Annotated in this window: 42 protein-coding genes (1 of these 42 cut by a window edge); 21 read left to right on the top strand and 21 right to left on the bottom strand. The window is 46.9% G+C overall.

Annotation, left to right across the window (positions count from 1 at the left end):
- From MHN31_RS18415 to MHN31_RS18515, 21 genes are all read left to right on the top strand, one after another.
- Positions 1 to 63: the end of a class I SAM-dependent methyltransferase gene (locus MHN31_RS18415; protein ID WP_239444997.1), read on the top strand. The gene continues 630 nt to the left of window position 1, outside the view; only the last 63 of its 693 coding nucleotides appear in the window; its start codon lies beyond the left edge, outside the window; it ends in the stop codon at positions 61 to 63.
- Between the two features lie 7 nt (positions 64 to 70).
- The gene (locus MHN31_RS18420) at positions 71 to 874 is read left to right on the top strand and encodes a transketolase (RefSeq protein ID WP_194866798.1); all 804 of its coding nucleotides are present in this window, start codon (positions 71 to 73) and stop codon (positions 872 to 874) included.
- Positions 871 to 1,791, top strand: a complete 921-nt coding sequence (locus tag MHN31_RS18425; protein ID WP_239444998.1) for a transketolase C-terminal domain-containing protein — start codon at positions 871 to 873, stop codon at positions 1,789 to 1,791. Before MHN31_RS18420 ends, MHN31_RS18425 begins: the two co-directional genes overlap by 4 nt.
- The gene (locus MHN31_RS18430; protein WP_239444999.1) at positions 1,788 to 2,378 is read left to right on the top strand and encodes an HAD family hydrolase; all 591 of its coding nucleotides are present in this window, start codon (positions 1,788 to 1,790) and stop codon (positions 2,376 to 2,378) included. Before MHN31_RS18425 ends, MHN31_RS18430 begins: the two co-directional genes overlap by 4 nt.
- Positions 2,375 to 3,370, top strand: a complete 996-nt coding sequence (locus tag MHN31_RS18435) for an aminoglycoside phosphotransferase family protein (protein ID WP_239445000.1) — start codon at positions 2,375 to 2,377, stop codon at positions 3,368 to 3,370. The genes MHN31_RS18430 and MHN31_RS18435 overlap by 4 nt, the downstream gene beginning before the upstream one ends.
- An 80-nt stretch (positions 3,371 to 3,450) precedes the next feature.
- Positions 3,451 to 5,274, top strand: coding sequence for a hypothetical protein (locus tag MHN31_RS18440; protein WP_239445001.1), 1,824 nt, complete (start codon positions 3,451 to 3,453; stop codon positions 5,272 to 5,274).
- The gene (locus MHN31_RS18445) at positions 5,271 to 6,302 is read left to right on the top strand and encodes a zinc-binding dehydrogenase (RefSeq protein ID WP_194866801.1); all 1,032 of its coding nucleotides are present in this window, start codon (positions 5,271 to 5,273) and stop codon (positions 6,300 to 6,302) included. The genes MHN31_RS18440 and MHN31_RS18445 overlap by 4 nt, the downstream gene beginning before the upstream one ends.
- Before the next feature lie 24 nt (positions 6,303 to 6,326).
- Positions 6,327 to 7,289 (top strand): radical SAM protein, encoded by a 963-nt coding sequence (locus MHN31_RS18450; protein WP_049863686.1) that lies wholly within the window; start codon positions 6,327 to 6,329, stop codon positions 7,287 to 7,289.
- A 6-nt stretch (positions 7,290 to 7,295) separates the two neighbouring features.
- The gene (locus tag MHN31_RS18455) at positions 7,296 to 8,438 is read left to right on the top strand and encodes an FkbM family methyltransferase (RefSeq protein ID WP_239445002.1); all 1,143 of its coding nucleotides are present in this window, start codon (positions 7,296 to 7,298) and stop codon (positions 8,436 to 8,438) included.
- 39 nt (positions 8,439 to 8,477) lie between these two features.
- Positions 8,478 to 9,761, top strand: a complete 1,284-nt coding sequence (locus MHN31_RS18460; protein WP_239445003.1) for a hypothetical protein — start codon at positions 8,478 to 8,480, stop codon at positions 9,759 to 9,761.
- Positions 9,751 to 10,530: an AAC(3) family N-acetyltransferase gene (locus MHN31_RS18465; RefSeq protein ID WP_239445004.1), complete on the top strand. Its 780-nt coding sequence runs from the start codon at positions 9,751 to 9,753 to the stop codon at positions 10,528 to 10,530. The genes MHN31_RS18460 and MHN31_RS18465 overlap by 11 nt, the downstream gene beginning before the upstream one ends.
- Positions 10,527 to 11,063: a WbuC family cupin fold metalloprotein gene (locus MHN31_RS18470; protein ID WP_125563871.1), complete on the top strand. Its 537-nt coding sequence runs from the start codon at positions 10,527 to 10,529 to the stop codon at positions 11,061 to 11,063. Before MHN31_RS18465 ends, MHN31_RS18470 begins: the two co-directional genes overlap by 4 nt.
- Entirely contained in the window at positions 11,047 to 11,991 is a 945-nt protein-coding gene (locus MHN31_RS18475) for a Gfo/Idh/MocA family oxidoreductase (RefSeq protein WP_239445005.1), read from the top strand. Before MHN31_RS18470 ends, MHN31_RS18475 begins: the two co-directional genes overlap by 17 nt.
- Positions 11,988 to 13,208 (top strand): DegT/DnrJ/EryC1/StrS family aminotransferase, encoded by a 1,221-nt coding sequence (locus MHN31_RS18480; protein WP_239445006.1) that lies wholly within the window; start codon positions 11,988 to 11,990, stop codon positions 13,206 to 13,208. The genes MHN31_RS18475 and MHN31_RS18480 overlap by 4 nt, the downstream gene beginning before the upstream one ends.
- 17 nt (positions 13,209 to 13,225) lie before the next feature.
- Complete coding sequence (locus MHN31_RS18485) at positions 13,226 to 14,500, top strand: class I SAM-dependent methyltransferase (RefSeq protein WP_239445007.1); 1,275 nt, start codon at positions 13,226 to 13,228, stop codon at positions 14,498 to 14,500.
- On the top strand, positions 14,481 to 15,542 hold the full coding sequence (locus MHN31_RS18490; protein ID WP_194866804.1) for a Gfo/Idh/MocA family oxidoreductase: 1,062 nt from the start codon (positions 14,481 to 14,483) through the stop codon (positions 15,540 to 15,542). Before MHN31_RS18485 ends, MHN31_RS18490 begins: the two co-directional genes overlap by 20 nt.
- Positions 15,521 to 16,405 carry a sugar nucleotide-binding protein gene (locus MHN31_RS18495; RefSeq protein WP_125563879.1) on the top strand — a complete coding sequence of 295 codons (885 nt, stop codon included), beginning with the start codon at positions 15,521 to 15,523 and terminating at the stop codon, positions 16,403 to 16,405. Before MHN31_RS18490 ends, MHN31_RS18495 begins: the two co-directional genes overlap by 22 nt.
- Positions 16,393 to 17,856, top strand: coding sequence for a PfkB family carbohydrate kinase (locus MHN31_RS18500; protein WP_125563881.1), 1,464 nt, complete (start codon positions 16,393 to 16,395; stop codon positions 17,854 to 17,856). The genes MHN31_RS18495 and MHN31_RS18500 overlap by 13 nt, the downstream gene beginning before the upstream one ends.
- A 1-nt stretch (position 17,857) precedes the next feature.
- Positions 17,858 to 18,568 (top strand): nucleotidyltransferase family protein, encoded by a 711-nt coding sequence (locus MHN31_RS18505; RefSeq protein ID WP_125563883.1) that lies wholly within the window; start codon positions 17,858 to 17,860, stop codon positions 18,566 to 18,568.
- 64 nt (positions 18,569 to 18,632) lie between these two features.
- On the top strand, positions 18,633 to 19,310 hold the full coding sequence (locus MHN31_RS18510; protein ID WP_125563885.1) for a class I SAM-dependent methyltransferase: 678 nt from the start codon (positions 18,633 to 18,635) through the stop codon (positions 19,308 to 19,310).
- Positions 19,300 to 20,289, top strand: a complete 990-nt coding sequence (locus tag MHN31_RS18515; RefSeq protein ID WP_194866806.1) for a GNAT family N-acetyltransferase — start codon at positions 19,300 to 19,302, stop codon at positions 20,287 to 20,289. The genes MHN31_RS18510 and MHN31_RS18515 overlap by 11 nt, the downstream gene beginning before the upstream one ends.
- On the opposite strand, the gene MHN31_RS18520 is transcribed toward MHN31_RS18515, so the two are convergent.
- The 21 genes from MHN31_RS18520 to flgB all read right to left on the bottom strand — a co-directional run bounded on the left by MHN31_RS18520 (position 20,286) and on the right by flgB (position 42,467).
- Positions 20,286 to 21,662 carry an NAD(P)-binding protein gene (locus tag MHN31_RS18520; RefSeq protein ID WP_239445008.1) on the bottom strand — a complete coding sequence of 459 codons (1,377 nt, stop codon included), beginning with the start codon at positions 21,660 to 21,662 and terminating at the stop codon, positions 20,286 to 20,288. The genes MHN31_RS18515 and MHN31_RS18520 overlap by 4 nt on opposite strands.
- A 2-nt stretch (positions 21,663 to 21,664) precedes the next feature.
- Complete coding sequence (locus MHN31_RS18525; RefSeq protein WP_239445009.1) at positions 21,665 to 22,993, bottom strand: DUF4910 domain-containing protein; 1,329 nt, start codon at positions 22,991 to 22,993, stop codon at positions 21,665 to 21,667.
- A 5-nt stretch (positions 22,994 to 22,998) separates the two neighbouring features.
- Positions 22,999 to 25,080 (bottom strand): 6-hydroxymethylpterin diphosphokinase MptE-like protein, encoded by a 2,082-nt coding sequence (locus MHN31_RS18530; protein ID WP_239445010.1) that lies wholly within the window; start codon positions 25,078 to 25,080, stop codon positions 22,999 to 23,001.
- An 18-nt stretch (positions 25,081 to 25,098) separates the two neighbouring features.
- The gene (locus MHN31_RS18535; RefSeq protein ID WP_239445011.1) at positions 25,099 to 25,410 is read right to left on the bottom strand and encodes a hypothetical protein; all 312 of its coding nucleotides are present in this window, start codon (positions 25,408 to 25,410) and stop codon (positions 25,099 to 25,101) included.
- Entirely contained in the window at positions 25,385 to 25,813 is a 429-nt protein-coding gene (gene fliS / locus MHN31_RS18540) for a flagellar export chaperone FliS (RefSeq protein WP_125563893.1), read from the bottom strand. Before fliS ends, MHN31_RS18535 begins: the two co-directional genes overlap by 26 nt.
- A gap of 9 nt (positions 25,814 to 25,822) precedes the next feature.
- Positions 25,823 to 27,229: a flagellar filament capping protein FliD gene (gene fliD / locus MHN31_RS18545; RefSeq protein ID WP_239445012.1), complete on the bottom strand. Its 1,407-nt coding sequence runs from the start codon at positions 27,227 to 27,229 to the stop codon at positions 25,823 to 25,825.
- 24 nt (positions 27,230 to 27,253) lie between these two features.
- Complete coding sequence (locus MHN31_RS18550; protein ID WP_010385619.1) at positions 27,254 to 27,685, bottom strand: flagellar protein FlaG; 432 nt, start codon at positions 27,683 to 27,685, stop codon at positions 27,254 to 27,256.
- 82 nt (positions 27,686 to 27,767) lie between these two features.
- Positions 27,768 to 28,730, bottom strand: a complete 963-nt coding sequence (locus tag MHN31_RS18555) for a flagellin (RefSeq protein WP_239445013.1) — start codon at positions 28,728 to 28,730, stop codon at positions 27,768 to 27,770.
- Between the two features lie 163 nt (positions 28,731 to 28,893).
- Positions 28,894 to 29,859 (bottom strand): flagellin, encoded by a 966-nt coding sequence (locus MHN31_RS18560; protein ID WP_125563897.1) that lies wholly within the window; start codon positions 29,857 to 29,859, stop codon positions 28,894 to 28,896.
- Positions 29,860 to 30,378: 519 nt separating this feature from the next.
- On the bottom strand, positions 30,379 to 31,341 hold the full coding sequence (locus MHN31_RS18565; protein WP_125563899.1) for a flagellin: 963 nt from the start codon (positions 31,339 to 31,341) through the stop codon (positions 30,379 to 30,381).
- A gap of 379 nt (positions 31,342 to 31,720) precedes the next feature.
- Positions 31,721 to 32,956, bottom strand: coding sequence for a flagellar hook-associated protein FlgL (gene flgL, locus MHN31_RS18570; RefSeq protein WP_058797716.1), 1,236 nt, complete (start codon positions 32,954 to 32,956; stop codon positions 31,721 to 31,723).
- A gap of 2 nt (positions 32,957 to 32,958) precedes the next feature.
- Positions 32,959 to 34,971 (bottom strand): flagellar hook-associated protein FlgK, encoded by a 2,013-nt coding sequence (gene flgK, locus MHN31_RS18575; RefSeq protein ID WP_239445014.1) that lies wholly within the window; start codon positions 34,969 to 34,971, stop codon positions 32,959 to 32,961.
- A gap of 1 nt (position 34,972) precedes the next feature.
- Positions 34,973 to 35,938 (bottom strand): flagellar assembly peptidoglycan hydrolase FlgJ, encoded by a 966-nt coding sequence (gene flgJ / locus MHN31_RS18580; RefSeq protein WP_138538129.1) that lies wholly within the window; start codon positions 35,936 to 35,938, stop codon positions 34,973 to 34,975.
- A gap of 102 nt (positions 35,939 to 36,040) precedes the next feature.
- Positions 36,041 to 37,135, bottom strand: coding sequence for a flagellar basal body P-ring protein FlgI (locus tag MHN31_RS18585; protein WP_239445015.1), 1,095 nt, complete (start codon positions 37,133 to 37,135; stop codon positions 36,041 to 36,043).
- Between the two features lie 11 nt (positions 37,136 to 37,146).
- Complete coding sequence (flgH, locus tag MHN31_RS18590; RefSeq protein ID WP_125563909.1) at positions 37,147 to 37,836, bottom strand: flagellar basal body L-ring protein FlgH; 690 nt, start codon at positions 37,834 to 37,836, stop codon at positions 37,147 to 37,149.
- Positions 37,837 to 37,851: 15 nt separating this feature from the next.
- A complete protein-coding gene (gene flgG / locus MHN31_RS18595; protein ID WP_010385605.1) occupies positions 37,852 to 38,640 on the bottom strand; it encodes a flagellar basal-body rod protein FlgG in 789 nt (262 codons plus the stop codon).
- 18 nt (positions 38,641 to 38,658) lie between these two features.
- Complete coding sequence (locus MHN31_RS18600) at positions 38,659 to 39,423, bottom strand: flagellar basal body rod protein FlgF (RefSeq protein WP_010385603.1); 765 nt, start codon at positions 39,421 to 39,423, stop codon at positions 38,659 to 38,661.
- Positions 39,424 to 39,539: 116 nt separating this feature from the next.
- The gene (gene flgE / locus MHN31_RS18605) at positions 39,540 to 40,892 is read right to left on the bottom strand and encodes a flagellar hook protein FlgE (protein WP_125563913.1); all 1,353 of its coding nucleotides are present in this window, start codon (positions 40,890 to 40,892) and stop codon (positions 39,540 to 39,542) included.
- Between the two features lie 37 nt (positions 40,893 to 40,929).
- Positions 40,930 to 41,607, bottom strand: a complete 678-nt coding sequence (locus MHN31_RS18610; protein WP_058797709.1) for a flagellar hook assembly protein FlgD — start codon at positions 41,605 to 41,607, stop codon at positions 40,930 to 40,932.
- Positions 41,608 to 41,622: 15 nt separating this feature from the next.
- Positions 41,623 to 42,054, bottom strand: coding sequence for a flagellar basal body rod protein FlgC (flgC, locus tag MHN31_RS18615; protein ID WP_054015564.1), 432 nt, complete (start codon positions 42,052 to 42,054; stop codon positions 41,623 to 41,625).
- Positions 42,055 to 42,056: 2 nt separating this feature from the next.
- A complete protein-coding gene (gene flgB / locus MHN31_RS18620; protein WP_125563915.1) occupies positions 42,057 to 42,467 on the bottom strand; it encodes a flagellar basal body rod protein FlgB in 411 nt (136 codons plus the stop codon).
- Positions 42,468 to 44,529: the final 2,062 nt, after the last annotated feature.

The following is a 44,529-nucleotide window of genomic DNA, read 5'->3' on the forward strand; positions in this document are numbered from 1 at the left end:
GACTGGAAACAGTTCTTCCGTGACAACGGTTACACTGGCGATTTTTATTGGTTTATTCCTTAGGCATATTATGACTTTGAACTCCATCGCAGCGCAGATACGTTACACCCTGTGTGACGTGTCCAGCCAGACTAAAACACCGCATCTGGGCAGTTGTTTGTCCTGCGTTGATATTCTGACAGTATTGTACTGGCGTACAATGCACATCACGCCCAACGAGCCAGACAACCCCGAAAGAGATTATTTTTTACTCGGTAAAGGGCATGCCGCCAGCGCACTTTACACCACCCTCGCCTATCGTGATTACTTTTCTCCCGCCGCTCTGTATGAACATGGCCAGACAGGTAGCCAGTTTGAAGAGCATCCGGGGATACATGCCCCCGCTGGTGTAGAAACAGTCTCAGGCTCTTTAGGTCATGCATTATCTCTGGCAACCGGAATGGCACTGAGCACCCAGCTCAAGGGCGCTAAAAACCGATTTTATGTACTTATGGGCGACGGTGAAATCAATGAGGGCACTGTCTGGGAAGCTGCGATGTTTGCAGCCGGCAAACGCTTAAGTAACCTGGTTGCCATTGTAGACTTTAACAAGTTACAAGGGACTGGTGAAAGTACCAAGATTATGCATCTGGAGCCGCTTGAAGAGAAATGGCGTTCATTCGGCTGGCATACAGTACGCGTCGACGGTCATGACCTCAGTGCGCTGGAACAGGCTTTAGAAGCCGCAAAATCCATCCAACAGCCTGTGTGCATTGTTGCTGATACTGTAAAAGGCAAAGGCGTGTCATTTATGGAAAATGACAACAACTGGCATTACCGCATTCCAACTACAGAAGAAGTAGCGCACGCAAAACAGGAGCTGGGAGTATCATGAGAAACGCGTTTGCACGAGTCCTGACTGAGCTTGCTAAAGACGACACATCGCTGTTGCTCTATTACGCTGATATCGGCAATCGATTGTTTAACCCCTTAAAGGAGTTTGCCGAAGATCGCACCATCAATGCTGGAATAGCCGAAGCCAATATGGCCTCAATGGCCGCAGGCAGCGCGATGATGGGCCACAAGCCTTTCATTTATACTATTACCCCGTTTACCACGTCACGAAACTTTGAACAGATCAAGATTGACATAGCCTATCAGAATCAGCCTGTGATCATCGTCGGTACCGGCTCTGGCTTATCGTATGCCAACCTGGGCCCGACTCATCACTCATTCGAAGATATTGCCCTGATGCGCGCCTTGCCAAATATGCACGTGATCTGTCCGGCTGATGCCTATGAACTTGAACAACTGATGCCACAGTTGATCGAGCTCAATGCACCCTGTTACTTCAGAATTGGTAAAAAGAATGAGCCGGCAGTCCACGAAGGTAAACCTGCACTTACCTTTGGCAAAGTGCATGTCATGCGCCCCGGTGAACGCATTGCGGTACTCAGTACCGGCACCATTATGCCACTGGCGCAAGATCTAGTAACTACATTGAACGAAAGTGGATTATCGCCTGAACTGGTGAGTTTCCACACAGTAAAACCGCTCGACGAAGATTACCTGAACGATGCCATGACACGGTTCGACCATGTGATCACACTCGAAGAGCACAATGTCAGTGGCGGCTTTGGTAGCGCCGTTTTGGAGTATTTTAGTGAGCAACCAAACTGGCCACGGGTTCACCGTTTCGGGATCCCGGACCGCTTTATTGATCAGGTGCATTCCACCACGGATGCCAGGGCTAAAGCAGGCCTGACTGTGACTGACATTATGAATACCTTATCAGAGCGAGGTGTGGTGTGATCATCGGTATTGATTTTGATAACACCATTGCCAACTACACCGGCGTGTTTTATCGCGTCGGCTGTGCGCTTGGCTGGCTACCTGAGTCGGTTGGCCAGAGTAAAAATGAAGTCAAGCAGCACTTTATCAGCCAGGATAACGAAACCAGATGGACTGAGTTACAAGGCATCGTTTACGGCAAAGAAATTTCTCAGGCACAACCTTATCCGGATTGCCTTGAGACACTCAGAAAATGGCGTAAACAAGGACATACTCTCAAGCTTATTTCGCATAAAACACGCTATCCCATCATAGGTGAACGCGTCGATTTTCATGTCGCTGCCACCCGGTGGTTAGAAGACAATGGTTTTGTGGGCACACTCGATGCCCCGCTTGAAAAGTCAGACTTGTTTTTCAACGAAACCAAAGAAGACAAGCTTTTATGTATTAGCACGCTTGGCTGTGAACTGTTTGTTGATGATCTGGAATCCATATTCAACCATGATTTATTCCCCGCTCACTGTAAAAAGGTGTTATTTAATACCAGGTCTGACGACCCGGCCTTAGCACCTGTTAAGTTCTGGTCTGATATTCCGGATAAGTTATGATAAATGATGCGGTGCGCCATTGGTTAGAAGACGTGCTGGGCACGGAAAACTTTACTATTGCCTCACTTAATGGCGGCGCAAATAATCGCGGTTATGAGATTGTGTCAAAAGGCACAAGTTGGTTTCTAAAGTCTTTCTCGCCCAACCACACGCAATCGGGTCATAAACTTGCCAACGAATTTGGTTTTTCGCAGTACTTATGGCAAAACGGCGTCACATCTGTACCAGAACCCATTGCTTGCAACGCACAAGCGTATGTCAGCCTTTTTAGCTTTATTCAGGGTGACCCCGTCACTGAGGCAAAACCCGGTTCAGTCAAAGAAGCTCTGCAATTTCTTGAGCACATTAATGCCATTTCTCAGCCCAGAGCACACTTGAATATCGCGTCGGAGAGCCCCGACTCCCTGTATGGGTTTTATAGCATCATTGAGAAACGACTGGCCAGATTTCAACCGCAACAAGATAACCGGGCCCTCAAGACTTTGCTGCAACAGATCCAGACTCGGGCGAACAAGCTGCTCTGTCACTTGCCCGCTGGTGCTAAGACCACGCAAACAAGAGAGGTGTTATCACCTTCCGACTTCGGCTTTCATAATGCGTTGCAAACGAGCCAGGGCGTAGTCTTCTTCGACTTTGAATATGCAGGCATAGATACCAGCTGGAAACTCTTGTGTGATTTTTTCTCACAGCCGGCGGTACCTGTTGACCTCACCTCCCTGGATATCTTCTTCGCCAGTCGTTTGTTTGAGCATGTCCCGAGCCAAAAGGATACTTTCCTGACAATATTAGAACTGACTCAGTTGAAATGGTGTTTAATCATGTTAAATGAGTTTATTGGCGATGTACAAAGTCGCCGTCAATTTTCATGGAACAAAAATTGCTTAAAACCTAGTGAACTAGAAGAAATAAAGGTCATGCAATTGATTAAAAGCCAAAAATACTTTGCATCAATTGCATCGAACATCGAGTCAGCAGCCAGCTTGTGTGACTGAAATGCATGAAGCTATGAATCCCAGTGCTGAGCGTGCACCAAGGCATTAATACTTGCCCTATCGAGAAAATGAGGAACACTATGTCTGAAATTACCACGAGATTTGAAATCGTTTATCGAGAAAACAATTTATCAGACAGAGACTATTATGTTTATGGTTCGGGCGGCGGCGGCTTGGATATCCTGCGTTATATCGAAGAAAAAGGCCTGAGAGCCCCGCTTGCAGTCCTCGACAGAGAGGCCAAAGCTGAACCACTAGAAGTACTTAGTGCTTATGAGTTAAAAGAAGTCGCACATCCTGTTGTGGTGTCTTCCATTTCTTTTTACGGCGAGATTAAACATGCCCTTGTTAAGCACAATGCGCAGTTTAAATCTCAGTTGATCCCACTCATGCCCTACAGCGAGAATGTGACGAACAGGCTCTATATCTCAGAATCTGCCTGGACTGAATATCAATCATTAGCAGAATCCTCATACAGAAAAAAGCATGGCTGGACAGGCTCTCATTTGCAGCAGCAGGGGTTTTATATCGGGGTGTCAGATGAAGCATTTGCCGACAACTTTCGCGTTTTATGTGACACATTGCCGCAGCAACATCATACCCTGGAGTCAAGCCGACAAGATTTTGACTACTTCTCTAACGCGTTAGGAGAGCAAAACTCGGATTTACAACGGCTTGAGATCACCACTGAAGCACAGACCTTGATCCAGCATTTTCTGGAACAACATTATGATGAAATCGCAGAGCAACTCGGAAGCCACTGGAAAGTCGTCAATAGCCGCATCACTAAACTTGCCAAAGTGTTAAATTCCAATGTCGGCTCAAACAAGCTGCACTTGGATAACATGCCAAAACCGGTGAAAAAGATTTTGCTTTATATTACCCCGCCATCTGCTAACACAGGCTCAACCATGATGGAGCTGGAGGATGGTAGTCAGGTGACGGTTGAAGGCCCACAAGGTACTTTTTTGCTCTTTCAAAACAGTCGCCTCAAGCATCGCGGGCTGTCTACAGACAAACTGAACAGACTGGTATGCGAACTCACTGTGGCGACCAATCAATACAAAGACACTCAGGTCCGTAAAGTCGGTTTAGTGTCTGAGTTTCCTTATAAACCCTGGCAACGATGTGGGGCATACAAAGTCAACCTGGGCGGCGGCGCTAACTTTAATGGTGAAAACTGGATATGCTACGACGAATGCGACGGAGCCAACATAGAGCCAATTAGCTTTACACCAGACACCCGTTTGCCCAACTCAGATCACAGTTGTAGCTTAGTCTACTCGTCTCACTTCTTTGAGCATATCAACCATGAAACACTGGCCAATTTGCTGACGGAAAGCTGGCGGATCCTGCAACACGATGGCGATCTGTTAGTTAAGATCCCGGACTTTGATTCAGCAAGGGAGGCAGGTCTCAATGGCGACATGGAATATTTTGATCAGTTCTCACAGTCGAAAGCGCTATTACAGTGCTGGCAAAAGTATGATGTCGATCCTGATTGCGCGCTCTCTCATGCCGCAAACGTTATTACCAGCTTCTGGGATGCAGACTACGGCCACCTATACAAAAATCAAACATCCAGCCGCGCAGGTTACTGCGGACCCGCTAAGCTTTCCAGTGCGCAATACGCTGAGATTCTTAAGATAGAATCGATAAACGAGATTTCAAAGATTCTGACGCAAAAAGTCCGAGCGACTGAGAGCGACTTTCAGTTCAATCATCAAAATGCCTGGACTAAACAAGAGTTTATAGATCTGGTATCCGATTTTGGCTTTGAGCTTGTTTCCACAGATTATGAACTGCTCGAATATGCCTTCCCGGATGTCCCAGACTTCGAGGCACACAAGCCAATCAGTAACTATTACTATTTTAAAAAAATTGCCAATAAGGGGAAGTCATGAAAGCCGCTGTTTTATTCAATACCGGTGAACCTCTGGAAATCATCAACGGCATTCAAATGCCCGCGCTGACGCGAGGGCAAGTGCAAGTGAAACTCTTGTACAGCGGACTGTGTCATTCACAGCTAATGGAAGTGCAAGGTGGCAGAGGTGAAGACAAATATTTGCCCCACTTGCTCGGCCATGAAGGAGTCGGCATTGTCGAAACCATAGGTGAAGGTGTCACTAAAGTATCGCCCGGCGATAAGGTCGTTATAGGCTGGATCAAAGGTGACGGGCTGGATGCACCTGGTGGGAAGTATCCTCATGAGGATTACCTGATTAACTCAGGCAGCGCGACCACGCTATGCGAAAAAACCATAGTTGCCGAAAACCGGCTGGTGACCTTACCTGACGACTTCCCGGAAAAGCTGGCTGTACTGCTGGGCTGTGCCTTGCCGACCGGATTAGGCTTAGTCTTTAATGAACTGCAGCCCCTGCCAAACAGTACTCTGGCCGTTTTTGGTCTCGGCGGGATAGGTATGAGCGCGTTGATCGCTGCAAAGCTGGGTCAGCCTCGTATGCTAATTGCCGTTGATGTAACGGAAGAAAAACTCGCGATGGCGAAGAAGCTTGGTGCAACACATACCATTAATGCGCTGGAGCAAGACCCCGTCGCGGCGATTCAGTCGCTTACCGATGGCCAGGGAGTCGAGTACAGTATCGAAGCATCTGGCCAAACTCGCACAATCGAGCAAGCATTTGAATCGGTCAAAGATGGTGGCGGGCAGTGTATTTTCGCTTCTCATCCACGTGATGATGAGAAGATTTCACTGGAGCCGCACGCATTCCATCGAGGGAAATCTATTCGTGGTAGTTGGGGCGGTGCCAGCAGACCGGATGTCGATATTCCCAAATTTATTGCGCTGTATAACGAAGGAAAGCTTGAGCTGGATGACCTGATAACGCGCACATACCCGCTAGAGGACGTCAATACTGCACTGGACGACTTACACAACAAAAAAATCATACGCGCGTTGATAGAGATTTAATCGTGATCCGTGTCGGAGGTAAAGATGAGCAAGTATAAGCTACCACTGAAACCCTACCCCAACAGAGTACTGATGGATTTGAGTTCAGACTGTAACTTAAAGTGCCCCATGTGTGTCGTTCATGGCAACACAGACGATCCAAAAGTGCTGGAAATCATCAAGAAAAATATGAAGGTAACGGACGCCAAGCAAATTCTCGATGAAATTGAGGGTCATACAGAAACAATAGGACCCGGACTGTGGAGTGAGCCCCTCATGGGCCGTGATATTTTGATGCACCTTAACAGCATGAAACGTAGGGGTTTCAAAATATCAATGAACTCAAATGGCCTGCTGCTCAATAAGAAAATGGCCGCTAACCTGGTTGAAATCGACGTTGATAGCATTACGGTCAGTGTCGACTCTACGACAAATGAAACGCTCAGCAAAATTCGTGGTGTCGAGAAACTGGAAAAAATTGAACAGCATGTTAAGCAGCTATTGGCTATTCGTGGAGATGCGCCTTCACCCAGGATCGGGGTGTCGTTTACAAAGCAAGCTGAGAATCTGCATGAAGAAGCAGAGTTCATTGAAAAGTGGACCCAGATCGTTGACTTCGTGAGAATTGGGGAAGTATTTGAGGAAGGTAAATTTCCGAATATAGAAATAGACCAAAGTAAACGCATTCCCTGTGCTGAACTATACGAAACAATGACAATCCACACGAACGGAGATGTCTCAATTTGCTGTCTTGATGGGTTTAAAGATGTGGTGGTCGGTAATGCGGTCCAGGAAGGCGTTAAAAACGTCTGGCAAGGCGAGAAGCTCAATGAAATTCGCAGACACCATGAGAATGGCGACTGGGACAAAGTGCCGTTTTGCAAAAATTGCGACCGTTGGGCTTCGAGCCAATATGAAGAGCGAACGGAAGGTAACCTCCTGATACGTAAGTCTGCCGAGTTTACTTTTTATAATCGCCTGGACAGATTAAATACGTGGAAGAAATAGATTACTATGGACAATACGAAATATTTAGAATCCTTACTATGTGAGCTTGATGGTAAGCATAGCGACACACTGCGTGAAACACTCAGAGCGCAGAATGTCACACTTGATGAACTCCTCTCTCAGCCTGTCACTATCGTAGGTGCGGCTGATGAAGGGGTCCGATTACTGAGTATCTTTCAGTCACTCAATGCACAAGATGTCCAGATTGTAGATATGAACCAGGCAAAGATAGGCCAGCTGGCGCATGAGCAGCATCGGGTTCAGCCATTTTGTAAAAGCAACATCGAATCGCGCCACGTGATCCTGGCAACACACAGAACCTGTAAAGCCTACAACACCTGTAAAGAGATGCATGCCAGCTCAGTGAACACCTTTATGCATCTTCAGTTGCTTTACCCACAAACCTTCGAGCCGCACTTTTTCCATGAAAACATGCTCGAAACCCTGCTGAACAATGTATCAGCACTCAAAGCGTTGCAAGGCAAACTGGCTGATGATTTATCTCTTGGCGTGCTGGCTTCTTGCCTGGATTATCGCCTGCATGGCGACCCCAGTGTCATGGACCCCCACATTGATTGGGAGTTGTATCTGCCAACGGGGATCGATCTGTCTCGTTTTGCCAGCCACTATGTAGATTGTGGTTCTTTCGACGGCGACAGTGTTGCCTTGCACATCAATCGCTATCCAGACATAGTGAAAGGCGCATATGCCTTTGAACCCGACCCCGCCACATTTGCACGGCTGAGCGAAAATATGGCCCACTTTGGCTTTGTTGAGTGTGTCAATAAGGGCGTCGGCAACAGCGTGACTAAACTGGGCTTCTCTGCAAATAAAGACAGGGCTTCACTGTTCTCAGAAACAGGCGAATTAAGCATTGATATCACTACGTTAGACAGTGAACTAACTCACTTCGCGCCAAGCATGATAAAAATGAACATCGAAGCATTCGAGCCCTTTGCTTTGGAAGGCGCCACACAAACTATACAGCGTAACTTGCCGCTGCTGGCCATTTCCGTTTACCACCAGCCTGAACATATTTTTTCATTACAAAAGCAGGTCGAAGACATCGCGCCAGGCCGCTACCAGTTTTATTTAAGGCAACATGATGGCGGTCTGGTAGAAACGGTGCTGTATGCAGTTCCGCTATAAACACAATCACTACAACGCATTTATTTAAGGCATTTGATTATGAACTCTCTACAGGTTGTCCTGTATGGCATCAATAGCGTAACTAACACGTTACTACAGTCCCACCCGGATGCTATTTTTGCAACCACTCAGGGTGGTGGCACTTATCACAACAAGCCTATCCTTAGCCTCGAAGAGCTCAGTGCACAGTACAACACCCCGGGCATTCAGATCATCATTTGCTCTATGTTTGTGGACGACATTGCCAATGCTCTGGTAGAGCATGGGTTTTCACTCTCAGCAATCTATTTTTATAATATTACTCACTGTAAAGTATTAAGCTGTGAAGACACCATTCGAAAGTCCGGAGGCACAGAGCAAACACTACATGTCGTGTATGATATGAAGGTGAACCTGCCCTGTTACGATGCGCTGAGCTTTGCCGCCGTCGCCGAGGCAGAAAGGATTAAACGAAAGCTCAAATATATTCACTTTTATATGCTTTCCGCTAATCCCGGCGGCAATAAGTTATCTTTCGATGCCAACTACACAGAGGACGACAGAAGTTGGCGTATCGCCAATATCGTCAAGCCCATTTTTGAGAGCCTGCCTTCGTATATTGGCTGCAGTGACATTATCAATCGAGCAGATCTTACACCTACAATGGCGGGTAAATTAAACCTATTTCCCGAGGATATTCTGACCACTCAAGCAGGTGTAGCCCATGGCTTGCTCAAGCTTGAAGAATATTATAACAATGGGATCCCAATGCCAGAGTTAAAGGTGCAACCCGCAGCGGCGAGTATGGTCCAAACACTGCTGGATCATTGTCATGCACAAAATAAAAAACTGGTCACCCTCACCTTAAGAAACACGCCAACACACCCCGAGCGAAATACCCCTGTAGGCCCCTGGATAGAATTCCTGCAATCGCTCGATACTGACACCTACTTTCCGGTGTTGCTAAGAGACACCTCTGAATGTCTTAATGCAACGCCACTGAGTCAGTTGGCTTTTGAAGTACCTGCAGCAACAATCAGCTTTGCATTGCGTATCGCTTTGTACGATGCAGCTTACATCAACCTGAGCTCGTCTGGTGGCCCCAGTTTTGCCTATTACTTTTTAAAAGGGTGTTCCTCAATACGTTACTCACCGATTGATGATAATCACTTTGCAACGGCCAGAAATACGCTGGAAACGGCAGGATTCAAAATCGGAGAAGAACAGTTTTTTGCACAAAATGGGCTTCACCAAATCCCCTTTGAAGTCGAAACATTCGAGTCGATACAGCAAGCCTTTAATCACCAATGCCAGATGTTGGAGTGCAACACCTATGAAGTTTGATCAGTGGTTAATGACAACTTTATTGCAACCTATGGGAGTCAAATCCACAAGTACACTCATGGTACACAGTGCATTCAGTGGCTTGAGTAAACAAGGTGTTCAGGCTGCTTCGTTGTGTGAGTTCTTGCTTAATTACGTACATCAGGGCAACGTCATTATGCCAACGATGACCTGGCGCACCGTCACGCAAGCACAAAACTGCTTCGACGTTAAAGCAACCCCGTCACATACGGGTATATTGTCAGAGCTATTCAGAACACAATTTGCGACCCACAGAAGTTTACACCCAACCCATTCGGTTGCAATTGCCGGACCTGATGCAGAGTATTTAACGCAGGGACACCACCTCAACCCGGGACCCTGCTCCGATTCAAGCCCTTATGGCTTGATAGAAAACTCAAAACTAAAAGACGACGCATATATTTTGCTGATTGGGGTAGCGCTTGAAAGCTGCACCTATATACATTACTTTGAAGAACACTTTAACTTTGATGCGTTTTTGCAAAGTAAGACAGAGCATTATCGACTGATACAAACTAACGAAGAGGTAGTTGAGTACAACGTGCATCGCCACACACGTAGCGTCAGGGACTTTCATCAATTTGGTAACGCACTGCATAACATGAACGCGTTAACAGTCGCCCTATTCGGCGACACGCCAATAACGTTGCTCAAAGTGCACGCCCTGTCTGAGGTTGTCCGGGCTGAGTTCGAACGCTCACCACTGGCAACGCTGCCCTGCCACTCATATATGCAAAATACACTATGAAACAGCCACACTCTGCGACCAGCGCCGGTGCTCAGTACATTCAGGCCCCCATTATACAACTCACAACAAAGCACCTGACGGAACTAAAAACGCTAGCAGCCAACGCGCACAATGGTCGCTTCAGATACTGTCTTCATGAGAGCCATGAAGCAGCCATTCAGGAGATGATCATCTGCCTGCATGGAATGAGTTACTTTCCTCCTCATCGTCACCCTACCGGGGTCGTAGAGTCCTATCACATGATTGAGGGGCAGATGGACGTATTTACGTTCGACGATGCGGGAAACATCATTGGTAAAACAGCCCTTGCACCGATACATGCTTCAGATGAAAATAAAGTGTTCTTTCATAAAGTTACCAGCCCTTGTTATCATACCGTGGTACCCAGGAGCGACTACGTTATTTATCATGAAGTACTGACAGGCCCATGGGTCCCCGACTATACAAGCCAGACAGCGCCTTTTTCACCTGCTCCGGAAGATAGTGCTGCCGTGGATAAATTTATCAGAGAGTTAAATGAGTTCCGAGTTTAAAACCGTTAGAGTGGCTGTTGTTGGGATTGGCAGCTGGGGAAAAGCAATCGTCAAAACACTGCGTAATGAAGTGTCTGATGTCCAACTTTCCCATGTTGTTACCAGTAATAGTGAAGTTGCCCCCCTGCTCCCGGAGCAGACTAAGATATTGGCCAGCTGGGATGAGCTGGTAACCCACAGTGATGAATTCGATTGTGTCGTCGCAGCACTGCCACCGCACCTTAATCTGCCGCTAGCGCAGTTGCTGTTGCCCCTGGGTATCCCACTATTTATGGAGAAGCCGCTCGCCTTGTCTGCACAGGATGCGCACACAGTTTTGTCGTTGGCGACACGCCATCAGAGCATTGTGCATATTGACCACATAGATTTGTATAATCCGGCCGTGGTTGAGATTGCGGCACGTCTGAACTCGCCGGTCACTTCTGTCAGCGGCAAGATAGGTGCAGCCTATCCTCGCCGTGCGATTATGCGCCCGCTTTGGGAGTACTCCCCACACTTTATTGCTGCCAGCCTTAAACTTGTCGCGTCTCGGCCGATAAGTATATCAGCCTGTTACGATAACATAGCGCCTGAGCTGCAAGACCAGACGCAAAGGGAGCTGGTTACTGTCACTATCCGCTTCGAAAATGGCGCACAAGCGACCATCCAGGCTGGCAACGGTATGATCAACAAAACGCGCATGCTAACAGTCTCTGCGACAAATCAGCAGTTCGAATTCGTTGACCGAGGTGCCGTGCCACTAAAAGAAAATAATAAAGAAATCGCGGTCGATCCGACATTGCCCCTGGCAAAATCTCTGGCCCACTTTGTCAACAAAGTACGCACAGGCGACAACAGCCTGACAGATTTTTCTGAGGGCGTCAGGGTCATTGAAATTCTGGAAGCCGCGGATCGCGCACTTGACGAACGAAGAGAGGTAAAATTGTGAGTCATAACCTCAATGAACTGGCTTTGTACGGTGGAAGCCCCGCTATTAGCGCCCCCTTTCCTGCGAGGAAAGCCTTTGGTCCAGGTGAAGAGCAAGCTGTCCTGGCGGTGCTTGACTATTATCGGGAGCGAGATGAAGACCCCTGTTACCGGGGCCCGTTTGAGACCCAATTGTGCAGCGCCTTCTCTGACTATATGGGTGGCGGCTACAGCGTCGCGGTAGCGACTGGCACTGCGTCCGTCTATGTTGCATTGGCAGCACTTGAACTGCCTGCAGGCAGTGAAGTCATTATTTCACCGGTGACTGACGCAGGCCCTCTCAATTCAATTATCATGCAGAATTTGGTGCCGGTTGTCGCAGATGCTGCGCCAGATAGCTTCAATACCAGCTGGCCACAAATCGAAAAAGAGCTAACAGAAAATACACGTTGTATCATGCTAGTACATTGTGGCGGTCTGCCTGTTGCTGACACTGAAGTTATTGTGGCAGAAGCGCGTGCTCGGGGCATTAAAGTACTGGAAGACTGTGCGCAAGCGCCCGGGGCCAGGTTAAATGGCCAGCTAGTCGGTACCTTTGGTGACATTATGGCCACATCCACTATGTACCGAAAAAATATCGCTTCGCCTGGCAGCGGAGGTCTGGTATTTTGTCGCGACCAGGATTTATACCATAGTGCACTTGCACATTCTGACCGTGGCAAACCGCTATGGTCTGATGAATATGTCGAGCGTAATCCGGCACAGCACTTATTCCCTGCTTTAAACTGGAACACGAATGATTTCAGCTGTGCGGTGACGCTGGCCTCTTTACAACGCCTGAACCAAACCATCACAGATAGAACCCGTGCCATGACGCAATTACGAGAGGCAATAAACAGTCATTCTGATATTTGCAGTATTACTGCCTGGCAAGGTGACCCTTCTCCGTTTTTCATCCAGGTGAAAATCGATACTTCAAGGTTAAATGTCGATAAATTTGAGTACTGTCAGGCTCTGGTTGCCGAGGGAGTACCGATGAATCCGGACTACAAATTCCTTGTTGCGGATTGGCACTGGTCACATGAACATTTTAAACAGCAACCGGTCACAACCCCCAATGCGACTCATGCCCGGGATACCTCATTTAATCTATACGTTAATGAAAACTATGACGCGTCGCACGTTAGCATGATTGTGGCTGCGATCACTAAAGTTGATCGCTACTTTCGCCACGCCTAAATCAAAGAGTACTGTACATGAATAAAATCACTCAACAATTAACTCAACTGCGCGATAACTGTCGTCTCTGCCTTAGCAAGGATGTTCAGGTTGCTATTCCCTTTAAGCCGACGCCGCTTGCAGAAAAGTATGCACAAAACAAAACTGACGCCTCTGCACCTGCATTACCCGTTGATTTGTACATTTGTAATGAATGTGGTCACGTGCAAATCCTTGATGTAGTCGACCCGGAATACCTGTGGGCTGATTATACCTACCATTCAGGCCAGACTCAGGGGATCATTGATCACTTTAAAGACGTGTCAGAGCTGATCCTCAATAAGTATGGGCCACTTCCGCAGCCCTTTGTGCTGGATGTAGGCAGTAATGACGGCACCTTCCTAAAGTGCTTTAAAGAAAAAGGCTTCAAAGTGTTGGGGATTGATCCTGCCAGCGATATTGCCGCTCAGGCGACCCGCAACGGTATCGAAACTATCGCGGATTTAATGACAGCCGAAAACGGACAAAAAATCGTTGCACAACACGGTCAGGCCTCTTTGGTGACGGCATTTAACGTATTTGCACATGCCGATGAAATGCGAGATCTACTCAAAGGTATTGCAACAACCCTGGCGGATGATGGTTTATTTGTATTTGAAGTATCCTACCTCAAAGACATCATAGACAAGATGCTCATTGGTACCATCTTTCATGAACATTTGTGTAATCACTCTCTCAAACCTATGATTAATTTCCTCGCGACGGAAGGGCTGGAAGTGATCCACGTCGAACATGTCTCGATTCAGGGAGGCTCCATCATAGGATTTGCGCAGCATAAATCAGGTCCTCGCCCGATTCAGCCATCAGTTGCACAGATGATTGAGCAAGAAGACGCCAGCGACTTGCACAGTATGACCACAATGAATGCATTCGTTGCACGTTTTGACGCCATGAAGGAGCAAGCCAAAGCCCTAATCGCCGAACGCCAGCCAGGTGTCATTGCGGCTTATGGTGCAGCGCGTAGCGGCCCCATGCTGCTAACGCAATATGACATTGGTGCGGATATCACAGAAATCTACGACGATCATTCACAAAAGGTGGGACGTTATACACCGGGAGACAGTATTCTGGTTGAGCCAACGGCAAAGTTAATGGACACAATGCCGACATTGACAGTCATATTAGCCTGGATCCATGCCAAAGCCATTGTCAAAAAACACCTGGATTATCTTGAACAAGGTGGTGCGTTTTTAACCTTAACACCGCAAGTTGTACTGATCACGAAAGAGAACTATGCAGACTTCATCAGCTAAAATAAAACTGGGCTTCATTGGTGCCGGCTTCATAGGACAGGTCGCGCACATTGAAAACTATGCGCAGCTCGACGACTGTGAGCTGTATGGTATCGCGGATCTACGTCCAGAGCTGTTGACACAAGTTGCCAGCAAATTTGGTTTTAATAAGACCTATGCCGATCATCATGCACTGCTTGAGGACGATGACATCGATGCCGTTATTGTGGTAACAGCACGTGCTCACACCGTACAAGTCGTCAAAGATTGCTTGCTTGCCGGAAAACATGTATTCAGTGAGAAACCCATGGCAGGTAACAGCAAAGATGCAAGTGCATTGGTCGAGCTAGCTAAGGCCCGTCAGCTCGTTTACTGCGTGGGTTACATGAAAAGATTTGATGCAGGCGTTATCAAAGCGAAAGCCCTCTTTTCTCAGCTGATCGACAGTAAAGAACTAGGTGAATTACTGCAGGTCAACGCGCACTGCTATATGGGCGACAGTTATTGCAAAGCCGGTGGTTATATTCACTCACAGCAGGCACGCCCGCAAATGCCCGATGAGGCTGACTTTGCACCTGAGTGGCTCAATAGTGAGCATCGTCCCCTGTTCGCGCGTTATGTCAACGTTCACTCTCACCTGTTGAATTTACTCAGGTATTTTCTAAACTGTGACATGGATGTAGAGTACTTTAACTTTTTGTCGGCAAAAGCCCATGTGTGTGTAATGCGTACTGATCGCCAGCTTGTCACTTTGCATACGGGTGAAGTAGATCAGAAAGACTGGCAGGAACAGTGCACATTTGTGTTTGAACATGGTCAGTTGCAGGTTTCTTTGCCGCCGGCGCTACTGCGAAATGTGCCGGCACAGGTGGAACTGCAACGCAACGGTGAGATCGCGGAAAAAACACAGTATCAGGCTCCCTGGTCCTGGGCATTTAAAACGCAAGCTCAGGCGTTCCTTGAGGCACTGAGACAGCAGAACCTTAGCAGCCCTATCGCTGCAAGTGAAGCACTTTCCGACATTCAACTTGCAGAGGAAATATGGCAGAAGATCAGCAATTAACACCGATTATATTTGGTGCCAGTGGGCTGCTGGGTAGCCACTTATATCGCCACTTCGTTGCAACACGACCGAATTCGATTGGCACTTACGCACACAACCCACAACCAGGTATGCAACAGTTTCGGCTCCAGGATAATACACTGGCCGATCTAACGCTGGATACTTCATGCCAGTACATTGCCATTATTTGTGCTTCACTCACCAACATTGGTGCAATTAACGCAGCGCCGGAAAAAGCAGCTCAGGTGAATGTGGAAGCGACACTTGCCTTAATCAAGGAACTCCATCAACAGCAGATCCCGATTATCTTTGTTTCGACAGATAACGTTTTCACTGGTGATACGGGGTATTACTCTGATGACAGCTTAGCGCCAGCAGTATCGGAATATGGCAAGCAAAAACGCCACGTAGAAAATGCTCTCATGTCACTCACTGACGGTCAGGCCTGTGTCATAAGGCTGGCAAAAATCATAGGCAACCCGGGCGCAGATGGTACTATTCTCAATGATATCGCAGGCCAAATAAGCTCCGGCGACCCTGTAAGAGCTGCCACGGACTTGATTTTCAACCCTACCGATATCATGGATATTGTCAGCGCCTTTAACTTGCTAGTAGAGCAAAACGCCAAAGGGTTCTATAACTTTTGTAATCCACAATCATATAGCCGCTATGATTTGGCTGAGATGATGGCAAATGCATTACAAAGTGACACTGTGCTGTGCCCAATCCGTTTTGCCGAACTGGACCCCAACGCAAAGCGCCCGCTGAATACAACAATGGTAAACTCCACTCTCTTCTCCGAGTTCGATTTTACATCTGTACACACCTGTATAGCATCCGGTATAGCGCAATGGAAAAAATGATACCAAAGCCAAAACGTGTATTAGTACAGGGCAATTTTGATGTGCTGCACCCGGGCCATATCAGACTACTCAACTTTGCCCGAGACTGTGGTGATGAGCTCATTGTCGCAATCAATACCGATTCAGCGATGACCGTAAAAAGCCGCGTTAAGGAAAAGCACCGTTTAGAAATTGTGCAATCACTTGAATGTGTTAACGAAGCCTTTTTGACTGATCAGACACCCGAACAGGTTGTACAGCAACATCGACCTGCCATTGTCGTCAAGGGAAAAGAGTTTGAAACCCGTCACAACGCCGAGTTAAGTGCATTGCAAGAATATGGGGGAAAGCTGGTTTTCGGCTCTGGTGAGTTCGAGACCAATGCCGACCATTACATTCGCCGCACCACCTCAGTGGGGCGAAACTTTGACTACCAGGAAGCCAAGCAATTTGCACAACGTCATGAAATAACACAAGCGGATTTAGTCAGTCTGTTTAACAACATGCGTGCCTTACGTGTACTGGTAATTGGCGAAGTCATCGTAGATGAGTATGTACAAGGAACAGCGGTTGGGTTATCGCAGGAAGACCCAACGATTGTAATGACCCCAAATCGTAAAGACAGGTTTCTTGGTGGCGCTGCTATCACAGCAGGACACATCAAAGCACTGGGAGCCAAAAGTGTGACACTGGCCTCTGTACTGGGCGAAGATAATACGGCCTCCTACGCCACTGAGAATATCTCAGAGTACCAGGTTGAGCCGCTGTTCTTTACCGATCCAAGCCGTCCGACTCCGCTTAAAACCAGGTACCGGGCTGGCAACAAAACGCTGTTACGCGTTAATCAGGTCAGACAGCATAAGATTGCACGAGAATTACAGGAACAAATCTACAGCGCCATCGAGAAAAAGCTCGATACCACAGATCTGCTGGTCTTTTCCGACTTCAATTATGGCGTATTACCTCAACCTCTGGTAGAGCGTTTAAGTGCCGCATGTCAGCTTCGTAACATTCGTATGGTTGCGGATAGCCAGACCTCTTCTCAGGTGGGTGACATTTCACGCTACTGTGGGATGGACTTGTTAACCCCGACCGAACGAGAAGTGCGCGTAGCACTGAATAATACCGATGATGGCCTGGTGATTCTGGCGCAAAAGCTCATCGAAAAGACACAGAGCCAAAATTTGGTGATAACCCTGGCCGAGGAAGGCATACTGGTGCATAAACCCGACCTGCCTGTGCAAAAATGGGAAAATGATCGCTTACCCGCACTCAACCCCAACGCCGTTGACCCAGCAGGTGCTGGTGATTGCTTGCTTGCGGCAAGCTCGCTGGCGCTGGTTGCGGGTGCCAACATATGGCAAGCCTGTTACCTTGGTAGCCTGGCAGCAGCCTGTCAGGTTGCATCACTTGGTAATACGCCTCTGTCATCTAGCATACTAGAAAAAGCCGTCAAGGACTCGTTCAGTTAAAATGAAAGCCATCTTACTCGCAGCAGGATTAGGTACGCGCCTAAAACCGCTCACCGACTCAACACCAAAATGTCTGGTTCCCATTAATGAACAGCCATTGCTGGGCCTTTGGATAGATAAACTGGTTCATCTGGGGGTAAGCGACATCCTCATCAATACCCATTATTTTAGTGAGCAGGTTGAAGCTTTTGTCGCAACCCACCCTCATAAAGCGCGTATTACACTGAGTTATGAACCTGATTTGCTTGGTACAGCCGGTACCTTGAGGCGTAATAGCGCGTTCTGGCGTGATGAAACGTGTTTAGTTATTCATGCGGATAATTACTGCCTCAGCTCGCTTCAGGCTATGCTCCAGGCACACCAACAACGTCAGGCACACACAGATGCAACGCTGTTGCTCTTTGAAACTCAAACGCCACAAAGCTGTGGGATTGTGAAACTGGATCAACATCAGGTTGTTCGGGAGTTTCATGAGAAAGTCGCAAATCCACCAGGAAACCTCGCCAGTGGTGCCCTTTTTATTTTTAGTCCAAAAGTATACGACAAGTACTTTACTCACTTAACACCCAATCATCATTATGAGTTGAGTGTGGATATTGTGCCGAATATGATCGGCAAGCTGCAAGGCTGGCTTGTTGACGACCATTACATTGATATTGGCACCCCTGAAAGTTACATTCAGGCACAGAGCTTAGTAAGCCGATTACGCTAATTAAATAACTACACTGGCTCAAACCTTGCTTAAAAACAGCATAGTTATTTCGAAGGATTTATATATGTCATTTTGTCAAAACTGGGACCAACTGTATCGCAACAATCAACATATGTCCGTATGGCCATGGAGTGAGATTGTCAGTGGTGCTTTGCGTAACACACGCCTGAGAGATGGCGATGAAACATTCACGATCCTGGAAGTTGGATGTGGCGCAGGTGCAAACTTTCCGTTTTTTCTGTCTTATTGTCCAACCGTATATGGCATTGATGGCAGTGACTTCATCATCAATGAACTGAAAAACCGCTTCACAGACATCGCCAACAACTTATATGCCGGAGACTTTACGCAACCTTGGCCCTTTGAGGCACAATTCGATTTAATTGTCGATCGAGGGGCATCCGTGCACAACCCTGTCAGTAGCATTCAGCGCTATCTGGACCAGGCATACGACACCCTCAAACCTGGTGGCGTGTTGTTAATCACAGACTGGTTTAGTACTGAGCACTCAGACTATGCAAAAGCACCGGAATCAATCGACCAGTACACCAAAACAGGTTACACCTGGGGGCCGTTTGCAGGGGTCGGCAATGTCAACTTTTTCGATGCTGAGCTTATCCACCAGCTCGTATCAAAATTTGAGATAGTCTCCCTCAGCCACTCTCAATCTAGTGAGTATGGCAGCGATGGCGTCCATGCGGCATGGAGTATGGTACTAAAAAAGCCCGCTCATGAAGAATAAGTTTAGTCTCGAACCATGTGAGCTGGACCAAAATTGGGACAGCTTCATTGCAACTTCCCCCCATGGCACCCCGTTTGTTCACAGCCAGTTTCTCGCTTTGCTGGACGTTAAGTATCACGCTTATTACTGTTGTAAGGGCAAAGAGAAAATTGCCGCGGTGCTGCTTATCGTAGATGAGCATGAACAACGTGCCATCGGTCATCATGATGTGATCCATGACGGGATTATGCATCGCAATATCGCTCACCTGAATCGCGCTCAGCGTCATTCGGAATTATTTGCCGCACAAGAGTATATTGCTGAGTACCTTGCCGACCGCTATGCTCAGGTGACCCTGAAGCTACACCCAGCCATCCAGGACATTCGCGCTTTTTTATGGGTTAACTACCACAACGATGGCCCTAAATATGCCGTAACGCCCCGCTATACGTCCGTGCTTGAGTTAGACGAGTTTACCGCGCCTTTATCAGCACTTGAGCACTCCGACAACTATAGCAATAGCTCGGTATCAAGACGACAGGAGATCCGTTACGGTTTCAAGAAGCAGGTTACGCTCAGTGAGTCTCAGGACTTTACTTTATTTGCTCATTATTACGGACTCACCATGGCTCGTCAGGGCATTGAAATTAGCCCAGTTCGATTGGATGAGCTCGCGGTGAGAATCAAAAGTCTGGCACAACAGGGCCTGCTCTGTATGTATGAGGCGCGCACCAGTAACCAGGAAATAGGTAGCTTTGCGACCTACTTACTCCACGGGGATACAGCCTATTATTTTTATGGAGCAAATCACCCGGAACTGAGGGACAGTCACACGGGCACAGCCGTGTTGTGGCAAGCTTTTCCACTGCTCGCCCAAAAAGGCGTGTCAAAGCTAGACTTAGAAGGTATTAACAGTCCCCAGCGGGGCTGGTTTAAGTTGAGCTTTGGCGGCAATGTCGAACCGTATTTTCACATCCGACTGGACAAAACCGACGTTTAATTTGCGTCGGTTGCCCGGATAATTGACTCGTAAGCCTCAACCAGCACCTCAGCCTGACGCCAGCATTTACCACTAAAACGACCCGATACAACAACATTATCAACGCACCCTGTCAGGGTCTCGTAGTTCTGTTGATTGACAGCCTGGAACTCTGTGGTTGGTACGGGAAAAGTGTTATTAATCACCTGAGTCTGCCCGCTGACACATTGCGCTTGCGGATCGACAATGCCCATCGATTTAAGCTGTTCGATGATCTCAGATTCTGAAAAGGACTCCACCTCGTCAGGACTGCATAGTATTTCTGCGGATAAATGATGATGTTGATTTTGCCCGGTTAGATTAGGATACAAAGTCAGCCGAAAAATGGCGCTATTCGCATCCCAAACCCACAAATAATGCGACTTGTTGTCCAACAAAGGCAGGTCAAAGTTGAGATGGAAAATAAGCGCGGTACGCAAAGTCACCTGGCCTCTGGCAGGTGTCAGACCCATCGCGCCCAGCGCGATAAAAGGAGGCGCACTCCAGAATAGAAAATCGCATGCTAAAGTACGCTCACTATTCGCCAAAGTCAGACTCGTCACCTTATTGCTCTGGTGAACTATCTTTGCAACACGCTCTGATGTGATGATTTCAACACCGGCCTGCTCTACACGCTTTTGCAACTGCGTGACCCAGTAACCAATCCCCTCCCCAGTCGTAGGGTAATAGTAAGTTACCTCACTCAGGTTATCCTGTTCTTTGCGCTGCTGAAAATCAGATTCCCGTTGATATCCCAGCTTAGCATCAAAAGCCGGTAACTGCTTAAGGGTTGCGGCCACATCAGCTGGCAACGCCAAAATTCGGGTAAAACCAAATAACCCCGCAGCCATGGTAAGGCTCTTCAGAGGTGCATCCTGCCCATACAGTTTGCGTAATATCGGCACAACAATGCTTTCTGTAAAAACAATACCCAGTGAATTGGCACAATACTCATAAATCAAGCCTGACTCTGGCAAGTCGGTATGATTGATAAGCTCTCCACAACCTTTCTGGTAGATATCTTGTGGGAGTTTAGATGCATCCGGAAATGGACTGTTTAAGTCCCAGCTACCTTCAAAGTAGTTCCCTGAGCACAACCTGGCAATTTTATGCCAGCTGTCAGTGTTTGCATCAGCAAACAAAATGTCATCCAGCTCCGCAACACCTGTTGCGTTGGGAATGTGTGAGCCCATATCATAAGCAGCGCCAGAGCTATCTTTAACAGAGCAAAATAAACCGCCCACAGTGTCGGCCTGTTCAATCAGTACCACCTGTTCAAAACGTTGTTTTAAAAGCACAGCCGCAACCATGCCACAAATACCGCCGCCAACTACAACGGCCTGATTACTCGCCATAACTACGCCTCCAACTGACTCTGGGGTGGCAACATTTTTAACAACCCATGCGCCTCCAGCTTACTGATTGCACCTGCAAATTCCGTGACAGATTGATTGTACTTACCTGCGATGTCTATGGTGTCATGTTGCCCATCGCTGTAACACAGCAACATCTTAATGTGATTCAGTTCATCCAGCTGACGAGTTCGCTCTTCACTAAAAAAGCTCAACGTCGGATACAACCCCCGACTGCCTAGGTTAGGCTCGCCATAGGGGTGGGTATTTTCAAAGCGTGCACTTTGCTCAAACGCCAGGAAAATCTTTTCAAGTTTATCAATGCTATCCAGTAGTGGTTTTATCCCCATATAATCTTTGTTATCTAGCGATGTGTGATATTCCTTATAACCTGTATGAAAGCTTCGGCTAACACAACACACCGGAAACTGAAATCCGGGCGCATTATACTGACGCTCATCAGAACCACTGAGCGGACTAAAAGGGATGTTGCTGTGGCCATGGCCTTGCTCACTCAAGTGATACAGCAGTTTATCCAGCAGCCCATTGTCATTACGGCTATGTTTAAACACCAGCTCCTTTGGGTTGCCCCCTAAGCAGTTCAGTACAAGCCCAGACACCAAATGCTGACGAAAATGCTCCTGCATTAGATGCAGCACACCCAGGCTCCCAATGGTTTCCGGGTGCAGCATAAAGCGATAAGTATAGCGACGATTAGGCCACTGTTTTATTCTATGATACAAGCCTAATAGCACCAGTGGCCCACTCAGTTCATTATTCGCCATTGAGGGGTGACACAGGTAAGAGCTAAGCAACACTTCTTGCTCAGATTGCCCTCCAAGTACCGTTTGCGCGAGATCTAAGTGCCCATCAACAAAACGGCTCTTGATCACCGCTCGGTACTGACCAGGCTTCAACTGCTCGCGACGTGACTGACTGAGGCAAAAGCCCCAGCGCTTTTTATAATAACTGGTCACATACGGCACCGCTTCTGGCAGCTCGGGCAAACTATATAAGTGAGATTGCAGTTCCTCCAGAGACAGTGTGACATCCACAGGCTCTGAGTAATTAACCACCTCCAGGTTGAGCCTGTGCATATCCGCTACACGCTCACCATCCGGTCCTAACAGATACGCTTCATCACAATGCCACTCCTGAGGAACCTGCCAGTCAAATAAGGCCGTGCCTGAAGGAATAGACAAGCGTTCCAACGGCAGGTATCTGCCAAAAATATCGTAACTTTGCCTCAGCCCGGGACCCGTGATCGACCTGAGGATAGGAAACAGCTCATCATAAAGGTCATTATAAAACGCTTCTGTTTCTTGATACGACACTACGGCTACTCCAGTCCCAGATCACACTTCTCAGTGTAATGTTCACAAAAATGTGTATAGATTTCTTTGATATAACTCATCCATAACTGATTTAACCGTTGATACTGTTCGAGGCTGAAAGCTTCATCTTCATAGGTATACAACAAAGTTATCAGTGGGCAATGGTAGTATAATAACGACCCTTTGATCACATGAAACAAGTGGCCCCATTTCGACTGTTTGTAAGCGTTTAAATAGCGAGCTTGACGTCTAAGCTGATCGGCTGCTTCGCGACGACTGGTCACAGGCTCACTGGCAATACTGCAAATATGCTCAGTTAGCTCTTTAAGCCCCTCCAGAGCAATCGCCTCTTCACTGACATCATCGAGTGGGAAAGTGCTAAAACACTCAGCTTTTATTTGCTCCACCAGCCTCTCAGTATCATAGTCACCTTCAATATCGAGTAGATCTTCTGCATGCACTGCCATTGCTTTGTCAATTTTCGCGCCACTGCCGACATTAAGGCATGTCGTCACGTCATAATATCTAAGCAATTTTTCTAACTGAGCATGGGCAATCATGAACAGATCATTTGACAGTACATGGCCACCGAAGTTGGCAGGTAAAGTGTGTCCCTCAATCTCGAGGTGACAATGTCCCTCATCCTCAGTATCTTCATTTCGCGCCCGATATATACTGTCTTTACTGTGATGTGCACCACCTGGCGCCTTGCCATTATCGACACCAAATAGATACACATTACGAAACCCAAGATATAGCACAAACGATAACGCCGCGTTGGCAACGACTGGGTTACAATATGGAATTTTCGGTAAGGTCTGTGATAGGTGCTGTAATGCTAGGATATCCAATAGAGAAGTCCCTGCTTCAGCCCCTTTTGCAGCAATGCCCGACCATTTATATCTATGATTTGTGTCAGGGTACAGCGTACTAAGACCAATAAGATTGGTATTTTCGTATACTTCCGGAGGGACTATTTCTCCAAAAATCTTATAGTTGGAGTAAGGCCGTTCAACCAGTACATGAAAATCAACCGGGATCCCTTTTTTATGCAAAGTCGCGATAGAGGTCCCAGCAGCAATGATAATGGCTTTTTTGTGATTACGCTTAATAAAGGCTTCGGCTTCGTCTAGTGATGGCCCATTCCCGATAATGAATATTGGAGTGTCTTTATCCAGACCTTGCGCTGCCTTTGTTAACCAGGCCGCCTTATTACGAATATGATGGATGCCATGCGCCAGTCCTGTCACGGCGTCATTATAAAAACCATGCCCGAACTGGAATCGAAAATAATCTTTAACCCATTGCTTAATCAGCGTATTAAGTTCATTCCCGGGCGTGTGTTGATAACAAAAACTTCGCACCAGGGCAAACGCTCCCACATCTTCAGCTATCTTTTCTATGTCCTGAATAAATAGACTATGATCCACCCCTAAATGGAAGAATAAACACCCGCCCTGCTCATCTATATCAGCGATAACTTGAAACCAGTCAGTGCAAAACAGGCTAGCAAAAAACTGTTCAAAATCAGGTTCGATCAGAAAAATGTAATCGAACTGAGTTCGCTCTAGCAAGAGCGGGACATGATAGCCTAGGCCAATGCCGAAGATAATAGCACTTGGAAAATGATCAGGCATTTTACTGAGCGGGGGTTCTGCTCGCTCACGAATGTCAATCATCAGTTTAGTCAGTTCCGTCATGTAGCGAACGTGTAAGCGCTCATCTTCCTGATTTTGACCATATCCCGTGTAATCGGTCAAACTCAAAACGGGCTTACGAAGCTGCCTCTCCACTTGCTCTGTGGTTTGTTCTATCGGCGACTGAGAATAGATGGGGGCACTACTGGTCTTCGGGACAAAGTTGCCATGTCCGGATGTGGTCACATGGAGGCAAAACTCGTCGCGAACACTGTGGTTATTAATTGCCTTTGCAATGTCTGGATAGTATTTCTCAAAACTCTGCAGGTTTTTGCTAAAACGCACATTGGCCTCTTCTGCGAATTTCGCCTCGCGAGCCTGGTGCGCTGTTGTTTCTGAGAGTTTTTCACTGAGGGACTCTAGTTGTTGTGATATGGGGTCTTTGTTCATACATCAGCCAATGTCGTATTAAGTACTTTTATACGCTTTGATCTTTTTTTGGTTACCAACAAACTGCGACAGCTCTTTTGCGACTGTCGTTTTATTTTGCTGTAGTGTGGCGGTGAGTGTCTGGATATGGTTAAAAAGCGTCAACGCTGCCTGCTGAATTGTTTCTGATTCAGCTAGCATATCGTTTGTTAATGTTGAGCGGAGTTGTTCGTCAAACTGTTTAAAAAGGCGCTGCGCCTCCTCAAGCTCGCCGGCCTGGCAAGCCGCATCTACCGCTTCTAAAGATGCTTCTATATCCGCAAAGTTAACCGACATTAGCATCAGCGCCATTGTCATTCAATGTCTGCTGACGAACGTCGACAGGGATAGCATCCCAGGCTGATTTAATTTCCTTTAACAGATTTGACACTTCGTCAATGATCGCCGGATCATTCTGAAGGCTGGCATCCAGTAGCCGGTCTATCATGTAAGAATACAAAGCATATAAATTCTCGGTCACTTCTCCGCCTACTTCAAAATCCAGGCAGCCACGAAGTGCTTCTAAAATCGCAGAGGCTTTTGAAATATGCTCCGCTTTTGCTTCCAGGTGACGCTTTTCAATTGATACTTTAGCAAGTACCATTTTCTCCACTGCGCCAGCCATTAGCATTTGAATAATTTCGTAACGATCAGCACCGGCCACACGTGTTTTCAGTGCTTCTTTCTGATAATTTTTAACTCTTGCGTTGTACATAATGGCTCCTTACTTAGACTTGGTGAACCCTGGCAAATTCGCGAGCTGAGCGCCCAAATAAGATTGCGTTTGCTGCATCTGGGCAATCAACACATCCAGCCCAGCATACTGCTTTCGTAATCTCTCTTCTAAAGACGCCATGCGAAACTCATGATTCTCCACATCGTCTTCTAAATCGCTGAGTTGGCCATTCAGACCATCTTCTCGATCTTTAATCAAACCGCTCGAACTTGCATAATTGTCAAGCAACGACTCTAGCTGCTTGGCGACACCATTATCTCCTGCAAACGCTGTGCCAATATCATCGAAGTTACTATCCATTGCATCATTAAGACTACGTACTAAAGACGATTTTTCAAGGTAACCATCATTGTCTACCCCTAAACCAATATCGAAAATGGTCTCAAATGGACCCGCATTCGTTAGGTTGGTGGATAAGGTGGTAATCAATTGATCACTGAGTGTCCGCATCGATGAATCGCCGTTTAGCGGTTTACCAATCCGAGTCTGAAAACCGATGTTACCAATCAGGTTGTTATAGTTCGAGATAAACTCATCAATCAGCGTATTCACTGAGTCTCTGTCGTAGTCAACATTCAAACTTGCTGTGTCATAGCCATCGGTATCATTCCCTTCACTTTTCGCCAACGCCTTGATAGTCATGTCCTGAACCGCGTCTTTAAAGGTGTTGGTATCACTTTGAATTTCCAAACCATCAACCGTGATGATTGAGTTACGCGCAGCATCGTCTGTGGCAATGGTCATCCCGCCAGTGGTACCAATCGATACTTTATCCAGCTCTGCATTGTCATTCGTCACGGTAAGGTCATTGCCTGTACCACTGACATTGGATGTCAATATCAACTTTGACCCTGCTGCAGTACCGGTGTTTACTATGTTGGCTGTCACGCCAAAGTTTGTTTCAGACGCGTTTATCGCATCTCGTAATTCACCCAGCGTCATACCCGCTGTCACATCCAGCGTGAAATTATTATCGGCCCCGGCGCCAAACGTTAACGTACCTCCGGTGGCACTCACAACATCGTCAATTGACGTGTAAGCACCATCTGCCGAAACGGCACGGCTCCCCTGTGCCAATTGTTTGACGGCAATATCAAAGTTACCAACTGAAATTTCTGACGTCGGCGTCACACTGATGATGTCACCAGATGTTGGCTGTGTGATATTAGCGACCCTTTTACCGAAGTTTTCAGGGTCAGCTAGCTTTTTAACTGTGTCATTGAGTTTGGAGATAGCAGACTTAACCTCGCCCAAGGCAGAGAGCTCTACTTTCAAAGACTCTTCTTTCTTGACGAAGGCCTGCATCTTGGGAATATTCTCGGCATCAACCGATGCTTTAATAATACTCTCCAAGTCCAGACCTGAGCCGACGCCTGCAGACGTTATAAGTGGCATTTGCTACCTCCAATTCACTTTCATTTATGCTGTCCTGTCAAACAGCAAACCTTTTCCTGATACTTTATCGGCAAATTCCTCCAAAGCCTTAGCAACTTCGCGAAATTCCTCTGAGGGAATTTCCCGGATCACTTCATCATTGCCTTTGTCGATGACTCTGATGAAAGGCGGATTGCCTTTATCATCAAACTCAAACGACAAATTAGTTGCCGTGACCGGTATAAAGTCATTCAGCTTTGCCAGATCAGATTTCACCTGGGCGAATAATTTGTCCTGTGCATCAGGGTCAGCTTCTTCCTTTTGCTTGTCCTGAGCCCGCACTGAGGGGTTATCAACCAACTTGGTTAACTTCTCCACAGCCCGGAGCGTCTCTGCACTTTCCTCAGGCTTAATTTGACCAGGAGTGAGCACCGCATTATTCGAACCAAGCCCTAATGTTGCCTGAATCTCTTTCACAATACACCTCCAATCTCTAGTCTAACTGTAAGTATACGCCAAGTTTCGCGATTTCTCATGCAAACTTGACGTTACACTATTATTAGCCTAAGAGCGACAGGGCGACCTGAGGACGCTGGTTAGCCTGACTCAGGATTGAACTACTTGCCTGTTGCAGGATCTGCATCTTGGTCAAACTCGCCGTTTCTGCAGCAAAGTCGGTGTCCTGAATACGAGAACGTGCAGCGGTCAGGTTTTCGGCAACATTCGACTGGTTACGAATGGTTGACTGGAATCGGTTTTGAACCGCACCCAGTTCTGCACGTTTTTTATCCACAACCGCAATCAGATTGTCCATACCAGCCAGTACAGCCTGTGCATTGGCCTGCGAAGACACTGAAATACCCGTCTCAGTGAACACATCGGAGAACACTTTAGCATCTGCCGCTGCGCCTACCGTCGTACTGATGGTTTCTGTGGTGGTACTCAGCGCCACTCCGGTTACGCCGCTGGCAATTCCCGCAATACCAGACAGGGTAAACCCGCCGTTGGTTTGCAGATCGTTGGTTGTAGCGGCAACGTTTTGCATACTGAAGCCGATGGTTTGTACCGCGTCGGCACCTACCTGGAAGTTCGCGTCGTATGTACCGTCAAGCAGGTTCTGACCACCAAAGGTGGTGTCAGCTGCAACGCGGTTTACTTCCTGTGAAAGAGAGCGAATTTCTTCTTGCAGTGCCAGTCTGTCTTCATCGGTGTTTGAACCGTTAGATGCCTGTTGCGCAAGTGTTCTGATCCGTTGGAACATCTGAGTGGTTTCGTCCAGCGCACCTTCTGCGGTTTGCGCCAGTGAGATACCATCGTTCGCGTTTCGGATACCTTGATTCAGACCATTGATTTGACCGTTCAGACGGTTGGTGATTTGCATACCTGCAGCATCGTCCTTTGCACTGTTAATGCGCAAACCCGATGATAGGCGTTGGAAAGATGTATCTAACGCTCCTGAGGATTTATTTAATTGCCGCTGTGCGTTCAATGAACTCACATTGGTATTTACATATAAAGCCATAATAGCCTCCGCTTTATCAATATAACTCGCTGAGACGGGATACCCCTACCCTGCCAGCAGCGATGATTTAGAGTCCTAGATTTATAGTTCTCTAAATCCGCTATCGACTGATAAAGCGAAAGCTTTAGCCTTATTTGCAAATTATTTTATTTTTTTTGTGTTATTAACCCTGTAACAGGCTCAGAGCCGCCTGTGGACGCTGGTTCGCCTGACCTAGTATAGTCTGGCTGGCCTGCTGTAGGATCTGGTTTTTAGTTAGTTTAGCTGTTTCCATCGCAAAGTCCGCATCTTTGATCCGGGATTTTGCAGCAGCCAGGTTCTCTGAAATATTGGCCTGGTTTCGGATTGTAGACTGGAATCGGTTTTGTACCGCACCCAGTTCAGCCCGCTTTTTATCCACAACCGCAATCAGCGCATCCATGCCTGCCATAACAGCCTGGGCATTAGCCTGTGACGAAACAGAAATACCTGAAGCAGTGTAGACGTTTGAAAACACTTTGGCATCCGCTTCAGTACCGATATTTGTACTGATGGTTGCTGTCGTCGCACTCAGCGCAGCGCCCGACACTCCACTGGCAACACCCGCCACACCCGACAGGGTAAAACCACCATTATCAGCCATAGAGTTAGTGGTGGCTCCCACATACTGCATACTAAAGCCAATGGTTTGCACCGCATCAGCACCAACCTGGAAATTAGCTGAGTAAGAGCCGTCTAGTAAGTTTTGACCACCAAACGTGGTATCACTGGCAACCCGGTTTACTTCTGCCGCCAGCTGACGAATTTCTTCCTGAATTGCCAGGCGATCTTCATCCGTGTTCGAGCCGTTCGCTGCTTGTTGTGACAAGGTCCGGATCCGCTGGAACATAGAGGTAATTTCATCCATTGCCCCTTCCGCTGTCTGGGCAAGTGAAATACCATCGTTAGCATTTCGGTTACCCTGGTTAAGACCCAGGATCTGCGATTGTAGTCGGTCTGAGATTTGCAGACCTGCTGCATCGTCTGCCGCACTGTTGATCCGCAGACCTGAAGATAGGCGTTTGAAGGACGTATCCAGCTCAACACCGGAATTTTGTAGTTGTCGTTGCGCATTAATGGAACTGACATTGGTATTTACAAATAAAGCCATGATTCACTCTCTCTATACAAATGCTCAGCATTGAGCTGTTCATTGGTGTACAAGGAGGCAATTGTTATCACTGGCCGGAGCTCAGTGAAGGGGCAATCCAATGCCGCTTGTACAAACTTAATTTCTTCTGGAATGAATAAAGCAAGGTGTGTGCCAATAAATTTTGACAAGGTGAATATCGTGTCTTGGAATCGCAATATGGTGAACTGAACTATACTGTTTATAGAGCTGACATCCGCTTGATGCCTATAAGGAAGAGCTTTTCAGGGGGGGTTATCACCAAGCCAACCCATGTATCTAAATAATAAGTATAAAGAAAAAGAGGCCTGGCAGCCTCTTTTTTGAAGTTTGAGAGTGGGTGTCAATATTTTTTCATAATATTGGCACGGAAAGTGCTAATATTAACGTGTTCATTGTTTTGATGAACTGTAATTGGATTTAAGCTCCTCCGCTTTATCATCCAATTGGGTGCCCTGGCTAATACCCCATCAAGTCCGGGCACCTGTTTTCCTACCTATCTTATCCCAGTAGACTTAGTGCAGCCTGAGGACGCTGGTTAGCCTGACTCAGGATTGTCTGGCTCGCCTGTTGCAGAATCTGCATTTTAGTCAAGCTTGCAGTTTCCTGAGCAAAGTCAGTATCTTTGATACGTGATTTCGCAGCTGACAGGTTTTCAGAAATGTTAGACTGGTTACGAATTGTAGACTGAAAGCGGTTTTGTACCGCACCTAGCTCTGCACGTTTCTTATCAACAACCGCAATCAGGTTGTCCATACCAGCTAATACTGCCTGCGCATTTGCCTGAGAAGATACCGAAATACCTGTTTCAGTGAATACGTTAGAGAAAACCTTCGCGTCTGCTTCAGTACCAATGTTTGTACTGATGGTTTCTGTTGTCGCACTCAGTGCAACACCGGTTACGCCACTTGCAATACCTGCGATACCAGATAGTGTGAAGCCACCGTTTGCCTGCATATCGTTAGTTGTACCGGCAACATTTTGCATACTGAAACCAATGGTTTGTACTGCGTCAGCACCAACCTGGAAGTTTGCAGAGTAAGAACCATCTAGTAGGTTTTGGCCACCGAAAGTTGTATCTGCTGCTACCCGGTTCACCTCAGAAGACAGTGAACGGATTTCTTCCTGGATTGCCAAACGGTCTTCGTCTGTATTTGAACCGTTTGATGCTTGTTGTGCCAGGGTACGAATACGCTGGAACATTGAGGTAACTTCGTCCATCGCACCTTCAGCGGTTTGCGCTAGCGAGATACCGTCGTTTGCGTTTCGGTTACCTTGGTTTAAACCGTTGATTTGTGAGGTCAAACGGTCAGATATTTGTAGACCTGCTGCATCGTCAGCAGCGCTGTTGATACGAAAGCCCGATGATAAACGCTTGAAGGAAACATCCAGCGAGTTGCCTGAATTGTTTAATTGTCTTTGAGCATTCAATGAACTTACGTTAGTATTTACATAAAGTGCCATGGTGATTCTCCCACTATAATCTGAGTGCTTACTCTTTGAGTGCTTACTCTGTAAGTGCCCACTCTCAAACTTCTAAAACTTTCTCTCATAGCCTTCGAGGTTTGTTTTCACTCTCCGGCTTGGTTACTTAAGTTATCGGGCAGCGGCAAAAATACTTTAGAAATTTTTCGAAAAAAATCTCATCCGTTTGTTTATTAAAGATTTTTAATTTATAAAGTGGCATAAAGTGGGAAATAAATTGCCACCCTAAACTTCACAGATAAATCTGATGCACTGCAACAAAGTTTATAAAAGTGAGTAGGTTAGAATCTAAATTGAGTAAAAGAGAGGAAAAATGGAAGCGGCAGGGATAACCCCTAAAAGCCGCTTCCAGGACGGATTACCTGATGTAGTCGAGTAGAGATAGATTAGACAACCGGCCAAAGGTGGCCTGCGATGCCTGAAGTGCGGTTTCATGTTTGGTCAGATCGGTAATGGCTTCGGCCATATCCAGCTCAACCAGTTCTGCTTTTGCAATCTTATTGTTAATATCCAGGTCAGCATTCGCATCGGTGATACGCGTTGCGGTGTTGAGCCTGCCCCCCAGACCAGATTGAGTCTGTGAAACGCGGTTTTTTGCGTTATCTATACCAATCATCGAATCAGCCAGTACCTGACGATAATCTTTTTCACTGAGTGTCGTGTCATTCAATGCCGTAACCAGGTCATCCAACATATTGAGTACGTTATCTCGCTCCGGCGCTTCAAGATCAAAGTCAATCTGCGCGGGCGCATTCCCCGTAAAGCTGAACTCCATGCCTTCAACCTCGATGTGATTTTCTTCATAGCTACCCGTTGCCAATACCGTTGCACCTTGCTGTAAGGAATAGGTATTAGGTGTTCCCGCTGTAAGTACCAGACTAAATGTATTCGAGCCAGCTGGCGCTGTTGGGTCCGGGTTATAATTGGCTTTATGAAATTGGTCAAATGGTCCTTGTTTGGTTACATACACATCCGAGCTCACGACCCCCCCCGACACAGTCGCTGTATTGGAGGCCACATTGAGCCGTGTTGGTACGCTCTCAAAAACATCAAACCCGTTATCACTGGATTTAATTTCAACCCCTTCGGCAACCTTAATTTTATGCTGCCCCTGATCACCGTTGTATTGATAACGCTGTTGTGTACTGTTGTACGAATAGGCTTCAGTATTATCCTGATAACCGGAAAAAATGTATCGGCCATCTTCCGTTTTCGCATTCATCAGGTCATGCACCGCGGTTTGTATAGCACTTAGCTCTTCAGACAACGATGCTCTGTCTACATCCACCAAAGAACCGTTACCTGCCTGGACCGTTAGCGTCAGAGCACGAGTCAAAGAATCTTTGATATTATCCAGAACACCTTCTTGCGTATCCAAACGGCCTTTGAGCATAGTCAGATTTTTTGTATATTGCTCATTGGTTTGGATCCTATCGGTGTATAACAAAGCCCGTGCCATTGCAGAAGGATCATCTGATGCAGTTAATACACGTTTTTGCGTATTAACCTGCTGCATTGCTTTATTCACATCTTGCTGGCTATCGAGTATTGAGTTCAGGTTATTCTGATACATCATATTTTGAGATAAACGCATAATTACCTCGCCGCACTTAATAGGGTATCAAACACAGTTCTTGCTGCGGTAAGTACTTGTGCAGCTGCTGAGTAAGATTGTTGAAAACGAAGCAAATTTGCTGCTTCTTCGTCTAAATTCACGCCCGCCATAGACTCATACCAGGCTTCAGATTGGGCTGCCAACGCTTCATAGGCCGCACCATTGGTTTTGGCCTGATTGGCCACAACACCTATTTCCGTCACCAGGCCGGCATACGCTTCATTGAACGTCTTCAAATTATCTGCAGTTGCGGTGGTCACCACATTCTGACGCACCAGCTCTGCACTTTGTAACTTACTAAGCTCGAGACCATTACGGTTATCATCAAAACCACCGGTATTAAACTCAATGGTAAATGTGTCACCCGTCGCCGGCGTCCCTTCAATATTAAAATCGAAGCCATAGCTGGCATACGCGCCCCCCGCCTGGGCAAGTAAGTTTTCAGCGGGCGGTGTAATAGTAAAGGTATTGGTACCATTGCCATCAACGATCTGATATTCATTGGCGTTTGCCGTTTTGGTCAGTGTGATTGTGCCATTAGTCAGGCTCGGTGGTGCCGCTGTAAAGTTACTCGTAGCAGGATCTGTGTTGGTGACAGAGCCTACAGAAATGTTTGCCGTACTCACATTACTGGCCGCAGTCTCCGTCCGTATTGGTGAAGCCAGTGCTAAACTTTCAGGTCTATCAGTTGCAAGTTGTAAATTCCCCGCAGTTCCCGAGTTAAGCTTAACTAGGAAGCTGTCACCAACATTAGCGGTCCCTGTCAGGTTCATTTGCAAACCAAACATGTCGACACCTGCCGCAACGGAGTTTGAATCTATCACCCCGCCAATCACGTTTGCAGTTACGGGAGTTCCCTGAACATTGCCCTTACTGTCTACCGCTGCAATTTCGACGGTGTTTGCTGCGGTATAAGTGACTCTGAAATCCGTCGCCGGGACTTCTTTACCTTTACCGGGCTCAACCGTAGCCGTTAACTGCGCGGTACTGGTATTGCTTTCATACGGATATCCGCCGACCGTTGGTAGCGTGAATATGTTACCGCCAAGATTACCATCCAGGTCCATACCCAGCTGGTTTTGCTGGTTAAAAGCATCGGCAAGTGATAGTCCGATTTGACCAAGCTGAGTCTGTGCTGGCACCAAAATATCGTCACGAAATGCCATCAGGCCGCCAATCTTTCCTCTAAGACTGACATGATCCACCTCTAACGCCACAGCGGCACCATCAGTCACATCCAGCGTCAACGTTTTGTGGTTCGGATCGGGGTCGCCATCCATTGAGAAGAGATTAAAACTGCCATTTTCCATCACCAGAGACTGCCCGGAGCCGAGAAAAACGAGTTTTTCACCATTTCTGCCATCTAAGGTCTCAATGTCTACCAGTTCAGCCAAATCTCTGATGGCCTGATCTCGTTGATTCAGCAAGGAGCTACCGCTGCCATCGCTGTTGTTACCATTGAGCGCCGCAACCTGGGTATTCATATCACTGATCTTCTGGATCAGGTTATTGGCTTCATCTGAATAAATCGATAATTGCTCATTTACGATATTACTCTGATCAAACACAATGCCTGATAATCGATCCATCTGATCAATTAAGTTCTGTGCATCCGTCAAAAACAGGGAGCGCGCAACCGTTGAGGAGGGTAAATTCATCGCTTCCTGCATATTATTGAACAACGAGTTGATGCTCTGGTTCAGATTATTAGACTCTTCACCAAACAAGGTATCAACCCGAGTGGCTTCCGTCACAAACTGTTCGTAGTAAGCCTCACTCGAAAGATCACGATTAAGCTGCTTCTGAGCAAACTCATTGAGTAGGCGCACGGTTTCACCACGTCCCACCTGGTTGTTGACCATAGTGGTGTGTTCAGTCCGCTCGCGAACATAACCTTTGGTATTCAGGTTTGCGATGTTTTTACTGGTCGTCTGGAGTAATTCAGAGCTGGCCCTGACCCCTGAAGTACCAATATTCATAAGATTAAATGACATCTTAATTTACTCCCTGATGCACTGACGCTGACAACATGGACTGAAATTCTCCTCTGTCCAACACACGTTTAATTTTTTCTGCATAATCTGGATCGGTTGCATACCCTGCCTGTTGCAGCGCATCCAGGTATTGGTCCGGATTATCTGTCTTAGTTAAAGCCTCTTGGTAACGAGGATTGGACTGCAGGAAATCGACATAATCATTGATGCTATCTTTCAGCGAATCATACGCTCTGAAGCTCGCTTGCTTTTTCACTGGTAAACCTTGCTCAAATTCCAGCGTCATTTTACTGGCGCTGTCACCCTGCCAACGCTTATCGGCTTTTATGTTAAACAGGTTTAAACTGCTTTCACCGTCCTGGCGGGCAATGATGTGCTTGCCCCAACCTGTTTCCAGTGCAGCCTGAGCAACCATGACAGCTGGATTCAAACCAATCTTGGCAGCTGCTGACTTAGCATGCTCCCAGAGCTGGCTAACGAAGGACTCTGGATCATCGAATTGCACATCTTTAGATGCACTTTCCATCACCTCAGGCTGTTGCTCAGCTTTCACCTGTGCAGCTTCACCATTGGCGATCCGGTCGCTTTGTAGCTCCGCACCGGTACGCAATACTGAGCTGGGCATATATCCATCCCGGTTAGGCGATAATTGCTGCACAATCAGATCTGCGAGACCCAAGCTCCCTTCGCTGGAGAGCTGCATAGACATTTGCTGATCATGCATGTCACGATAAAATTTGACGCTGCTGGAATTAAACGGACTATCTTTATCCTCCAGAACCTCATTGGCCTTTCGCATACTGGACAACATCATCTGAGTGAAAATGGACTCGAACTGCTGAGCCGCTTTGCGCAACGCTTCTTCAGAGGCATTAGCGTCTCCGGTACTTTTCAGTGCGTCCTGTCTTAACGAGTTCAGATCAGTTAAGTCATAGAAACTTTGGTTGCGAGTCGGATCAGTATTCATTGCTCGAAATCACATCAATATACATAACCAATTACAATGCAATTATTGAGCCAAAAAAAAGCCCCATAAAATGGGGCTAACTAATTGATTATAAAAGGAGCATTAAATGACGACTAATTGACCATGTATTGCACCGGCTTCTTTCAATGCCTCCAGTATCGCCATCAGATCGCCAGGGGCAGCACCCACTGCATTAATTGCACGGACCAAATCATCCAGGCTTGAACCGGGGTCAAATACAAACGCCCGCGAATCGTCCTGGTCAACATCGACAATGCTTTGACGCGTAACCACAGTATCACCCTCTGTCAAAGGCTGCGGCTGAGACACATTCATTTGTTCCGCAATGGTCACTGTCAATCCGCCATGTGTTATTGCCGCAGGCTGCAGTTTCACTTCTTTGCCAATCACTATGGTACCAGTACGTGAATTAACAATAATCTTGGCTGAGGTATCCGCTGGTGTGAACTCCAGGTTTTCAAGAGTCGACAGGTAAGCAACGCGTTGAGAAGGGTCGCGAGGTGCAATGACTCGCACGGATGCGGCATCCATTGCTTGTGCGCTTTGTGGGCCGACCAGATTATTGATTGTATCAGCCAGACGCTTCGCGGTTGTGAAGTCGGGGCGATTCAGGTTGAAGGTAATATGATCTCCCTGGGTAAACGGGCTCCTGACAGCACGTTCAACTGTACCACCATTTGGAATACGACCAACTGTTGGCGTGTTGATCACAACCCGGCTGCCATCTAGCCCTTCAGCACCCAGACCACCCACGATCATACTGCCCTGAGCAATCGCATAGACATTACCATCTACACCTTTAAGAAACGTTTGCAGTAAAGTCCCGCCACGCAAACTGCCCGCACTACCAATAGATGACACCGTGACGTCAATAGTTTGACCGGGCTTCACAAAGGCTGGTAACTCTGCGTGAACGGCTACGGCTGCCACATTTTTGATCTTCGGCTTTAGGTTGGCAGGCATAGTAATACCAAAGCTGTTTAACATGCCCTTGAAGCTTTGCTCTGTAAAGCGAGTTTGCTCCCCTGTACCGGGTAAGCCCACTACCAAACCATAACCAACCAGTTGGTTTGAACGAACTCCCTCAACCATGGTCACGTCTTTGATACGCTCTGCTTGCGCAAACTGGCTGCCGATAAGTGCCATCGTTAGCACGAGCACATTAAATAATTTCATAGTTTGCTTCCTCAAAATGGCATTATGGCGCTCATAAAGAACTTAGTCAGCCAACCTGCACTTTGCACTTCCTGCGTATCACCTTTACCTGAGTACTGAATACGTGCATTGGCAATACGGTTTGACTCCACTGTATTATCAGCGTTGACATCCTGTGGTCTGACTAACCCCTCGAGACGGATAAACTCTTCACCGGTATTCAGTGTCAGCCATTTCTCGCCTCTTATCACCAGGTTTCCATTTGGCAACACCCGCATCACATTGACCGAGATATTACCAATAAGACTATTCGACTGGTTGGCCTGCGCATCCCCCTGAAATGAAGAATTTGAGCCTGCATCCAACTGAATACTTTTACTTCCCCAGTTGACCGCAGCGCCGCCTAAACCCAGAATAGGATCAACATTCACTTCACTATCTTTGTCCAGTTTAGAATTGGCCGCTTTTGAAGCCTGAGTTGACTCTCGTAACACCACCGTAATGATATCCCCGGTTCGAAGCGCCTTTTTATCTGAGTACAGATCGTTGGCGTAAGCGTTGAACAACGAACCTGTTGGCACGACTGGCGCAGCTTCAGCTTCCGGATACATGGGCGCGTAGTAAGGATCGTCCCGTTTAACATCTTTATTTTGCGTTGTTGTACAACCACTAAGTGCTATACAGCCTGCCGCAAACAGGCCTAGTGTACGTAACTTGTCCATACTACCCCCAATCTTTTAAAGCTGCTGATTAATGTAGCTAAGCATCTCATCAACTGACTTGATTACTTTCGAGTTCATCTCGTAAACCCGTTGTGTTTCAATCAAATTGACCAGCTCTTCGGTAACATTAACGTTCGAAGTTTCCAGCGCCCCCTGCACAATAGAGCCAAGTCCTTCAACACCCGGGTTCCCCTGAACTGGCGCACCGCTGACAGCAGTTTCGGTGTAGAGGTTTTGACCAATCGGTTCAAGACCAGATGGGTTAATGAAATCGCTTATTACCAGCTGGCCGATAACCGTATTGGCAGCTTCACCCTGAATACTGACAGAAACCTCACCATCCTGAGAAATGGTGATGGAATTGGCATTGTCCGGAACATTCATTTCAGGTTGCACCGGAAAGCCTGCACCAGAGGTCACGATCCTACCTTCTTCATCAGTGGTAAACTGGCCATTTCGCGTGTATGCAATGGTGCCGTCAGGCATCTGAATTTCGAAAAAACCCGGTCCCTGAACCATCCAGTCCAATGAGTTTTCAGTGCTCAGCATGTTACCTTGCGAAAAGTTCTTCTGGTTGGCCACCACCTTGGCGCCCGCGCCAAGCATCAAGCCTGATGGAAGCTCGGTATCCTGAGAAGAACGACCGCCTGGTTGGTTAATATTCTGATAGAGTAAGTCTTCAAATATTGCGCGGCTTTTCTTATAGCCCACAGTACTGGCATTCGCCAGGTTATTCGAAATCACCGAAATATCAGTTTGCTGGGCATCTAGGCCGGTTTTACTGATCCATAATGCTGGGTTCATAATCTATACCTCACTCTCTTAAACGATACGCAGGAGCGAAGTGTGTCGCTCATCAATTTCTTCAGCTGTTTTCATCAGTTTCATCTGCATTTCAAACTGGCGCTGAAGGTTTACCATGTCTACCATCTCGTGAACCGGGTTCACGTTGGACATTTCTAAATAGCCACTCATGACTTTGGCGGTAGGTGAAATTTCACAAAACCCACATACGCCGTCTTCGAGCAACTCCTCTTTTGGTCTGAACAAACCATCATTGCCTTTTTCAAGTTTGCTATTGTCTGCGCTAATAATCTTTAACCGGTCGACCACTTCTAAAAAGTTGGCAGGTGCCCCCTGGGGGCGCACCTGAATTGAGCCATCATCACTGAACACCACCTTCTCTACTGGCAAAGGCAATATAATGGGCCCACCTTCGCCAATTATTTGACGACCATGACTGGTAACCAGTGCACCATCTGCCGTGATGTTCAGTGTGCCAACTTTCGTATAAGCCTCATCGCCTGCGGCATCTACAACACTTATCCAGGATTTCTCATCTACCGCAATGTCCAGATCCCGGCCGGTTTCAGTAATGGCACCACCTGTCATCATAGTGCCTGGGCGCTCCTGCATCGCAAACACGCGTGTCGGTAGCCCTTCGCCAAATGCCTGCATTGAACGGGCCTGTGCAAAGTCAGCCTTAAACCCGGTAGTATTGGCGTTAGCCAGGTTATTTGCCTTCAGCCCGACACCAACCAGGTTTTGTTTGGCGCCTGACATAGCGACATACAGCATTTTATCCATGGGAACGACCTAAAAATTGTTCAATCTATACTGAATAAAGCAATATAGATGCCAAGATGATCGTCAAGAAAATGAAAAGGCCGCTAAATGCGGCCTCAAGAGGTGATTGGATTTGATTATCGGATCTGCAGGATATTCTGCTGAAGTGTTGAGTTGACTTCCAGTGCCCGCGAGTTTGCCTGGAAGTTTCGCTGCGCACTGATCAGGTCTACCAGCTCGTTTGTTAAGTTAACATTGGACTGCTCCAATGCTGAGGAGTTGATTGAACCCAGTGTTCCTGAACCAGGCTCTCCCGCAATAGGCTCACCTGATGTTAAACTCTTTTTCCATCCGGTATTGCCCACTTGCTGCAACCCCTGAGAGTTAGAAAAACGCACCATGGCAACCTGACCCAAATAGGTTGAGTCACCATTACTGTAAGATGCGACAATTTTACCGTCACCGCCGATATCAATCCCCGCCAATCGGCCCGTTGTAGCGCCGTCTTGTTCAAGCGCTTTAACCTCAAAACGGCTGGCGAACTGTGTAGGTAGTTTGTTTGAGGTGTTTGCTTCATCGCGCCAATTCAGTTCCACGTTACTTGGGAATGTTGCGCCGTTTGTAAGCAAAGTTGATAAACCAGCACCTGCACCCGCTGGGATTGCAAACGAGTTAAAAGTTGTGCCTGTGTTCGCAACTTGCGGGTTACCTGTCGTGGATGGCAAACCATTTTGGTCAAACTGAAACTCAGTTATCGGCTCAAGTGGTGCGCCACTTGCTCCCGATGTATTAAACTGTGTACCATTAAGCGTTGCATACACTTGCCATTCATTGGGGTTGGTTGCAGGATCTTCTTTTACAAAATAAAGCTGAAGAATATGCGGTTCACCCAAGCTATCGTAAATCGTTGTTGAAGTAGAACTGTTGTAAGTTGCACTTTCTGTTGGGTCAAATGCCAACGTTGGCGCTGAAGCACGTGAGTCCAGGTTGAAAGATGAATACACACTGGTGGTTGCGCGTGGTGAACCAGAAGCATCTGGGATTTGCAGTGCTGATGATGTACTTAAACTGATTGAGGTCGTGTCACCGGTACTTGGGTCAACAGGGAAACCCTGTAAAAAATTACCCTGAGCATCAACGATAAAGTTGTCTTTGTTAAGTTTAAAGGCCCCTGCACGAGAGTAAGTGAAGTCCTGAGCTCCCAGCTCTTCACTCATTGCAAAGTAACCTTCACCTGTAATCGCCAGGTCCAGCGAGTTCTGCGTAAAGTTCAAAGAACCTTGGTGAAACTGCTGCGCAACCATAGTGGTTTGCACACCATCACCATTTTTTGTCTTACCAGCGCTAAATACGGAAGATGCATACACAGATGCAAATTCAGCACGCGATTCTTTAAAGCCCGTCGTATTAACGTTAGCGATATTGTTAGCTGTGGTATCCAGGTCTTTCTGAGCCGCAGCTAAACCAGTTAATGCAATATTGAAACTCATACTCTCACCTCTTGCGATTAAGGTTAAATCTTTTTAATTAGGCTAATTCCGCGACGTCAGTAAGCCGCACGGCACCCGCTTTAGTGTTGATAACGATGCCGCTTGCACCATTGACATTGACGCTTTCAATATTTCTGAAAGTCGCTGTAGGCAAGGCTGTAAACTTACCGTTTACAGAGCCCTCAGCCTTTATTGTGTAATCTCCAGGCGGTAACATGTCACCATCAGTGTTTTTACCATCCCAGTCAAAGCGAACTGCACCAGCATTTTGATCTTTAAGATCTATGGTTCTTACCAGCTCGTTTTTATCATTAAGAATACTGACCGTCAGTTTTTCTACAGGCTCGGTCACAATAATAGAACCCCGCGACTGCATGTCCGGGCCGTGCTCAATTGTGTCTGATTCCAGTAGCGCTTTCTTGCCGATCAAAGTCGACGCCTGCAAAGCAGAATTCGAGGTCATAGAATCAGCCAATGATTCAAACTTCGTGTTTAGGTCAGAGATACCCTCGGCCATGGTGAAGTTTGTCATTTGTGCAATCATCTGATCATTATCAGCCGGTTTGCTCGGGTCCTGATAAGACAACTGCTGAGTCAATAACGCAAAGAAATCCTCCTGCTTCAACTCATCATTCTTTTCTGTCGGAACCTGCTTGTCAGGCCAACGCAATGAATCGACATAGGTCGAGGTTGCTGAATTGACTTCGTTACTCATTGGCTATACTCCCACTTAGCGCTGACCAAGTTGCAAGGTTTTGCTAAGCATCTGCTTAGCGGCATCCGCTACCTGAACATTCGTTTGGTACGAACGCGATGCAGAGATCATGTTTGTCATCTCTTCAACCACATTCACATTTGGCTTATAGATGTACCCGTCTTTGTCAGCACTTGGATGGTTGGGGTTGTACTCAACCTGCAGTGGTTTATCGCTTTCTACGATCCCCAGTACTTTCACTCCAACCGAAGACCCCATGGTATTCGGGTGAGCTGCCGCAGCCTTGTTTAACTCCGCGGCGAAAACTGGGTGCCTAGCTCTATACACCTTATCCTGACTAGAACTGATGCTATTTGCATTGGAAATATTACTGGCGGTCGTGTTCAAACGGACGTTCTGGGCGCTCATGCCTGAACCCGCTATATCAAAAACATTATATAAACTCATGATTAGCCACCTTGACCACTCAGGGCTTTCTTCAGCCCTTTAAATTTACCAGATAAAAAATTCAAACTAGCTTGGTACTCTAATGCGTTTTGTACATACAAGTTTCGTTCCACTTGTATATCCACTGAGTTACCATCGCCTGTATCTGCTTGATTTGGCGTGCGATATAGTTCAACACCATTGTTCAGCTGAGTCCCACCACTAAGATGATTCTCATTGGTTCTGACCATCTTATTGCCGCTTAGCTGTGCCGATTTTGCCGCTTTAAAAGCCTGGCCAAAGTCGATATCCTTAGCTTTATATCCAGGGGTATCTGCATTGGCTATGTTACTTGCTAAAATTTCAGCACGCTGAGAGCGGATCAGCATAGTGTGAGGATGAACCCCCAACGCTTTATCAAAACTAATTGCCATAACCCGACTCCAAAAAATTGACTTGATGAGATAAAAGCAAGAATGAGGCCAATATTTATGTGGCGGAAAATTGCCGCATTGCCGATATCACCATTACAAGGTATCTAGTAAGAGACTAAACCACAGCACTGGCTAATTTCTTTATATTAATCAAATAGCTTTTAATCTTCCTTGGAGCCAAATCCTAGAGGATAAATGTGGCTTCGACTTGTTGTGATATATGACACCGTGAGGGAAAGTGGTATGATTTACGATTGAAGAGAGTACAGCCCCTGAACGCCAAAAACCAGGCATTGCGCTATACCCAAAAACCTATAAGCCAATGCATCAGGCCCCTTTTTAGCCTTTATACTGCAATTAAAGATCACCAGCGCAGCTGGTGATGTGAGCTGGATTTGATCATTGAGCAACTGGTTATCAGGTTTATTTACACTTTAAACCAGCCAGAAATACTAATTGCCATATCCTCTCATCTTAAAAAGCGACGTATTATTGCCCCTCAATGTGCCCAGCCATTTAACCTCAGGAGAGTAAAGAGTCGTTATGATAGCGGTTTCATAATCGATATTACGGTCTTACGCTGTTATTACCCAGCGAAGGCCAATAGAGTGCAATTCTGAAGGGGCGCTGGGAGCTGTATTGAGTATGTGGAGAATCATCGATATCACCGGCCTTGCTTATAATGAATGTCAGGCGTAATGATAAAAAGCATTGCCAAAAGCGAAAACCAACTGTACATTTTTCAATCACCTCGATGATTAATCTTTGCAAGGAAAAAACGATGAAGCTGAAACTCAATAAAAAGCAGGTCAAAAGCTTATCTGCAGACTTAAAAACAGTACCAGAACTTGTAACACCTCAGATCTGTGGTGCTTTGCCACCTCCCAGTCATTTCTGTGACAGTGAGAATTGCACGCCCACTTCTATGCTGCCATGCATGACTTACTACTGTATTTAACCGCTCGCTGCCATTGGACATCCAGAAACATCCTCAGGCGAAACATGCACAAGTGTGAAAACTCATCCGGGTGGATATCGATAATACTACACTTGTGCGCTTCCCCGATAATGCATGCTTGATCGTCTTGTTTAAAATAATTTAACGAAGTGTCTTGCTATGATCGCCAGGCCGTAGTGCATTTCAAATTTACTGTTTGACCTGTTAGCAGTTAAACCATTTTCTCTGTATTACTTTAACCTGAAGAAAGCTTCAGCGCGCTTCGTCTGGATATGTGGTTACATAGACGCACAGGGCGAAAATAACTTAATTAGTCGCTTGGCAGTGATTTGCCATTTATACTCTCCGCGTGGCCTGTGAGCAGTTTCCGCATCAAGTGCCGGATAACGGTGGTATGGGCTTTGTGACTGGGAAGTTATATAACTTTTTAAATCGCACATAGCAAAAAAGCCCGACCCTTTCGAATCGGGCTCTGATGTACAAGGAGGTACGAATGTCTTTCGTCGACCTCTAATTAGGAGCTTGGCAATGTCCTACTTTCACATGGGTGAATTGTGACCGAAGTACCGCTTCGCAGCTATCCTGCAAAGTCGTGCTTTAGCGCGGCCTTTGCGCAAGGTGAAATGAGCTATTGTAGAGAACGCAGACCTATTTACAGCGCAAAAAGGAGCCCTCCACAAGGAAGTGTCCCCAAAGGTTGCTAAGTACTGCATGCACCATCCAACCAAGCTTCATGGATGAATAGGCGATGCTATTCTATCTACAGCTACAGCTCATCGGCGCTTTTTAAATCGCACAAAGCAAAAAACCCGCTGCATTGCTGAAACGGGTTTGACGTACATGGAAGTACGAATGTCGATGAGGTTCATGGGTGAATTGCGACCGAAGCACCGCTTCGCAGCGCAATGAACGCGAGGCATGGACGCCGAGCCGGGAGCCCTCCACAAGGAAGTGTGTCCAAAGGTTGTTCAGTACAAGTTTTACTATCCAACCCAGCTTCATGGGTGAATAGGCGATGCTATTCTATCTACAGCTTCTTTAAACTACTCCAGACGCAAAAAAGCCCGACTCTTTCGAATCGGGCTTTCTTTTATTTGGAGCTTG

This window comes from Pseudoalteromonas sp. McH1-42, assembly GCF_022347845.1.
GTDB lineage: Bacteria > Pseudomonadota > Gammaproteobacteria > Enterobacterales > Alteromonadaceae > Pseudoalteromonas > Pseudoalteromonas rubra_D.

Excerpts from the sequence above, each read along its gene's own strand:
- MHN31_RS18420 (WP_194866798.1), top strand. The coding sequence starts at position 71 with ATGACTTTGAACTCCATCGCAGCGCAGATACGTTACACCCTGTGTGAC.
- MHN31_RS18425 (WP_239444998.1), top strand. The coding sequence starts at position 871 with ATGAGAAACGCGTTTGCACGAGTCCTGACTGAGCTTGCTAAAGACGAC.
- MHN31_RS18435 (WP_239445000.1), top strand. The coding sequence starts at position 2,375 with ATGATAAATGATGCGGTGCGCCATTGGTTAGAAGACGTGCTGGGCACG.
- MHN31_RS18440 (WP_239445001.1), top strand. The coding sequence starts at position 3,451 with ATGTCTGAAATTACCACGAGATTTGAAATCGTTTATCGAGAAAACAAT.
- MHN31_RS18445 (WP_194866801.1), top strand. The coding sequence starts at position 5,271 with ATGAAAGCCGCTGTTTTATTCAATACCGGTGAACCTCTGGAAATCATC.
- MHN31_RS18450 (WP_049863686.1), top strand. The coding sequence starts at position 6,327 with ATGAGCAAGTATAAGCTACCACTGAAACCCTACCCCAACAGAGTACTG.
- MHN31_RS18455 (WP_239445002.1), top strand. The coding sequence starts at position 7,296 with ATGGACAATACGAAATATTTAGAATCCTTACTATGTGAGCTTGATGGT.
- MHN31_RS18460 (WP_239445003.1), top strand. The coding sequence starts at position 8,478 with ATGAACTCTCTACAGGTTGTCCTGTATGGCATCAATAGCGTAACTAAC.
- MHN31_RS18465 (WP_239445004.1), top strand. The coding sequence starts at position 9,751 with ATGAAGTTTGATCAGTGGTTAATGACAACTTTATTGCAACCTATGGGA.
- MHN31_RS18470 (WP_125563871.1), top strand. The coding sequence starts at position 10,527 with ATGAAACAGCCACACTCTGCGACCAGCGCCGGTGCTCAGTACATTCAG.
- MHN31_RS18475 (WP_239445005.1), top strand. The coding sequence starts at position 11,047 with ATGAGTTCCGAGTTTAAAACCGTTAGAGTGGCTGTTGTTGGGATTGGC.
- MHN31_RS18485 (WP_239445007.1), top strand. The coding sequence starts at position 13,226 with ATGAATAAAATCACTCAACAATTAACTCAACTGCGCGATAACTGTCGT.
- MHN31_RS18490 (WP_194866804.1), top strand. The coding sequence starts at position 14,481 with ATGCAGACTTCATCAGCTAAAATAAAACTGGGCTTCATTGGTGCCGGC.
- MHN31_RS18495 (WP_125563879.1), top strand. The coding sequence starts at position 15,521 with ATGGCAGAAGATCAGCAATTAACACCGATTATATTTGGTGCCAGTGGG.
- MHN31_RS18500 (WP_125563881.1), top strand. The coding sequence starts at position 16,393 with ATGGAAAAAATGATACCAAAGCCAAAACGTGTATTAGTACAGGGCAAT.
- MHN31_RS18505 (WP_125563883.1), top strand. The coding sequence starts at position 17,858 with ATGAAAGCCATCTTACTCGCAGCAGGATTAGGTACGCGCCTAAAACCG.
- MHN31_RS18510 (WP_125563885.1), top strand. The coding sequence starts at position 18,633 with ATGTCATTTTGTCAAAACTGGGACCAACTGTATCGCAACAATCAACAT.
- MHN31_RS18515 (WP_194866806.1), top strand. The coding sequence starts at position 19,300 with ATGAAGAATAAGTTTAGTCTCGAACCATGTGAGCTGGACCAAAATTGG.
- MHN31_RS18520 (WP_239445008.1), bottom strand. The coding sequence starts at position 21,662 with ATGGCGAGTAATCAGGCCGTTGTAGTTGGCGGCGGTATTTGTGGCATG.
- MHN31_RS18530 (WP_239445010.1), bottom strand. The coding sequence starts at position 25,080 with ATGAACAAAGACCCCATATCACAACAACTAGAGTCCCTCAGTGAAAAA.
- MHN31_RS18535 (WP_239445011.1), bottom strand. The coding sequence starts at position 25,410 with ATGGCGCTGATGCTAATGTCGGTTAACTTTGCGGATATAGAAGCATCT.
- fliS (WP_125563893.1), bottom strand. The coding sequence starts at position 25,813 with ATGTACAACGCAAGAGTTAAAAATTATCAGAAAGAAGCACTGAAAACA.
- fliD (WP_239445012.1), bottom strand. The coding sequence starts at position 27,229 with ATGCCACTTATAACGTCTGCAGGCGTCGGCTCAGGTCTGGACTTGGAG.
- MHN31_RS18555 (WP_239445013.1), bottom strand. The coding sequence starts at position 28,730 with ATGGCTTTATATGTAAATACCAATGTGAGTTCATTGAACGCACAGCGG.
- MHN31_RS18560 (WP_125563897.1), bottom strand. The coding sequence starts at position 29,859 with ATGGCTTTATTTGTAAATACCAATGTCAGTTCCATTAATGCGCAACGA.
- MHN31_RS18565 (WP_125563899.1), bottom strand. The coding sequence starts at position 31,341 with ATGGCACTTTATGTAAATACTAACGTAAGTTCATTGAATGCTCAAAGA.
- flgL (WP_058797716.1), bottom strand. The coding sequence starts at position 32,956 with ATGCGTTTATCTCAAAATATGATGTATCAGAATAACCTGAACTCAATA.
- flgK (WP_239445014.1), bottom strand. The coding sequence starts at position 34,971 with ATGTCATTTAATCTTATGAATATTGGTACTTCAGGGGTCAGGGCCAGC.
- flgJ (WP_138538129.1), bottom strand. The coding sequence starts at position 35,938 with ATGAATACTGATCCGACTCGCAACCAAAGTTTCTATGACTTAACTGAT.
- MHN31_RS18585 (WP_239445015.1), bottom strand. The coding sequence starts at position 37,135 with ATGAAATTATTTAATGTGCTCGTGCTAACGATGGCACTTATCGGCAGC.
- flgH (WP_125563909.1), bottom strand. The coding sequence starts at position 37,836 with ATGGACAAGTTACGTACACTAGGCCTGTTTGCGGCAGGCTGTATAGCA.
- flgG (WP_010385605.1), bottom strand. The coding sequence starts at position 38,640 with ATGAACCCAGCATTATGGATCAGTAAAACCGGCCTAGATGCCCAGCAA.
- MHN31_RS18600 (WP_010385603.1), bottom strand. The coding sequence starts at position 39,423 with ATGGATAAAATGCTGTATGTCGCTATGTCAGGCGCCAAACAAAACCTG.
- flgE (WP_125563913.1), bottom strand. The coding sequence starts at position 40,892 with ATGAGTTTCAATATTGCATTAACTGGTTTAGCTGCGGCTCAGAAAGAC.
- MHN31_RS18610 (WP_058797709.1), bottom strand. The coding sequence starts at position 41,607 with ATGAGTAACGAAGTCAATTCAGCAACCTCGACCTATGTCGATTCATTG.
- flgC (WP_054015564.1), bottom strand. The coding sequence starts at position 42,054 with ATGAGTTTATATAATGTTTTTGATATAGCGGGTTCAGGCATGAGCGCC.
- flgB (WP_125563915.1), bottom strand. The coding sequence starts at position 42,467 with ATGGCAATTAGTTTTGATAAAGCGTTGGGGGTTCATCCTCACACTATG.